Below are 56,775 nucleotides of genomic sequence, written 5' to 3' on the forward strand. Positions count from 1 at the left end.
TAGAGCATGTTGTCGACGCCGTTGATTTCCTGCTCGATCGGGGTGGCGACAGTGGCCGCCACGGTTTCGGCCGAAGCCCCCGGATATTGCGCCGAGACCGTGACCGTGGGCGGCACGATGTCAGGATATTGCGAAATGGGCAGGCCGACGAAAGCCAGCGCACCCACGACCGTGATGATCACGGCGATGACCGCCGCGAAGATCGGCCGGTCGATAAAGAAGCGGGAAAGTCGCATGGGCTGAAAAATCCCGAAAGAAGAAAGGGTTCAGCGTGCCAGAGTCGCCTGTGCGGCGGCGGGGGCGCTGATGCCGGTATCGGCGGCCTGGGCCTGCGGCGTGATCCGGGTCGCACGGACCTTCACATGCGCACCCGGGCTCGCGGCCTGAATATTGGTGACGACGACATTGTCCCCCGGCGCCAATCCCGCCCGCACGATACGCAAGCCGCGTACGACCGGGCCAAGTTCGACGGGTTTTGCCGCGACGGTTCCGTCGGGCGCGACGACCATGACGGTCTTGCGCGCCTGATCCGACTGGATCACTTCATCCGGCACCATCAATGCGGTGACCATGCCCCCGTTGGACAGGCGCATGTTGCCGAACATGCCCGGCGCCAGGAACAGCGAGGGATTGGGAATGACCGCCCGCCCGCGGATCGTGCCCGAATGCGGGTCGAGACCGTTGTCGGTGAAATCAAGCTTGCCCTTCCATGTGTAGGCGGGTTCATCCTGCAGGCGGATCTCGATCTCGGGCGAGGCTCCTTTTCCTTCCCGTGCGCGCTGGGACTTGAGGAACAGGGCTTCGGACGAATCGAACGTGAAATAGATGGGATCGAGCGCGTTGATGGTGGTGAGGAGAGTCGCATTCCCACCCTCGCCCGCCGCGACCAGATTGCCGACATCGACGCGGCGATCCGACACCCGGCCCGAAATCGGCGCCCGTACTTCGGTGAATTCGAGATCAAGCGCACGTTCGCGCAGACGCGCTTCAGCAGCGGCCAGAGCGGCCTGCGCCGATTGCAGGCGCGCGCGCAGGCTGTCGACTTCACCGGCCGAAACCGCTTCGTCACCCGAAAGGCGCGACGCGCGGGCATAATCCGACCGTGCGAGCGCCAGTGCGCTGCGGGCCGAGGCGACATTGGCGCTCGCTTCGGCCAGAGCCGCGCGATAGGGGCGCTGGTCAATAGTAAACAGCAACTGCCCCTTGCGGACGATGTCGCCGTCATGGAAATGCAGGGCCGTGATCTGCCCCGCAACACGCGGGCGCAGCTCGACCGTCTGGCTGGGCGCGAAACGGCCGACGTAATCGTCCCATTCAACCACCGGCGCGGCATAGGGATGCGCGACCCCCAGCGTCACGTCGAGCGGCATGGCTTGCGCAGGTTCATGGCTCATCATCTTCCACCCCGCAAAGCCGACGGCCCCGGCAAGGAGGATCAGCCCGAACGCCTTGCGCCAGGACGGGAAACCCGATCCGTGGTGGTGGGCCGGTTCGTGGACGCGACCATCGTGGGATCGGGATGTGTGCGTGGCGGCCGGTGCCCCGCCAGCATCATCGGCAGCGTCATCCGCCGTGTCGTCGGCATCGTTGTACGAAAGGGCGGTGTCGACCGCAGTGTCGACCAGTGTGTGCATGTCCATCGGGCAGCTCCTGCTCATGGGCGGCGAAAGAAATAGCGGGCGGCAGGATGGCGGGCACATGCGCTCACCCGGTCCGTGCGGCACGTCCGCCCGTCCCGCACGCAACGCGCACGAAATCAGGCTCCGCGCCGGCCCGTACCGGTCGTGAGCATCAGCAATGACCCGCATCCTGTAGGGACCGGTTCCGCCCGGCCACCTGTGGGATCGGGATGGCGGGGCCGAACGGAACCGGAAGCGGCACGCGCCAGAGCGCACCACGGTCGAATGTCCCGGGGATCGGCAGGAAGGGTGGGGCTTGGTCCTGCCGTCTCGACAAAGCGGGGGGAAGTCGATCGCCCCGGGACATTCAATACCAAGCGGTATAAAAAGCTGTCGCCGCGACGTCAACCGGAATTATGTACCGACCGGTAAAAAACACACCTCACCCCGCAAGGCAGGGCCGAGAACGTCCACGATCAGGAAAGTTTCGATCCCGGCGACGGCATCACCCGTCGCCTGCGGATCAACGCCCCGGCCAGAGTGCCAGCGTCGTTTCGACGAGTTGCGTCAGTTGCTCGGAACTTGCACCCGAGGCCGCCTGAACGCCCATGCCCTGCATCACTGCCATCAAATACGCAGCAAGAGCCTCGGGCGTTACACCGGCGGGAAGATCGCCTTCCGCTTCGGCACGGCGAAACCGTTCGAGAATGACGTGATCGGCCGAAGCCCGCCGCGCCATGACTTCGTCGCGGATCGAATCGTCGAACGTCGTGCAGGCGACCGCACTCATGACACCCAGGCACGCGCGCGGATCGTTGGTTCCGATCTGGAGACTGATCGCGCCGCGCAGCATCTGTTCGGCAACACCCTTGGCCGTCGGCGCATTCATCGCGTTGCGCGCATAGGCAAGCTTGTCGCGTTCATAGAGATCGAGCGCCTTGCGGAACAACGACTCCTTGTTTCCGAAACAGGCATAGAGGCTGGGCTTGGTAATCCCCATCGCCTCGGTCAGCTCGGCAATAGAGGCGCCTTCGTATCCGCGCTGCCAGAAAACCTGCAGCGCAGCGGTCAGGGCCTTTTCCGGATCGAACTGACGCGGCCGTCCCCGTGCGACCGCAACGGCACAGGACTGTGCCTCGGTCCCGTCGTCGGCCTCATGGACCGTCTGGGGCGACTCCTCGTATTTCATACCGATCGGTATGTAGGTAGCGGCGCCCTTGCCGTCCAGCCCCGTCGCCATTCGCCTTGCCGCAAAATGAGAAAGTTTTTCGAACCTTGCGCGAAAGCCAGCGCGATTCGATGATGAGCCCGGAAACGAAAAAAGCCACCTTGCGGTGGCTTCTTTGTGCTCCCCATCGTGATGGGCAACTGGAGCGGGCGAAGGGATTCGAACCCTCGACCCCAACCTTGGCAAGGTTGTGCTCTACCCCTGAGCTACGCCCGCTCGTGCGTTGCGCCGGCTTGGTTGGCGTCCGTTTCAGGAGCCGTCCGGCTGGGGTGAGCGGGCCAATAACCGTGATGCGGGGGGGGCGCAACCCCCCAAATGCATTTTCTTTTCCACAGGGGGTCAAATTTGTTACAAGATCCACCCCCCGGACACCCCCTTCTCCGGCCCCTCCCGGGCAATGTCTCTTGCCGAATGGCACCGCATTCCCACATGGGGTAAAAGCTCAATCCCGATCACCCCCTTGCGGAGACTATGTGTGGCAAGCCTTGGCCTGAATCTCGATGAACAGAAAGCGGTCGACCGGTTCCGCAAGGCGGTCGCCGAACCGTCGATGACCAAGCTGGTGATTCTCGATTTCTGGGCCGAATGGTGCGGACCGTGCAAGGCGCTGACCCCGGTGCTGGAAAAGGTCGCGGCCGAGTATGCCGACAAGGGCGTCCTTCTCGCCAAGGTCAATGTCGACGAAGACCAGTTCATCGCCGCCCAGTTCCAGGTGCGCTCGATCCCGACCGTCTATGCGATGTTCCAGGGACGCCCGGTCGCCGACCTCACCAATGCGCGCACCGAATCGCAGCTGAAGCAATATCTCGACCAGCTGCTCGCCCAGCTCCCGGTCGAAGCAGGCGACGCTCCGGCACAGGACGTCACCCCCCTGCTTGCCATGGGCGAGGAAGTTCTTGCCGCCGGTGACGCCGAGCGCGCGATCTCGGTCTTTGCCCAGATCATCGACATCGCGCCCGACAATGCGCCTGCCCATGCCGGGCTTATCCGCGCCCTGCTCGCCGCCGGGCACAAGGACGAGGCCGCAGCCGCCCTCGCCGAACTCGACCCGAAGATCGCCGAGGACCATGCCGTCGCGCAGGCACGCGCCGCGCTCGCGCTGGCCGAGGACGCGCCCGAGGAAGGCGAACTGGCAGGCCTGCGCGCTGCCGCCGAAGCCGATGCGGACGACATGGACGCCGCCCTTGCCTATGCCAACGGGCTCTATGCAGCGGGCGACCGCGATGCCGCTGCCGCGTTGCTGCTCAAGATGGTGGCAAAGGACCGGACGTGGAACGAAGGCGCGGCCCGCACGCGTCTCTTGCAGATCTTCGAGGCGATCGGCCTTGAAGATCCCTGGGTAGCGGCGACGCGGCGCAAGCTGTCGACCGTTCTCTTCGGCTAGTGTGATGGGTGGGGCAGTGACGGCCGAACGGTTATCGATCTTTCCGCTTCCCGGGGCCTTGCTGTTCCCCGGCCTGCAGCTGCCCCTCCACATTTTCGAGCCCCGATACCGGGCAATGGTGTCCGACGCCCTCGCCCGCGACCGTCGCATTGCCATGATCCAGCCGCAGACCGCCGAGGAAGGCGCGCCACTGTTCCGCATGGGCTGCGTCGGCAAGATCGTCGATGTCGAGGCGATGGAGGACGGGCGCTACAACATCGTGCTCGAAGGCCTGTCCCGGTTCCGCATCCTGCGCGAACTGGAGGTCAAGACGCCGTTCCGGCAAGTCGAGGCCGAACTGATCGACGAACCCGACGATCTCCTGAGCGCGATCGAACGCGCAGGGTTCGAACTCGAGGCGCGCACGTTCGCGACCGCGCAGGGGTATTCGGTCGACTGGGATTCGGTCGGGCGCCTCGACGACGCGGCTCTCATCAACGGCGTCTCGCAGATCGCCCCCTTCGACATCGCCGCCAAGCAGGCCCTGCTCGAAGCGCCCGACTTGCGCAGCCGTTGCGAGTTGCTGATCCAACTGATGCAATTCTTCGGCCGCCGCGACCGCGACGACGGCAAGGTCACGCTGCAGTAAGCCTGCCGCTGAGATCCTAGAACAGCTGCCCCTTGATTCCGTCGATCACGAACTGGGCCGCCAGTGCCGCGAGCAGCACGCCCAGAAGACGGGTGACGACCGCCTCGATCTGTTCGCCCAGCAGGCGGATGATCGGGCGCGCGGCAACCATTGCGGCAAAAGCCAGCACCATGACCAGCGCCAACGCGGCAAGAATGATGCCCATTTCGCTCGCCCCGTGCGCACGCGCCGACAGCAGCATGATCGAGGCGATCGAGCCCGGCCCCGCCAGCATCGGCATGGCCATCGGGAACACCGCCACGTCCTTGACCACCGGCCGCGACGCCTTGACCTTTTCGGCGCGCTCGGTCCGCTTTTCAGTATTGCGATCGAGCACCATGTCGAGCGCGATCAGGAACAGCATGACTCCACCCGCAATGCGGAAGCTGTCGAGTTCGATGTGCATGGCCGCCAGAAGCCGCGCCCCGAACAGGGCAAAGCCGATGAGGATCAGCGCCGCGATGACGCTGGCGCGGAATGCCATCGTCATCGCCTGCCGCTGCGTCGCCTCGGCTGTCAGCCCGGCATAGATCGGCGCGCAACCGGGCGGGTCGATCACCACGAACAGCGTGATGAAGGCCGAAAAGAACAGTTGCCCCAACATCGATCAGCCCCCCTTGCCCGGCGCGAGCGCAGGCGCGGGAATGTCACGGGCAAGGACACGGTTCATCGCCCCGTCCTGATAGAGCCAGACCGCAAGGCTGCGCGAACCGTCGGGCATGACCGTCGTGCGCCAGACCAGCGAACCGTCGTCAGAGCGACCGTCCTTGCTGTCCGAACCCGCTGCGGCCGCAGCCAGGGGAACCGGCGCAGGCAAAGGCGGAGGTCCGACCGGGCGCTGCGGCTCGGGGCGCTTGCCCCCCCGCTTGCCCGGCGGCCCATCCTCGAGATCCTCGTCCCGACGATGGCGGGCAGGGCAATCGGCAACTTTGCCGGTGATCCAGTCGGGCGTCGGGGGCATCACCGCCAAGGGCTCGGCCATGGCCATGGTCCAGCGGTAATCGCCTTTCTTCCCGCGCTTCCACACGGTGGTGAACCAGCCGCCCGGCCCCTGCGCATCGGGCAGGACACTGGGCGCAGGCGCATCACCAGCGCCATTCCAGATCCCCGACGTCACGCCCACAGTCCCGTCGCAGGCCATCCAGACCATGCGCGTCTGATGCGCGCCCATGCCGACCGGCGCGCCATGCTGCCGGAACCAGCCGCGCGCAAGCGTCCGGGTCGGAGTAAAGAGTTCGGCGCTTTCCTCGGCCATGGCTTCAAGAGCAGCCGCTTCACCCTTGGCGCGAGACAGGCGTCCGAGCGCACTTTCGGCAGCGACCAGCGCGCTGGGATTGCCCGCAGGCGTCAGCGCCCCTTGCGGACGCCCGCTACCCGGAGGCGGTCCTTCCCCGCGATCATGCTGCGCAAAGGCACAAGGTACGAGGACAGGAACAAGCGACGACGCACCGGCAAGAACCAGTGCGATCGCCAAGGATCGGTAAGGGCGGGATAAAGTCACCGCCCGGGCATAGCCGATGCCGGGCCGGGGGTGAACCCCGCCCGGCTCCTCGGCCTCGCCCTCTTTTCGAAAGAATTCGGTTCAGATGGTTCCAGCCGGGAGATCGATCCCCGCATTGGCATAGGCCGCCACCAGCGCATTGCGCAGCAAGACCGCAATGGTCATCGGCCCGACGCCACCCGGAACCGGCGTGATCGCCCCGGCAACCGCCTTGGCCCCGGCGAAATCGACGTCGCCGACCAGACGGGTCTTGCCCGGCTCGGCCGCATCGACGCGATTGATACCGACGTCGATCACCGTCGCGCCCGGCTTGATCCAGTCGCCCTTCACCAGTTCGGGCCGCCCCACGGCCGCCACGACGATGTCGGCGCGACGCACCACTTCGGGCAGATTGCGGGTGCGGCTGTGCGCCACGGTCACCGTGCAGCTTTCCGCGAGCAGCAGCTGTGCCATCGGCTTGCCGACGATGTTCGAGCGGCCGATCACCACGGCATCGAGCCCCGACAGATTGCCCAGACGATCCTTGAGCAACATGAGGCAGCCGAGCGGCGTGCAGGGAACAAAGCCCGGCTGACCGACCGAGAGCCGACCCGCGTTGATGACGTGGAACCCGTCGACGTCCTTGTCCGGGCTGATCGTCGCGATGACTTTCTGTTCGTCGAGATGCGCGGGAAGCGGCAGCTGAACCAGAATGCCGTCGACCGCCGGATCGGCGTTGAGCGTCTCGATCAAGGCAAGCAGGTCGGCTTCGGACGTGTCGGCCTCAAGCTTGTGCTCGAAGCTTGCCATGCCGGCCTCGACCGTCGCCTTGCCTTTCGAGCGGACATAGACCTGGCTCGCCGGGTCCATGCCCACGAGCACGACCGCGAGCCCGGCCTTGCGTCCGGCACGCGCCTCGAATTCACCGGCAAGGGTCGCGATGCGCCCGCGCAGGCCGGCGGCGAAAGCCTTGCCGTCGATCAGATCCGCAACAGCAGGTTCGGCAGTCAAAGTCATCACTCAATATCCCATGGCGGCAAAGCCGCGGAGCAGGATCGAGAGCAGCTGCAACCCGACAATCAGCACCAGCGGCGAGAAATCGACAGATCCGGTTTGCGGCATGGCCCGCCGGATCGGCCCCAGCAGAGGTTCGAGCAAGGCATTGAGCGCACGCCAGATCGCGACAACCGCGTCATTGCGGGTGTTGATCACGTTGAACGCGATCAGAAGGCCCATGACAAACTGCACGATCACGATCGTGCTGACCACGCTGATCAGGTAATCGATCATCTGGATGACGGTGTAGAGCAGCACGTCGGACTTCCTTCGCGAAACCGGGCCGCCGCTTTAGCCCAGAGGGTGTGTCAACGGCAACCGGAGGGAACAAAGAAGGGCTCCGACCGCAGGGTCGAAGGTCCTTTTCAGGCCCGGATCAGGGTGCCTGCCCCGCGCGCGGTAAAGATTTCGAGCAGCATGGCATGGGGAACCCGTCCGTCGAGCACGACCGCTGCCTCGCAACCGGCTTCCACCGCATGGACACAGGTTTCCAGCTTGGGGATCATGCCGCCGCTGATCGTGCCGTCTTCGGACAGCACCGCGATGTCCGCAGGCGTCAGATCGGTAAGCAGGCTCTTGTTCTTGTCGAGCACGCCCGGAACGTCGGTCAGCAGGAACAGGCGCGCCGCCCCCAGGGCCGCCGCGATCGCGCCCGCCATGGTGTCGGCATTGATGTTGTAGGTATGCCCGTCCTCACCCACGCCGATCGGCGCGATCACCGGGATCATCCCGGCGGCCGACGCGGTGTGGAGAATGGTGGTGTCGATCGCTGCAGGTTCGCCGACAAAGCCCAGATCGACGATCAGTTCGTCGCCGCTGTCGGGATCGACGATGACCTTTTCGACCTTGGTGGCCGTGACGAGCCCCGCGTCCTTGCCCGAAATGCCCAGCGCCTTGCCGCCCGCCGCAGCGATCCAGCTGACCAGTTCCTTGTTGATCCGGCCCGACAGGACCATTTCGGCAATCTCGGCCGTCGTCGCATCGGTCACGCGCAGGCCGTCGACGAAGCGCGATTCGACGCCCAGTTTCTTGAGCATGGCGCCGATCTGCGGCCCGCCGCCGTGAACGACGACCGGGTTGATGCCGATCGCCTTCATCAGCACGACATCCTGCGCAAAGTCTTGTTGTGCCGCAGGATCACCCATGGCGTGGCCGCCGTACTTGACCACGAAAGTCTTGCCGGCATAGCGCTGGAGATAGGGCAGCGCCTCGATCAGCGTTTCCGCCTTTTCGAGCATTGCCTGACGATAGGCGTCGTTCGCGTCGAGATTGGTAGCCATGATGGCTGGCGCCATTACGCGACTACACGTGAAATTGAAATGAATTCACGCCTCGCGATCGAGCGCGTACCCCAGTTTGACCGCCAGCCAGACCAGAACCGGAACCAGCAGGGTTGAAAGCGTGACCTTGGCCACGATCTGGCTGCCCATCATCGTGCCCAGCGGCAGCGGATGGCCGTCCGCCCCGGCAACGCCCCAGAACGAGATGGTGATGAAAATGACGGTATCGACGATCTGGCTGACAAGGCTGGCGAGCCACGCACGGATCACCAGCACGCGCCCCATCCCCCGCCGCGCCAGCCGGTCGAGCACCAAGACGTTGAGCGTCTGGGACAGGCCATAGGAAATGAGCCCGGCGAACTGCATCCGCGATCCCTGCCCCAGAATGAGGGCGAATTCGGCCTGATGCGGCCAGACCGGCGCGGGCGGCACCACATCGATGACCAGCCGGATCAAGGCCATCGACAGGATCAACGGGACGAAGCCGAAGCGCACCATGCGTTGTGCAGTGGCGATCCCGTGCAATTCGCTGACCGCGCTCGACAGCACGACCAGCAGCAGAAACGCGAAAATCCCGCTTTCGACCGTCATGCGCCCGATCAGCGGCCAGGTGCCGCAATCAGCGAGTTTGGTGCCCAGCACCCCGGCCAGAACGACAAGCCCCCCGTAGACAAGCGGAAAGGCGAAGAGCGAAGCAGGAACGGCGGGAGAAGCGGGTCGGGAAAGAGTCATAAAAAGGCGATAGCCGATTTTGACCCTTTGCCAAATCGGCCCTACCAATCATGCGGACCCGCGATCCCGATGCCGGTCCCTCCCCTTCATGTCGACGGAGCGCCTGGCCGCCACATGCATATCCTGTCCAGTCTTGCCGGAATGGCACTGATCGTCGTGCTGGCCCTGATGCTGTCCCACAACCGTCGCGCGATTTCGCTGCGGGTGGTCGTGCCCGCGTTCGCGCTCCAGGCCGGATTTGCCGCGCTCGTGCTGCATTTCCCGCCGGGCAAGTTCGCCCTGGAAGCCGCCGCCCACGGGGTCGAGAACCTGCTCGGCTATGCGCGCGCGGGCGTCACGTTCCTGTTCGGCCCGCTCGCCTCGCCCGAAATCGGCGGACACAGCTTTGCCATCGCGGCCCTGCCCACGATCGTGTTCTTCGCCGCGCTGATCTCGACGCTCTATTATCTGGGCGTCATGCAGCAGGTGATCCGCTGGATCGGCGGCGCCCTTGAAAAGATCACCGGGATCAGCCGGGTCGAAGCCCTGTGCGCGGCGGCCAACATCTTTGTCGGGCAAAGCGAATCGCCGCTGGTCATTCGCCCCTATCTCGCCGCGCTGACCCCGGCCCAGATGTTCACGGTCATGTCCGTCGGCATGGCAGGCGTCGCGGGGACCATTCTGGCCGCTTATGCCGCGATGGGCATTCGCATCGACTATCTCGTCGCTGCTGCATTCATGTCTGCCCCGGGCGGAGTCTTCATGGCCAAGCTCATCTATCCCGACGAGCCGCCCGTTCCCCCTGAACTCGACGCTGAAGAACCGCTGCCCAATCCCCATGGCGAGAACCCGCCCCAGGCCGTGACCGAACCGGAAGAGGAACGCCCCGCCAACCTCATCATGGCCGCCGCGCAAGGCGCCCAGACCGGCGTCCGGCTGGCCGTCGCTGTGGGCGCCATGGTGCTGGCCTTCGTCGCGCTGGTCGCGCTGGCCAACGGCCTGTTCGGCTGGTTCGGGGGGCTGATCGGCTTTCCCGGCCTGTCGTTTCAGCAAGTGCTGGGGACGATCTTTGCCCCCGTGTTCCGCCTGCTCGGCGCGCCCGACTGGACCGAGGCGAAAATCGCCGGGGGCATGTTCGGGACCAAGCTGGTGCTCAACGAATTCGTCGCGTTCATCGATCTGGGAGCGGCGAAAAACCTGTCGCAAAGCACCGTGGCGATCGTCACCTTTGCGCTGTGCGGCTTTGCCAATTCCAGCTCGATCGCGATCCAGATGGCCGTTGCAGGCGGGCTTGCCCCCAATCAGCGTCCGGTCATTGCCCGCCTCGGGCTCAAGGCCCTGCTCGCGGGCGCGCTCAGCAACCTGATGAGCGCGGCTCTCGCGGGGCTTTTCCTCTCACTCTGAAAGGGCGGCCGGCAACAAGTCGACGGCGGCGGCGAGCCGCTCGTCGAGGAGCATGAGCAGGCTGGTCCAGTCCGACAGGCCCGCCAGTTCACCCGGTCCGTCCGAAATCCCACGCAGGCCCATCAGCGGCACCCCGAAATGGTCGCAGACCCGCGCGAGCGCGAACGTCTCCATGTCGACCATCTCGGCCTCGAGCGCATCATACGCGTCGCCCGAGACGATGTCCGCTCCGGTCGAAAGCCGGACCGAGGGCAAGGCAAGCGGCGTTGCCAGCGGCAGGTCGACCGGATGGTCCAGAAACGGTGTCACGCCTTTGGTGAAACCGAGCGGGGACGCGTCCATGTCGCGCCACGAAACGCTGCGCGCCTGAAACACTTCGCCCAGCGGACAGGTGCGCGATCCGGCCGAACCGATCGACACGACGAGATCGGGCAAGTCCCCGGCGTGAGCGAGTGCGCCCAGTGCCAGCGCGCCGTGAAGGGCCGCCTCGACCGGGCCGACCCCGGTCATGACCGGACGAAACCGGGCCCTGAGATGCGGCCCGTATTCGGCCTCATGCGCCATGATGAAAAGGACGCGGCGACCGCCGAGCGAAACCGGTTCGGGAAGAGTCTGGTGAGCCATGGAGATCAGCTGTTCGCCTCGCGTTTGAGGTCATAGAGCAAATCGAGCGCCGCACGCGGGCTGAGCGCGTCGATGTCGAGCGAATTGAGCTTCTCGCGCAAGGCGTCGACCTTTTCCTCGGCCGCCTCGATCGCGGCGGCGAACAGCGGCAAGTCGTCGAGCCCGGCCGCAAGCCCGCCGGTCGTCGCGCGCCCCTTTTCGAGCCGTTCGAGCACCGAGCGTGCCCGCTTGATCACCGGCTGCGGCACCCCGGCAAGGCGCGCAACGGCAAGGCCATAGCTCTTGTCCGCGGGGCCTTCGGCCACTTCGTGAAGAAGGACGAGATCCCCTTTCCATTCGCGCGCGCGCACGTGGTGGAGCGAAAGCGATCCGCAGCTTTCGGCAAGGCGCACGAGTTCGTGGTAATGCGTCGCAAAGAGGCAGCGGCACCGATTGACCTCGTGCACCGCCTCGACCACGGCCCATGCCAGAGCGAGGCCGTCATAGGTCGAGGTCCCGCGCCCGACTTCGTCGAGAATGACGAAACTGCGCTCGCCCGCCTGCGCCAGGATGGCGGCGGTCTCGACCATTTCGACCATGAACGTCGAACGCCCGCGCGCCAGATTGTCGCTGGCGCCAACGCGACTGAACAGCCGGTCGACAATGCCGATGGTCGCAGCTTCGGCCGGAACGAAACTGCCCGCCTGCGCAAGCAGGACGATCAGCGCGTTCTGGCGCAGGAAAGTCGATTTACCGCCCATGTTCGGCCCGCCGACCAGCCAGAGCCGGTCATCGGGAACAAGGCGGCAGTCGTTGGCGACAAACCGCTCGTTGCGGGCGGACAGGGCGGCCTCGACCACCGGGTGACGCCCGCCCGCGATTTCCAGCACGGGTTCATCGACAATCCGCGGCAGGCTCCAGCCCCCTTCGGCCGCGCGTTCGGCAAGCCCGGCAGCCACGTCGAACCGGGCGAGCGCATCGGCAGTCCGGGCGATCGCCTCGCGTGCGGCAACCGCACGGGCGCACAAGTCCTCGAAATGGGATTCCTCGGCAGCAAGGGCATGGCCACCCGCTTCGGCAATCCGGCTCGCTTCTTCGTGGAGGGCCAGAGCGTTGAAACGCACGGCCCCGGCCATGGTCTGGCGATGGGTAAAGCCCGAATCGGGCGCCATCAGGCGATCGGCATGACGCGCGGGCACTTCGATGAAATAGCCGAGCACGCCGTTGTGACGGATCTTGAGCGCCGAAACCCCGGTCTCGTCACGGTACTTCGCTTCGAGCGCGGCAATCGCGCGCCGCGAATTGCCCGCAGCCAGCCGCAATTCGTCGAGCGCGGCATCATAGCCCTCGGCAATGAAACCGCCCTGCCCGCGTTCGGTCGGCGGCGCGGGAACAAGCGCCCGCGCAAAGAGATCGATCAGTGCCCCGTGCCCGCGCAGATGGGGCACCAAAAGGGCCGCAAGGTCGGGCAAATCCGAACGCATCGCGATCAGCTCGGCAAGGCGCATCGCCTCGCCCAGCCCGTCGCGCAATTGCCCGAGATCGCGCGGCGAACCGCGCCCGGCAACGACACGCCCGATCGCGCGCCCGATGTCGGGCGCCGCCCGCAACAGCGCGCGCACGTCCCCGCGCAAGAGCGGATCATCGTGCAGCCAGCTTACCAGTTCGAGCCGCCGCCGGATCGTGCCGATCTCCGTCAGCGGCGCGGCAAGGTCCTCGGAGAGAAGACGCGCACCGGCCCCGGTGACGCAACGGTCGACCGCTTCGACCAGGCTGCCACGACGACCGCCGCCTTGCGCGACCAGCACTTCGAGGCTGGCACGAGTGGCTTCGTCCATCGCCATGGCCTGTCCCGCCGTGCGCATGGTCGGGGGCAGCAGGAAGGGCAGCTTGCCGCGCCCGACATGGTCGAGATAATCGACAAGGCCCGCAGCTGCCGACAACATGGCACGGGTGAACTGTCCGAACCCGTCGAGCGTCGCAACGCCGTGGATTTCGCGCAGCAGGGTTTCGCCCCGCTCCGAATCGAATGCCCGCGACGGACGCGAGACCGCATCGGCCGGGATCGCATGGCCGAGATCCCCGCCGTCCTCGCTCACCACCATTTCGCTGGCGCCGAGCCGGGCCAGCGCCGCGCCGATGTCGCCGGGCGCGCATTCTTCCAGCTCCATCCGCCCGGTCGAAATGTCGCAGGCGGCAATCCCCACCCGGTCGCGCACCAGACAAAGCGCTGCCAGCACATTGGCGCGGCGCGGTTCGAGCAAGGCCTCTTCGGTCAGCGTCCCGGCCGTCACGAAGCGAACGATGTCGCGCGCGACCAGTGCTTTCGACCCGCCGCGTTTCTTGGCTTCCTCGGGCGTTTCGACCTGTTCGGCGATCGCCACGCGGCACCCGGCGCGGATCAGGCGCGCCAGATAGCTTTCGGCGGAATGGACAGGAACGCCGCACATCGGCACGGGCTCGCCCGCGTGCTCGCCGCGACTGGTGAGAGAGATGTCGAGAATCTGGCTCGCATGACGCGCGTCTTCGAAAAACAGCTCGAAGAAGTCGCCCATACGGTAAAACAGCAGGCAACCGTCGGCCTGCTGCTTGAGCGCCAGATATTGCGCCATCATCGGAGTTGGGGCATGAGAAGTCACGTCGCTGGGGCTAAACCAGAAACGAACGTTTCTCAAACCGCCCGCCACGGATATCGACAATTCCGGGCGGGCAAGCGTGTGATAATCCGTTTTTCCGGCCTCGCCGCACCGACGGGGCCGGAAAAACGGCGCCGAAACCTCGCCAAAAATTCACCATTTGGTGAAATCAGGCACAGGCACTAAGGGCGAAGGCATCTCACAGGTTAGCGGCATTCCAGGGCAAAGGGGCTGATGCAGGTCCGTCATAAAGTCTGGCCATTCAAATGGACGATCACCGGATTGCCGTGGCTTTCCGGCCCCGGCATTGCGCTTGCCGTTCTGCTGGTCTGCTTTCCGTTCATGCTGGTCGACGTCCCCCCGCTGATCGACATTCCCGGTCACATGGGCGCCGCCGCGATCGAGGCAGCCGGTCCCAACAGCCCGCTGGGCAAGTATTTCGCCTGGCGCTGGGTCTTCACGCTCAACATCGGCGACGGCGTGCTGATGAAGCTGATCGGCGCGCGTTTCGGCATCCTGGCCGCCGGGTGGTGGTCGACCGTGCTTGCGACCGCGCTTTATGCCGGGGGCTGCCTCGCCACGATCCGCATGCTCAACGCGCGCGGCGGGCATGGGGCAGGCTGGGCGCTGATCTATGTCTTCTCGTTCCCGCTGCTGACCGGCTTTCTCAACTACATTCTCGCGACCGGCATTTCGCTGACGTCCTTTGCCATCGCCGTCTGGCTGGAAAAGCAACCGCGCAAACGTGCCGCGCTGCTCATCGCGGTCCAGCCGATCGCGATGCTGTGCCATGCCATCGGCGGATTGCTGCTGCCGCTGCTGATCGGGGCCAATGCGGTGGGCCGCGAGATCGACCTCCTGCCGCAAGGCTGGTGGCGCCCGTCACGGTTCCGCGCGAGCCTCGCCGCCCACGACTGGCGCGCGGCGGCAAAGCGGCTTGCCGTCCTGCTGTGGCCGCTGGCGACGACCGTGCTCGTCATCGTGCTGTGGAAACTGTTCTCTCCCCCGCCCGCGCGCAGCTTCAACCACTGGCGCTGGGACGAGAAGGAATGGTACCTGATCCTGACGCTGCGCGATCAGTCGATGATCCTCGACGCTGCCACCACGATCGCGTGCTATGCCCTGATCCTCTTCGGCTGGGTGATCGGCGGCCGCTGGAAATGGCAGCAGTTCCTGCCGGGCTTCCTCGTCCTTGCCGAATTCGTCGCGATCCCGAGCGACATCAACGGCAGCAATTTCGTCGACGTGCGCCTGCTGCCGGTCGCCTGCATGCTTTTGCTCGGACTTCAGGACTGGAGCCGGGCGGGCCCGCGAACGGCAAAAGTCGTCGCCTATACCGGCATGATCCTGCTCGGCCTGCGCCTCGTCATCACGGGCGCGAGCTTTGCCGACTATGCGCAGGATTACCGCAAACAGCTTGTTGCACTGCAACATGTCGAGCCCGGCAGCCGCGTTCTCGCTTTCGTCGAACACTCGTGTCTCGAAGAATCCTGGCGCAATACCCGCCGCGATCACCTTGCCAGTCTCGCGAGCATCTATCGCCAGGCATGGGTCAACGACAACTGGGCCGTACCGGGGCTTCACCTGCTCGTCCCGCGCTTTCGTCCGGGCCGCAATTTCACGGCCGATCCGTCGGAATTCGTGTGGTCGGAACGCTGTGCCGGCGGCCGCCTGCGCAGCGTCGACGTCGCACTCAAGTACGCTCCGATCGAGCGTGTGGACTATGTCTGGCTGATCGACACGGGCCTTCCCAAGCGGCCCGATCCGCGTCTGCAACTGGTCTGGCAGGATGGGCGCAGCATGCTTTTTGCAGTGCGGCCGCTACGGATTCCGAACTGGCAACCGCGCGACTTCTGAGGTGCGCGAAAAACGCCGTCTAGTTGTACAAAAGTAAATTACCGAAGCGCAAATGTGAATTGCTGCACGCTTGACGCAGCACCCAAGGTCGGACAGGGCCATCCTGACGACGGGCGGGAAAGGTATGATCCCTCATGCCTTTCGCGTCGGTCTCTTTGGGAGGGCCGCATCGCGGCGACATCGCCACGGCCTGCAAGGCATCACCGAGTTGGGGATAGACAATGTCAGAGGAAAGCAACGTCCGTTTCACCGAACGCGAGGCCCTCTTTTACCATAAGACAATCCGCCCCGGTAAGATCGAGATCATCGCCAGCAAGCCGGTCGCCACGCAGCGCGACCTGTCGCTGGCCTATTCCCCGGGCGTCGCGGTCCCGGTTCAGGCAATCGCCGACAACCCCGCCGCCGCTTACGACTACACCGCCAAGGGCAATCTGGTCGCGGTGATTTCCAACGGCACCGCCATTCTGGGGATGGGCAATCTGGGCGCACTGGCATCCAAGCCCGTGATGGAAGGCAAGGCGGTTCTGTTCAAGCGCTTCGCCGACGTCGACTCGATCGACATCGAAGTCGCGACCGAAGATCCCGAACGCTTCATCGAGGCCGTCGCCCTGCTCGAACCGAGCTTTGGCGGCATCAATCTCGAAGACATCCGCGCGCCTGAATGCTTCATCATCGAACAGGCCCTGCGTGACCGGCTCAAGATCCCGGTCATGCACGACGACCAGCACGGCACAGCGATCATTTCGGCAGCCGGCCTGCTCAACGCCTGCCACCTGACCGGGCGCAAGCTCGAAGACGTCAAGGTGGTGGTCAACGGCGCCGGGGCCGCGGCCATTGCCTGTACCGCGCTGATGAAGGCGATGGGCGTCCGTCACGAAAACGTGATCATGTGCGACCGTTCGGGCACGATCTATCAGGGTCGCACCGACAGCATGGACCAGTGGAAGAGCGCGCATGCCGTCGACACCCCGGCGCGCACGCTCGAGGAAGCACTGAAGGGCGCCGACATCTTCCTCGGTCTTTCGGCCGCCAATGCGCTCAAGCCCGAATGGGTCAAGGACATGGCGCCCCAGCCGATCATCTTCGCGATGGCCAATCCGGACCCGGAAATCTCGCCGCCCGACGCCAAGGCCGCGCGCCCGGACTGCATCATCGCGACCGGCCGTTCGGACTATCCCAACCAGGTCAACAACGTCCTCGGCTTCCCCTTCATCTTCCGCGGCGCGCTCGACGTGCAGGCGACGATGATCAACGAGGACATGAAGATCGCGGCGGCCAAGGCCATCGCCGAACTCGCCCGCGAACCGGTGCCCGAGGAAGTCGCGGCAGCCTATGGCAAGAACCACCAGTTCGGCCTCGACTATATCATCCCCGCCCCGTTCGATCCGCGCCTGATGGAAGTCGTGTCGTCGGCGGTCGCCAAGGCGGCGATGGATTCGGGCGTTGCCCAGCGTCCGATCGAGGATTTCGAAGCCTATCGCAACGAGCTCAAGGCGCGGCTCAACCCGACGACCTCGGTGCTGACCAACGTCTATGCCCAGGTGAAGCAGAACCCCAAGCGGGTCATCTTTGCCGAAGCGGAAAACGAAGTCATGCTGCGCGCAGCCATCCAGTTCCGCGATTTCGGCTATGGCACGCCGGTTCTGGTCGGTCGCACCCATGCGGTTCTGGCCAAGCTCGGCGAACTCGGCGTTTCCAATCCGGAAAGCTACGAGATCCACAACTCGGCGGTTTCCCCGCTGGTGCCCGACATGATCAACTACCTCTATCCGCGTCTGCAGCGCCGGGGCTTCCTCGAACGCGACGTGACCCGGATGGTCAACAACGAGCGCAACGTGTTCGCTTCGCTGTTGCTCGCGCTCGGCCACGCCGATGCGATGATCTCGGGCATGACCCGCACGTTCGCCCAGACTCTGAATGAAGTGCGCCGCGTGCTCGATCCCAAGCCCGGGCACATCCCCTTCGGCATCCATCTGATGGTCGCCAAGCACACCACCGTGTTCCTTGCCGACACGACCGTGCATGAACGCCCCTCGGCCGAAGAACTGGCGCACATCGCGATCGAAACGGCGGCGGTTGCCCGTCGCATGGGTCACGAACCGCGCGTCGCGTTTCTCTCGTTCTCAACCTTCGGCAATCCTTACGGCAAGTGGGTGGACAATATCCGCGACGCGGTGGCCATTCTCGACGCCAAGCAGCCGGGCTTCGAATACGAAGGCGAAATGGCGCCCGACGCCGCGCTCAATCCCGCGATCATGGCCAACTATCCGTTCAGCCGTCTTTCGGGTCCGGCCAACGTGCTGGTCATGCCCGGGCTGCAGTCGGCCAATATCTCGGCCAAGCTGCTGCGCGAACTGGGCGGCAACGCGGTGATCGGCCCGATGCTGATCGGCATGGAAAAGCCGGTCCAGATCACCCCGATGACCTCGATCGCACCCGACATCCTGACGCTCGCCGCGCTCGCGGCAGGCGGCATCGCGGGCTGATCCCCCGAAAGGGCGAGCCTTTCGGTTCGCCCTTCGGGTTCCACACCAAAAAGGCCCGGCGGGACATCCCGCCGGGCCTTTTTCCGTTTCCCCGAACCGATCGGAGTGTGACCCGAAATTCAGATCAAACCGGCAAGCGGGCTCGACGGATCGGCATATTTGCGTGTGCCCATCCGGCCTGCGAGATAGGCTTCGCGACCGCCTTCGACCGCAAGCTTCATCGCGCGGGCCATGCGGATCGGGTCCTTGGCTTCGGCAATCGCGGTGTTCATGAGCACCCCGTCGCAGCCCAGTTCGAGCGCCACGGCGGCATCGCTGGCGGTACCGACACCGGCATCGACCAGGACGGGGACTTTCGCCCCTTCGACGATCAGGCGGATCGTCACGCGGTTCTGGATCCCCAGTCCCGACCCGATCGGCGCGCCCAGCGGCATCACCGCGACGGCTCCTGCGTCCTCGAGCTGCTTGGTCGCGATCGGATCGTCGGTGCAATAGACCATGGGCAGGAACCCTTCCTTGGCCAGCACTTCAGTGGCGCGAAGCGTTTCGACCATGTTGGGATAGAGCGTGCGCGCTTCCCCCAGCACCTCGAGCTTGACCAGATCCCAGCCGCCCGCCTCGCGCGCAAGGCGCAAGGTGCGGATGGCGTCCTCGGCAGTGAAGCAACCGGCGGTATTGGGCAGGTACGTGATCTTCTTGGGGTCGATGAAGTCGGTCAGCATCGGCGCCTTGGGGTCAGAGACATTGACCCGCCGCACCGCGACCGTGACGATTTCCGCGCCCGAGGCTTCGACGGCGGCGGCGTTCTGCTCGAAATCCTTGTACTTGCCCGTCCCGACGATCAGGCGCGACGTGAACGTCCGCCCGGCCACCGTCCAGGTATCGGCGGCGCCGGCATCAGAGGCCGGCACATGATCGCCACCCCCGACGAAATGGACGATTTCGAGGGCATCGCCGTCTGCAAGCATGACCTCGCCCAGCGTCGAACGCGGGACGATCTCGCCGTTGCGCTCGACCGCCACCTTGGCGGGATCGAGTTCGAGACTGCGGACCAGATCGGCGACCGAACCGGGCATGGCCCGGCGCGGCTCGCCATTGACGACAAGCTGAAGTTCATCGGACATGCGCCTGCCTTAACGTGCCCGCCTCACGGTGCAAGCCGTGTCTTCAGGCGAAATCAGCAGCAGGACGCCCGACGAAGGTTGAGGATATGCGCGGTCGCAACCAGTGCCACCCCGGCAATCGTCAGCAGCGCCTCGCCCCGGCCGTGTTCGACCACCAGCGCGCTCGCCATCAGCGAAAGGCCCGCAGCCCCGAGCGCGAGCGGCAGGCGACGGCCATGACGCACCGCGCCGATCCCGATCGTCGAAAGCCCGACCAAGACGGCAAGGCCGAGCCCAATCCGGTGAATCGCCGGATCGAGCAGAATGCCGCCACCAATGCCGAGCACGCCGATCAGGAACAGCCCGGCAAGGCAATGAACCATGCACAGGCCCGAAAGGATCACGCCGAAGCGGTCGAGCCTGCCACGCGCGGAGGGACGCGTCGTCAGGGAGGGGCAGGAGTCGCTCATGGGGCTTATATATGTAACAGTGTAACATCTCGCAAGGGGTGAGCCCCTTCGCCAAGGTCGATCCTGCCCTCATTCCCGCTTGCACCCGGAACGATCCCGGCCCAGATCGCTCGCCATGACAAAGGTCGCATATCCCCGTCCGCTTTGCCTTGCCCGCTGGCTTGCGGCGGTTGCCGCGCTGATCATCGCCATCGTCGTCGTCGGCGGCATCACGCGCCTGACCGAATCGGGCGTGTCGATCACCGAATGGAATGTCGTCTCGGGCACCCTGCCCCCGTTGAGCGAAGCGGCATGGCAGGCCGAGTTCGCGAAGTACCAGCAGACCCCGCAATATATCCGCATCAACGGACCGGCGGGGATGACGCTGGCGACCTACAAGTTCATCTTCTTCTGGGAATGGGTCCATCGCCTGCTCGCGCGCGGGATCGGCCTCGCCTTTGCCGCGCCGCTCGCATGGTTCTGGCTGCGCGGTGAAATCCCGGCGGGGTACAAGCCGCGTCTTCTTGCTCTCCTTGCGCTGGGCGGACTGCAAGGCGCCGTCGGTTGGTGGATGGTGAAATCGGGCATCGTCCATGATGTGAAAGTCAGCCATTTCCGGCTGGCGACGCATTTGCTGGTGGCGCTCACCACGCTGGCCGGGGTCGTCTGGACCGCGCTCGACCTTGTCGGGAATGCGCGCGGCGCCCGCCCGGCCCGCCTGCGCCCCTTTGCCGCGCTCACTCTCGGCGCTCTTGCGTTCCAGCTGATGTTCGGCGCCTGGCTTGCCGGGCTTCGCGCCGGTGTCGTCGCGGGATCGGGCTGGTTCAGCCTCGACGCATGGCCGCTGATGCAGGGCAGCTTCTGGCCCGAGGGGATCGACTGGGCCAAAGGCGCGCTTTACGCAGCCAGCCACGATCCTTTCCTCGTCCATTTCATCCATCGCTGGTGGGCCTGGATCGTCGTTGCCCTGATGGTCGTGCTTGCCCGGCAAGTCCGTGCAAGCGGCCATCGCCCGGCCTCGATCGCCCTGCACAGCGTCTTTGGCCCCCAGGTCCTGCTCGGCATCGCGACGGTCTGGAGCGGAGGCTGGCTGCCGATCGCGGTCCTGCACCAGTTGACCGGCGCCTTGCTGGTCGTGGCAACGACGTGGGCGGCCCACGCGGTCGGGCGACGCGGCTGAAATTGAGCCACGAGGGGGCTCTTCGAGCTGAACGGTATTATTTTACCTCCTCGCAAACCGGCCTGAAACCTTGACTCCTGGCGCCAATTGCAACAAAGGCGCCCATCACTCGTCGACATGCGGCCGGTTTCCCCAGTGGTTCCTGTTTCATGCGGCGCTCATATTCAGGGAACCCGAAGGCCATGAAGGCTCTCAGCAAGGTCACCCGGTCGATCAAGCCGGCCGAGGTGGAAAAGAAGTGGCACGTTATCGATGCCGACGGCCTGGTGGTCGGCCGCCTGGCCGTCATCGTTGCCAACTATCTGCGCGGCAAGCACAAGCCGAGCTTCACTCCGCACGTCGACTGCGGCGATCACGTGATCGTGATCAACGCCGACAAGGTCAAGTTCACCGGCAACAAGCTGAAGAACAAGACCTATTACAAGCACACCGGCTATGCCGGCGGGATCAAGGCGGTTACCGCTGAAAAGGTCCTGGGCGGTCGCTTCCCCGAGCGCGTGGTCGAAAAGGCAGTTGAACGCATGATCCCGCGTGGCCCGCTCGGCCGTGCGCAGATGCGCGCTCTGCACCTCTATGCCGGTGCCGAACACCCGCACGCCGGGAACCAGCCCGAAGCGCTCGACGTCGCGTCGCTCAATCGCAAGAACAAGGTGGGTGCATAATGGCTGACACCGATACCGTTTCCAGCCTGGCCGATCTCAAGGATCTCGCTGCCTCGGCTCCTGCTGCTGAAACCGACGCTGCTGCGCCGGTCGTTCCTGCTGCTCCGACCGCTCCGCTGCGCGACCGCGAAGTCGACGCACAGGGCCGCTCGTACGCCACCGGCCGCCGCAAGGACGCCGTGGCCCGCGTGTGGATCAAGCCCGGCTCGGGCAAGATCACCGTCAACGGCCGCGATCAGGACGTCTATTTCGCTCGTCCGACCCTGCGTCTGGTGATCAACCAGCCGTTCCAGGTTGCCGGTCGCGACGGTCAGTACGACGTCGTCTGCACCGTCAAGGGCGGCGGTCTTTCGGGTCAGGCCGGTGCGGTCAAGCACGGCATTGCCCAGGCTCTTGCCAAGTTCGAACCCGCTCTGCGCAGCGCGGTCAAGGCTGCCGGGTTCCTGACCCGCGACAGCCGCGTCGTTGAACGTAAGAAGTACGGCCGCGCCAAGGCTCGCCGCAGCTTCCAGTTCTCGAAGCGCTGATCCGTTTCGGCCGGGTGGCCCTGCCGCCCGCCGCGATCGATCGACAAGAAGCCCGGGCCATCGGCCCGGGCTTTTTTGTTGCATATTCGCCACAGCCCGTTCGTTTCATTCGTTACGAGATCAAAAAGACCGTCCCTCGGTTGCCAAGCAGTCGACGCACATTAAGCACCTCCTATCGCGCGGATTTCTCCGCCTTGCCGTGGATCGTCTTTCCACGCACCAAACGATCTGGAGACAGCAATGACGCTTCGGCTCTTGCCACTTGCCCTTGCCGGTACCGCCCTGGTGCTGGCACCCGTCGCCCCCGCCCTCGCCGCAGATAAGACCGAGAGCAGCAAACCCGAGGACAAGAGCGCGTCGGGGCCCGATGCCATTTTCAAGCCGCAGCAGGTCGCCTCGTCCGGATCGGTCACGGTCAAGGGCCAGACCATTGCCTATGACACGGTCGCCGGAACGCTGGTCGTCCACCCCGCCGGGTGGGACGACACCGCCTGGCGTGTGAAGACCAAGCCCAAGGACGACGACAAGGCGCTCCCCGGCGCCGAAGCCTCGATGTTCTACGTCGCCTATTTCAAGAAGGGCGCCCCATCGGCCAGCCGCCCGATCACGTTCCTGTTCAACGGCGGCCCCGGTTCATCGAGCGTGTGGCTGCACATGGGCGCATTCGGTCCGCGCCGGATCGTGACCAGCAACGACAGCCACACTCCTGCGGCCCCCTATGACCTCATCAACAACGGTTCGTCGCTGCTCGATGTCAGCGACCTCGTCTTCGTCGATGCGCCCGGCACCGGCTTTTCGCGTGTCGCGGGCAAGGACAAGGAAAAGGCCTTTTTCGGCATGGACGCCGACGCCGATGCCTTTGCCGGCTTCATCCGGGCATTCCTCACTCGTCACGGCCGCTGGAATTCGCCGAAGTACCTTTTCGGGGAAAGCTACGGCACTCCGCGCGCGGCCATGCTCGCCAACAAGCTGACGACCGACCACATGGTCGATCTCAACGGCGTTATCCTGCTCTCGCAGATCCTGAATTTCGATCTGTCGGTCGATACCGCCACGCTCAATCCCGGTACCGACGAGCCCTATATCGTCGCCCTGCCCACGTATGCGGCGACGGCATGGTACCACAACCGCCTGCCCGGCACGCGCCCGGCCGCGCTCGAACCGTTCCTCAAGGAAGTCGAAGCCTTCGCCACCGGCGACTACGCCGCCGCGCTGCAGCAGGGATCGCAGCTCGATCCGGCGAAAAAGCGGGCGATTGCCGAACGCATGGCGACTTACATCGGGCTTCCGGCCGATTACATTCTCAAGTCGAACCTGCGCGTCGAAGGCGGGCAGTTCACCCAGCAGTTGCAGGTCGGCAGCGAGCTCACCACCGGACGGCTCGATTCGCGCTTTTCAGGCCCGGCCATCGACGTGCTGAACAAGGAAGCCGATTACGATCCGCAGGCAGCCGCGATCGGGTCGGCCTATGTCTCGGCGTTCAACGCCTATGCCCGAGACACACTCCACTACGGGCAGGATGAAGCCTACAAGCCGATCATCGACGTGTTCCGCGACTGGAGCTTCGAGCATCGCCAGCCGGGTATGCCTTTCCCCATCCGGGGCGCGGCCAATGTCATGCCCGACCTTGCCATCGCGATGAAATACAATCCCGATCTCAAGGTTCTGGTGACCGGCGGCTATTTCGATCTTGCCACGCCCTATTTCGAAGGCTGGTACGAGATGCACCACCTGCCGATCCCCGACAGCCTTCAGGCCAACATCAGCTATCGCTATTTCGCCTCGGGCCACATGGTCTATGCCAACGAAGAGTCGCTGAAGAAGCTGCACGACACCGTCGCCGACTTCATCACCGCGACCGACAACCTCAAGAAGTAAGACCGGGGGGCCCTGCCGCCCCGCCCTTCGTCACCCCAGGGTCCGCCCTGGGGTGACGAAACCGGCAAGCGCGCACCCGCGTCCTCAGATGTCCTTGGAAATGCCGAAGAACACGCCCCGGCGCGGGCCCCATTGCGGGGCGCCGACACCAACGCCGGTGCCGTCGCGGATCTGGTATTTCGCATCGAACAGGTTGATGAGGTCGAACCGGAATTCGACGCCCGGCCGGTCCAGCTTGTAGCTCGCCGACAGATTGAACTGGGCATAGCCGGGCAGGCTCGCTCCGTTGGGCACCGTGCTGCCGTCCGCCAGTTCGAGATCGGAGCGCAGGCCCGAGCCGTAGATCATGCTGCTGCCCAGTTTCAGCCCGCGCAAGGCGCCGTCGCGAAAGGCGTAATTGACCCCGGCCGAGGCGGTATAGGTCTGGTCGTGATCGACGTGGATGTAATGGCTGGCGATATAGGCCAGATCCGATGCCGAGAACGAGAATTCGCTCGATTCGATCTGGCGCCCCTGCGCCTTGGCCACGGCGAAATTGGCGTAGACCAGCCAAGGCCCGCGTTGATAGTCGGCATAGGCATTGATGCCGCGAATGCGCCCGTAGGCATAGTTGAACGGGGTCAGGATGATCGGCGCGCCGAATTGCCCTTCGTCGATCAGGTGGCGCGAGATGCGGTAATAGGCATCCATCCCGATGGTCAGGCCCGCCAGCAGTTTCTGCTGCACACCGACGTCGAAATAGTGCTGCCGCTCGGCCATCGGCGTAGTCGCGGTCAGCGAATTGGCGGCTCCGCTCGTTCCGACGAACTTGGCAATGCTGGAATTGGCGACCAGCTCGAACGGCGGCGGCGAGAAATAGCGCGAATAGCCGAAGTGGAATGTCGTGCGGGCCCAAGGTTGCCAGACGAGATTGACGCGCGGGCTGAACTGGTTCTCCTGCCGATAGGCGTCGTAATAATCGAAGCGCCCACCGTAGTTGAGCGTGACTTTCGAGGAAAGCTGCCACTCGTCCTGCAGATAGAGGCTGAGCATGACGGCGTTCTTGCTCGAATTGTCGACGATCGACAGCGGCGTGCCGTTCGCCGTCCCGGTGTCGTCCACCGGAAAAACCGAAGTGCTGGTATTGCTGATCGTGTGGTCGTGCTGGACAAAGGCGCCAAACCGCAAGGTGTGGCCCGCCCCCATCCGCAACGAGGCGTCCGCCTGAAGCCCGAGCGCCAGATCGCTTTTGAACGCATCCTGCGCAAGCCCGTTGAAAATGAGCTCGCCGACGGTGTCGGGCCGATAGGACAATGCCGAATAGCGGGCGAACGCCGACAGCTGCAGCGTCAGTGGACCATTGTCGTGCAGGAACGAGAGCTGGCCGAAACCGGTGCGTTCCAGCTGCCGCTCGTTGAGGTCGTCAGAGAGATAGCTGCTCTGCCCGGCTACCGGCACAGCCGATGTCGCCACCAGTCCGCGCGGGTTGGGAATCTGGAACCACTGGTTCGAATAACCGCCGACGAAGCTGACCCGGTCGTTATCGCTCAGAATGCGATCGACATAGGCAAAGCCCTGGAACTGATCGGTGGAATCATGGAGCGGCGTTCCCGACCCGTCCACGCTTTCGATACCCAGCGAATTGTGGCGATAGTCGGCCGAGACGAAGTAGTTGGTCTGCCCGGTCGATCCGCCATATTCGATGCTCGGCTCGATGGTGTTGCGGCTGCCGCCATAGAGCGAGACCTGCCCGCCATTGGTAAAGCCGCTCTTGGTGTGGATGTCGATGATGCCTGCCGTGCGCAACCCGTATTGCGCGGGCAAGGCGCCGGTCAAAAGGTCGAAATGGTCGATCAGGCGCGGGCTGAGCGTCTGGCCGAACACCGCAAGACCTTCGGGCAGGATCGTGCCGTTGATGCGATATTGCAGGTTGGCGTGATCGTCGCGGACGTGGAACTGGCCAAAGCCGTCCTGTACCACGCCGGGCAATTGCAGCATGATCTGGTTGAACTGCTGGTTGTCGCCACCCGGCAGAGCCTGGATCTGCGCGTTGGTCACGCCATAGGAATCAGCACCCAGGCTTTTCTGGATCGCCGCGCGCGCCTCGTCGAGGCGATGGGCTGTAACCACGATGCCCTGCGACCCCCCGTTCGGGGTTCCCCCGCCTTGCTGCGCGTCCGAGGCATCGGCGGCCGGATCGGCAAAAGCGGGCGCAGCAAAGGCAAGCGCGCCCATAAGCGCGGTACCGGCAAGAAAGTGTCGGTGAAACATAGTCATCTGGTATCCGGGATCGGTATGAAAGCGGGAGCATGTCCCCTGCCGCAAGATCTATGTGATGTTATAGTGTAACACAATACCCAAAAGCATGACAGTTTGGTCAGGTTGGCCGATTTGTCGAAGATATATCTTTTCCGCTCTTGCGGATCGCGGCCTGAGATATATCTTAGATAATCATCGAACGAACCATTCCCTCAATCCCCTCCCCCCAAGGACTTCCATGCCCCTTCACCAGATCACCCGCATCCGCCATGACGTGCGCCGCCATCGAACCGCTCGGCCATCACATGCGCCGCCTGACCTTCACCGGGGATGAACTGCACGATTTCGTGAGCGCCTCGCCCGACGATCATATCAAGCTGTTCTTCACCGATGCGTCGGGCGAAACCGTCATGCGCGATTTCACCCCGCGCCGCTTCGACACCGTGGCCCGCACGCTGACCATCGATTTCGCCATCCACCCGGCGGGCCCGGCTACCCAATGGGCCGCCGCCGCCAAAGTCGGCGACCGGCTCGACATCGGCGGGCCGCGCGGTTCGGCCGTCGTTCCCGACGATTTCGACTGGTACCTCCTGATCGGCGACGAAAGCGCGCTGCCCGCCATCGGCCGCCGGGTCGAGGAACTGCGCGCGGGGGTTCCGGTGACAACCCTTGCCCTCGTCGGCGGCGTCGAGGATGAACAGGTCTTCACCTCGAAGGCGAAATGGACCGGTCACTGGGTCCATCGCGAAGCCCCCGAAAACGAAGGAAAGGACGACGCCGAACTCCTGCTCGAAGCTCTCGAAGGGCTGACGCTGCCGCAGGGCGAAGGCTTCGTCTGGATCGCGGCGGAAACCGGCATCGCCCGGTCGCTGCGCGGCTATCTCCTCAACGAGACCACTCAACCGCGCGAATGGATCAAGGCTGCCGGATACTGGACCCGCGGCCTTGCCGATGCTTCGGACAAGACGCTGGAAGGGTAATCCCGCCCCCTTTGCCCTCCTCCGATCCGCTGCTAAGTCCGGCGCGTTGCACGAGTTCGGAGGCAGGGGCATGAAATTGAAGCGCATCGTCAACCGTTGGCTGATGAGGCTGGCGACAGGAACCGCGCTCGGCGCGCTGGCCCTCGCTCCCGTTCCGCAAGCCGCGATGGCCGCTTCACCGGTGCCGGTCGCAGCCGATCACGGCATGGTCGTTTCCGCCCACCGGCTGGCGACCGAAGCCGGGCTCGACGTCCTGCGCCGGGGCGGCAATGCCGTCGATGCTGCCGTCGCGGTCGCCTATGCGCTGGCCGTGACTTTTCCCGAAGCCGGAAACCTTGGCGGGGGCGGGTTCATGACCCTGCGCCTTGCCGACGGAACCGTGCATTTCCTCGATTTCCGCGAAACCGCGCCGGGTGCGGCACGCGCGACGATGTATCTCGACAAGGCGGGCAAAGTCATTCCCGGCCTGTCGACGCGCGGCTGGCTGGCGTCGGGCATTCCCGGCACCGTCGCGGGCATGGAATACGCCCGCCAGCACTGGGGCAGCCGCCCGCGCGGCGAACTGATGGCCCCCGCCATCCGCCTCGCCTCCGAAGGCTTCGTGCTCGACCGGGGCGATGCTGAAATGCTGGCCGAAGCTGCCGAAGGCTTTCGCAAGGATGCGACGACCGCCGCCATCTTCCTCGACCACGGACAGCCCTGGCGTCCGGGCGACCGTCTGGTTCAGGCCGATCTTGGCCATTCGCTGCGCCTGATTGCCGAAAACGGCGAGGATGCCTTCTACAAGGGGCCGATCTCGGCCGCGATGATCGCCGCCAGCCGCAAGAACGGGGGCATTTTCAGCGCCGCCGACTTCACCGCCTACAAAGTCCGCGACATGAAGCCGCTCGAATGCGACTATCGCGGATACCACGTGATTTCCGCCCCTCCACCGAGCTCGGGCGGAGTCGTGATCTGCGAAACGCTCAACATTCTCTCGGCTTATCCGATGACGAAGATGGGCTATCATTCCGCCGATGCGACGCATGTGACGATCGAGGCGCTGCGCCGCGCCTATCACGACCGCAATCTCCTGCTCGGTGATCCCGATTACGTGAAGATGGACCTCGGCAAGCTGACGTCGTCTGCCTACGCCGACACGCTGCGCGCCGGGATCGCCATGAACAAGGCGACCCCCTCGCTCTCGCTCGGCGGCGTGACGGCAAGCCCCGAAGGACAGAACACAACGCATTTCTCGATCGTCGATCCGGCAGGCAATGCGGTCTCGGTCACCTACACGCTCAACGACTGGTTCGGGGCCTATGTCACGGCGCCTGGCACCGGCATCCTGATGAACGATGAAATGGACGATTTCTCGGCCAAGCCCGGCGCGTCCAACATCTATGGCCTTGTCGAAGGGCCCAACAACGCAATCGCGCCGGGCAAGCGCCCGCTGTCCTCGATGACTCCGACGATCGTGACCAAAGACGGCAAGCTTGCTCTCGTCATCGGCACTCCGGGGGGAAGTCGCATTCCGACCGGCGTGCTGCAAGTCATGACCAACATGATCGACTATGGCATGACGCTGACCGAAGCGATCGAGGCGCCGCGCATCCATCAGCAGTGGCTGCCCGATGTCACCTATTACGAGCGGTTCGGCCTCTCGCCCGACACGCTCGCCATCCTGGCCGCGCGCGGGCACAAGATGGTCGAACATCGCCACGGCAACCATATCGCCGCCATCGTGGTCGGCGGTCCGCGCATCGCCGGGGCAACCCCGCCGCCCGCCGACGACGAAGGCGTGGACATCCCGCCCGCCCACCTCTTCGGCGCGATCGACCCGCGCCTGCCGATGGGATCGGCCGAAGGCTATTGATTTTTTGCGCAATCGTGCGGGGACAACCGATATCGGGGCATCCCCCATGGCGCCGACACGCGTGACAGGGTAAGATACCGCGATGGCAATGCTGCCGCTCCGTCCGACGCCGTTCTTCGGCAACAAGAACCGTGCGTTCTGGCGCCTGCAATTCCTCGGGTGGGGCGGCGCGATGGTGTTGCGCGCCATGTCCAGCCTTGCCAATGCGGTGCCGTGGTCGTTCCTCGTCATCGTCATCATCGCGACGATCACGGGTTTCTCGATCTCGCTGATCCTGTCGGTGATCTATCGCGCGCTCATCAACCGCAACGCGCTGGTCACCTGGGGCGTCACCGCGATCGCCCTTGCGGTTGCAGTCGGGCTTTACGCCTTCATCGATTCCTGGGTCGTCAGCCTTTACCGGACCAATGTGGAATCGAGCTTTGCGCAGCTCTTCCTCGGGGTCTTCTACCTCGACCTGACGCTGCTCGGGGCGTGGTCGGCGCTCTATTACGCGATCAATTTCTATATCCAGGTCGAAGAGCAGAACGACCAGCTTCTCCACCTCGAGAACCAGGCGACGAGCGCGCAGCTTGCCATGCTGCGCTATCAGCTCAACCCGCATTTCCTGTTCAACACGCTCAATTCGATCTCGACGCTGGTCCTCCTCAAACAGACCGAGCCGGCCAATGCCATGCTCTCGCGCCTGTCCTCGTTCCTGCGCTACACGCTGATCAACGAGCCGACCGCGCGAGTGACCGTCGCCCAGGAAGTCGAGACGCTCAAACTCTACCTCGGCATCGAACGCATGCGTTTCGAGGAACGGCTGCAGACCGAATTCCATATCGAGGACGCCGCCCGCAACGCCCAGATGCCTTCGCTGCTGCTCCAGCCGCTGGTCGAAAACGCGATCAAGTATGCGGTGAGCCCGCTGGAGGAAGGGGCAGAGATCACGATCGACGCTCAGGTCGTCGGACAAACGCTGCGTATCATCGTGTCCGATACCGGGCCGGGCATGCCCCCCGGCACCGATACCGCGACCCTGTTCGGCGCCAGCCACGACGCGCACAACTCTCCCACGGGCTCCACCGGCGTTGGTCTGGCCAATATTCGCGACCGACTGGCGCAGGCTTACGGCGAAAACCAGCGGTTCGACATTTCCAACGGGCCCGACGGCGGCTTCATGGTCACGGTCGAATTGCCGTTCGAGCCGCGCGAAGAGCCTGCCAAGCCCACCCGATCCGTTCAGCCAGCGCTAAACACGGCGATGGCAAGTTGATGTCATGATAGTTCCCGTCACCATCACGACGTGCCGACGTCCGATACCCCGGTCCAAGGAGAGAGCATGACCATCCGCACCATCCTTGTCGACGATGAGAAACTGGCCATTCAGGGCCTGCAACTGCGTCTCGCCGCCTTTCCCGATGTCGAAATCATCGACACCTGCTCCAACGGTCGTGAAGCAATCCGCAAGATCAAGACCGAAAAGCCCGACCTCGTCTTCCTCGACATCCAGATGCCCGGTTTCGACGGGTTCAGCGTGGTCAAGGGCGTGATGGAGATCGATCCCCCGCTGTTCGTCTTCGTCACGGCCTATTCCGAACATGCGCTCAAGGCGTTCGAGGCCAATGCGGTCGACTACCTGCTCAAGCCGGTCGAGGAAGATCGCCTTGCCGACGCGCTCGACCGCGCCCGCACGCGCCTTGCCGAAAAGCGCGGGCTGGAAGAAGTCGAAAAGCTCAAGAACGTGCTCGCCGAAGTGGCTCCCGACGCGCTCCCCGAAATGGAAGAAGAAGGCGAACCGGCGACCGGCCGCTTCGAAAAGCTCATCAATATCAAGGATCGCGGCCAGATCTTCCGCGTCGACGTCGATTCGATCGAACGGATCGAGGCGGCGGGCGACTATATGTGCATCTATACCGGCGACAATTCGCTGATCCTGCGCGAAACGATGAAGGATCTCGAGCGGCGCCTCGACCCGCGCGTGTTCCAGCGCGTCCACCGCTCCAAGATCGTCAATCTCGATCAGGTGCGGCAGGTCCGCCCGCATACCAACGGCGAATGCTTCCTCGTCCTGCAATCGGGCGCGGAAGTGAAAGTCAGCCGGTCCTATCGCGACGTGGTGGCTCGCTTCGTCCACTGATACAAAGGACGGGATCGATCAGGGGCGGCGGTCACATCGACGCGCCCCTTTGACGGACGGGCCCCTGTGACGTTGGTCTTGCCCCCATCTGATCTCGTAGCCTCACCCGCGATCTGGCGCTATGGCAGGGCACATGAGCGGACTTACCCTGATCGGCTTCGACATTGAGGCCTACGTTGCGCGCACGCTGGCCGAGGATCTTGGCGAAGGCCTTCCCGGCGGCGGGCATGATGTTACCAGCGAAAGCGTGATCCCCGAACAGGCGCGCTTTTCCGGCGTGATGGACAGCCGCGATGCGGTCACCGTTTGCGGCCTTCCCATTGCCGAAGCGTTCTTCCGCGCGCTCGATCCTGCTGTGAAGATCGAACACCTCGTCACCGACGGCACCCGCGTCGAGCCCGGAACCGCCCTGATGCGGATCGAAGGATCGGCCCGCGCGCTTCTTACCGCCGAACGCAGCGCGCTCAACACCGTGCAGCACCTGACCGGCATTGCCACGATGACGCGCGAATACGTCGATGCCATGGGCGAAACGAAGGCCCGTCTGCTCGACACGCGCAAGACCATTCCCGGCCTGCGCGTGCTGGAAAAGTATGCAGTGCGCACCGGCGGCGGCCACAATCACCGCATGGGCCTGTGGGACGCAGCCATGATCAAGGACAACCACGTCGCGGTGGCCGGAGGCGTCGGCGAAGCCGTACGCCGGGCGCTCGCCGCCGGGATTGCCGAAGTGATCTGCGAAGTGGACAGCCTCGACCAGATCGAACCGGCACTCGCCGCCGGTGCCACGCGCCTGCTGCTCGACAACATGGCCCCGCCGATGCTGCGCGAGGCGCTGGCCATCGTGGCGGGCCGGGTTCCCTGCGAAGCCTCGGGCGGTGTCCGCCTCGACACGATCGGCGCGATCGCTGCAACCGGCGTCGACTATATCTCAGTCGGTCGCCTGACCCAGAGCGCCCCGGCCGCCGACATCGGTCTCGACTTCACCCCGCTATGAGGCAAGCCATGGACCGTTTCGCTGCTCTTGTGCTCGCTATCGTCCTGCCCGCCCTGCCGACGGCGGTGGCGGCACAGGCGCTGAGTTGCCGCGTTCCCCAGTCGGTTGCCCCTGCGGCTCCGGCAGAGCCGGACGGTCCGCCCCGGTCGCTTCCCATCACCAGCTATACGCTGGCCGTGACATGGGCTCCCGATTTCTGCCGCACCCATTTCAGCGATCCATCCGCCGCGTTCGAATGCGGCGGACAGACGGCCCGGTTCGGCTTCGTTCTCCACGGTCTCTGGCCCGACAGCGACAACGGGTCATGGCCGCAATGGTGTCCGGCCAAGCCCCCGGCGACGCGCGAAGTGCCCGCCGCCGTCGTCCGCCAGATGCTCTGCACCACCCCCTCGCCGACGCTGCTCGCGCATGAATGGGGCAAGCACGGCACCTGCATGGCGCCTACGCCTGCCATCTATTTCAACCGGGCGGCGGCCATGTACCGCGCCTTGCGCTTTCCCGACATGAATGCCCTTGCCCTGCGCTCCAATCTCACTGCCGGGGCGTTCCGCAAGGCCTTTGCGGCGATCAACCCGCGTTACCCGCGCGAATCGATCGGGCTTCAGATCAACCAGGGCGGCGCGCTGGAAGAAATTCACTTGTGCCACGACACCGCCTTTCGCCCCAGGGCCTGCGACGTGCGCGGCGCGCCTGATACCGCCTCCGTGCGAATCGCTCCCCTTCGCCGCTGATTCGAATCAGCGGCGGGCGGCGAAGAACTCCCGGAGCAGTCGCGCGCTTTCGAGTTCGCCCAGCCCTGAATAAATTTCCGGGCGATGCAGCACCGTCGATTGCTCGAACAGGCGCGGTCCGTGCTCGACAGCTCCGCCCTTGGGATCGGGGGCCGCGTAATAGACCCGGGCGATCCGGGCATGGGCAATCGCGCCCGCACACATGGCGCAAGGTTCGAGCGTGACCCACAAGTCGCAATCGTCGAGACGGTCGGCGCCAAGCGCCTTTGCAGCCGCGCGAATCGCCAGAATCTCGGCATGAGCGGTCGGATCGTGGCAATCGCGCGGACCGTTGTGCGCAGTCGCGATCACCTCTCCCCCGCGCATCACGACGGCCCCGATCGGCACGGCGCCGACCTGCGCCGCGTTGCGCGCCTCGACCATGGCGAGACGCATGGGTTCGGGCAAAGGCCATCGAGGTGTGGACATTCGCGTCGGGCTAGCGCAAGGAGACGCCGTCGGCAATCGGCGGAGGCTTGTGGCCACGAATCCTTGACTTCTTCGGTCAGTTGGATAATGGCCGCGCCTTCCAGATTGCATCTTTGAACCTGCCAAGCGAGTTTTCAGCCATGTCGCGCATTTGCGAACTGACCGGTAAGGGCCGCCAGATCGGTCACAACGTAAGCCACGCCAACAACAAGACCAAGCGCGTGTTCCTGCCCAACCTGCAGAACGTGACGCTGCTGTCGGAAAAGCTGGACCGCAGCTTCCGCTTCCGCGTTTCGACGCATGGTCTGCGTTCGGTCGAACACAACGGCGGCCTGGACAACTGGCTGCTCAAGGCTCGTGACACCGAGCTCAGCACCCGCGCTCTCAAGGTGAAGCGCGAGCTGAAGAAGGCTGTCGCTGCTGCCTGACCCGATCGGGGCCGGCATCTTCGGATGTCCGCCCCTTGATCGACGCAAAGCCCCGCTTCGGCGGGGCTTTTTGCATGCCTGTCGTTTCCTCGTCAGGCGCCGGGATCGACCAGCAGGCGCAGCTTGATCAATAACGTGCGTTGAAGCCGGGTCATCCCGTTGCTGTCGGACACGATCCAGACGGCAAGCCCACCGTCAGCTTCGCGCGTGACGGTCATGCCTTCAAAATTGTCGCGGATACGCTTGTCCTCGATTCGGGCAAGTTGCCGCGGAACGACCGTGGCTCCGGGGCGAATCGCTGCCGGATCGATGAGGGCAAGCGCACTGCGGAACCCGCGCAGCGTGAATTTCCGTTCAAGCAGGAGCAGGCGCCCATCCGGCATCGGGGCAAGTTCGGTCGGACGCCAGCCGTTTTCCAGCCGCAGGACGAAACGCAAGGGCGCCTCGCCCGGGTGCGGCACTCCGGGGAACAGGAACCCCGCGTGGCGGGTGTGGTCCCACCATCTCAGATAGCCTTCCTCGAGCATGACGAAACGCCCGTCAGCAAGGTGGGCGATCGCTTCGGGTCCGAGGTTGTCGGGCCACTCGGCAAGGGCGGGGATGCGAATCATCTGCGGCTGCGAGAAATCCCGGTGGAACCGCACCAGGTCGGGAACGCCTTCATAGGCGAAAAGAAGATCGTCGTCGGGAGGCAGGACAACCATGGCCTCGCCGTCGGTGTGCCTGCGGGCAAGCCTGTGGCCATCGGGCAAGGGATAAGCCGAATGCGCGAACCACGACCCCGCACGGTCGGGCCGGGAAAAGGTCAGCACCGTTCCCCGGTCGCTGAGCGCGATCAGGTTTCCGTCCGACAGGACGCCGAGCGCGGAATAGTTGGCAATCGCCTCGTCATCGCCGCCGATCTGCCACACTCCGTCGATGCGAAAGGGGCCCAGACGCCGGGGCAGGCCCGACGCCACAAGCCCGGGCAGGAGATCGCGCTGCCAGATCCGCTTGCCTCGCGACGGATGCACCCCGTCACGCAGGAAAACCACCGGAACGACCGCGATCAGCAGCAGAAGGACGGCAAGACGGCGCACGCAAGGCTGGGTGCCACGAAATGCGCGGGCTGAACAGGTTTTTGAGGATTTTCGGAGTGTTGTCCCGTCGCGGATCGGGGTCGGGGGGGCATTGATCCTCCGACGGGACAAGAAGCGTCCTAGCCCCGCACAGATGAACGCCCGATGAGCGTTCCCCTGCGCAGTTTCCTCAGCGGATCAGAAACGATCCACCACCACGTCGAGACGGCGGAAGCCGTGGACGAAATTGGCCCGGACCCGTTCCACCGTCCCGTCGACCCGCACGCGCATCCGCCGCTCGTGCATTTCCTCAAGCAGGACGCGCAGTTGCAGTTCGGCAAGGCGGGCCCCGACGCAGCGGTGGATGCCGTGCCCGAACGAAAGATGCCGCCGTGCATTCTCGCGCGTGACGATGAGCTTGTCGGGATTGTCGAAGACGGTCTCGTCGCGATTGGCCGACAGGTACCACATGATAACCTTGTCCCCCGCGCGGATGTCCTGCCCGAACAGCTCGGTATCGGCGGTCGCCGTCCGCCGCATGTGCGAGAGCGGCGTGACGAAGCGGATGCATTCCTGCACCGCGTTGGGAATGAACGAAGGATCGTTTTCGAGAATGGTCCGCTGATCGGGAAAACGGTCGAGCGCATGGACGATGCCCGACATGGTGTTGCGGGTGGTGTCGTTGCCGCCCACGATCAGCAGGATGAGATTGCCCATGAATTCCTGCGGACTCATGTGGTTCATCGCCGGGGAATGGATCATCATCGAAATGAGATCGGGGCTCGGCTCGGCCCCCATGCGCTCCATCCACAGCCGCGAGAAATAGTGGGCCATTTCCTGAAGAATGACGAAACGCTGCTCGGCCAGTTCGTCGGCCAGGATCAGTTCGACGTCCCCGGCCCAGTCCGACCAGAATGTCAGCAGGCGGCGGTCCTGCCAGGGAAATCCGAACAGGATCGCCAGCATCCCGGTCGTCAGCTCGATCGAGACCTTGTCCACCCAGTCGAAGCGTTCCCCACGCGGCACGGCATCGAGCACCTGCCTGGTGCGCATGCGAATCTCGGCTTCCATCCGCACCATTTCGGCAGGCGTGAACGCCGGGGCGACGGTGCGGCGCTGTCCGGTATGTTCGGGCCGGTCCATGGCAATGAACATCGGCAATTGCCGTTCGGCGAGTTCCTCGGGCGAAATCGTCGCGGGCGGATCGCCGATGGTGATGCCGCCATATTTCCATGACGAGGAAAAGAGTTCGGGCAGCGATTCGACATGCAGCACGCTCTTGTGCGTGGTGACGTTCCAGTAATCGCCATAGGGCGTGCCGACGACCTTGTTGACTGGAGCCTGCGCGCGCATCTGCGCAAAGATCGGGCCCCAGGTGTCGTTGACGTAGATATCCGAACGGCTGACATCCCAAGGGTGGGTGTGAACCGGCCGTCGGTCAGGATTGGCGCGCAGCCATTCCTCGAAGGCAAGATAGGCGGTGGGTGACGTGCGATAGGAAAACCCGGTTTCGGGTGCGAGCATCGTGGCCATCAGGTATCCTCCGGTGGGGGCCGTTTTCGACCCTCTCACCGATACTATCCCTGCAACCTACATTAATGTCAATTAGCCTGATCAGACGGCCGACGCCCGGCGCCGCCGCGGGGCCGGGCCCGATTTCATCACTGTCCGGCGGAACAGCAACGCGCCGCCGCGCACGATCACGGCCACCCACAACGCCTGCCAGCACAAGGCGCCGAGATGGGGCAGCAGTGCCGCGTGCTGCGCCGCGCGGGCGAGCATGGCGTAAGGCGAACTGACCGGAAAGATTTCTGCCGCGCGTTCGAGCCATGTGCCCGGACGGGCAAGCGCGAAGCTGGCGAAAAAGAACACGATCAGTTGCAGCATCGTCGCAGGCATCGACAACGTCTGCACTTCGCGCACGGTATTGGCCATGCCGCCGATCGCCAGGAACATCGCCCCGAGCAGCAGATAGGCCATCGCAAAATAGAGAAAGCCCAGAACGAGGAACAGCGGCCAACCGACGGCCGGAGCCGCGAGCAGCGGGATCGAGCGCAGCCCGGCCAAAACCATCACGCCATAGCCCGCGCCCCAGACCGCAATGCCGACGATACTGACCGCCAGCATGGCAAAGAGCTTACCCAGGAACAATGCGTCCATCGGGATCGAGGCGGCCAGCACCTCGATGATCTTGTTCGCCTTTTCCTCAACCAGATTGGAAAGGACCATGCCGGCAAGCAGCATGGTGAGGAGGAACAGCAGCACTTGCCCCGCCTGCGCGGTCAGGACCTGCCCGCTGTGCTCGCGCGCGGCGCTGGTTGCAACGACATCACCCCGCACGGGCGGGAACACCGCCGGTTCGCCCGTCTTGGCCCGCGCCGCGAACAAGGCGACCATGCCGTTCCAGTCATCGATGCGTTCGCGCGTCGCGGTAAGCACCGGCGCGTCGAGCGTGCCGGTCACGACTGCGGCCAGCCGTTTGTCCTTCAAAATCCGGCGTGCGTCGAACCGGTCGCCGGGGTGCAGGCGATCGAGCACGACAAAGTCGGGCGCCCCGCCTTCCATATGCCCGGCCAGCGCATCGCGCGCCTTGACGAGCAAGTCGCCCTGTCCATCGGGCATGGCAACGCCGACGACCACGCGGTCGAGATTCTGCTGCACGCTGGCGCCGATGGCCCCGGCAAAGAAACCGACCACGATCGGGAACAGCGGCCCGAGCAGGAAGAAGATGAAAGCCTTGGAAAAGACCACGGCCACGAAATCGCGGCGCGCCACCACCCAGGCGGCCTGAAGACGATGCGAGAGCATCAGTGGCGTTCCTTTCCTGCGTCCGTCTCGGGCTGTTCGAGCGCGCGCGCCGCTGCCTCTCCGGCAATGGCGACAAAAGCATCGTGCAGGCCCGCCCGCTCGATCGACAGACTCAAGATTCCCGCCTCCCCTTCGATCAGGGCGCGCAGCAAGGGCTCCACCCCCGTTTCGGGCAATGTGAAATACCAGAATGCGCCGCCGCCAGACTTGAGGTCGCAACGCGCATCGACCGGAAGCGCCGCGCGCCACTGACCATCCCGTGCACGGGTTTCGAGCCGCACTTGCGGGCGCAGGCGATCGCGGGCGACATCGACCGGTCCGGCAAAGGGAACCTTGCCCCCCGCGATGATCGCCACCTGATCACACATGCGTTCGGCATGGGCGATGACATGCGTCGAAAACAGAACCGTCGCACCGCGTGCGGCCAGCGAACGAATGAGTTGTTCGAGCCGCCCCTGATTGAGCGCGTCGAGCCCGGAAAAGGGTTCGTCGAGCACGACCAGATCGGGATCATGGACCAGCGTGCCGAGCAATTGCACTTGCTGCGCCATGCCTTTCGACAACTGGCGGATCTGGCGGTCGGCGGCATAGCTCAGCCCCGCTTCCTCCAGCAGTTCGCGCGCCCGGAGACGCCCCTGCGCCAGCGGCACCCCACGCAGTGCCGCGAGAAAGGCGATCGCCTCGACCGATTTCATTGACGGGTAAAGGCCGCGCTCTTCGGGCAGATAGCCGATCCGCCGCGCCACTTCGGTCGGGCGTTCGTGCTCGAGCACGCGACGATAGCCCGCGTCGGGATCGATAATGCCGAGCAACATGCGCAAGGTCGTCGTCTTGCCCGCTCCATTGGGGCCGAGCACGCCATAGATCGCCCCGCGCGGCACCGAAATATCGACACCATCCACCGCAGCCGTTCCGTCGAACCGCTTGACGAGGCCCCGCGCTTCGATGGCAAGATCGATATTCTCCGCCAGGGGTTCGGCATCCTTGCCCATTGCGGCGAATTCTCCCACTGGCTTGTCAGTCGCATCGTACAGCATCGAAGCTTGGCGTTAACCCTAAGGCATGAACGGACGAGGCAGCAAGTTTGGTTAACAACGCAGCGGAACTTGTCCGCAAGATCCGGACAGAGGCCGAAAATTGCGGCTTTGTCGCCTGCGGGATCGCTCCCGCGCGCGAGGATCCCCTGCGCGCGTCCCGGCTCGAACAATGGCTGGGCGAAGGCTGCCACGGCTCGATGGAATGGATGGAGACCCGCCTCGAACATCGGCGCAGTCCGCAAGGCCTGTGGCCGCAGGCGCAAAGCGTGATCGCGCTGGGAATGAGTTATGCCCCCGCCGCCGATCCCCGCACGCTGGGCGCCCATGCCGACCACGGCCGCATTTCGACGTATGCTCTGGGCGCGGACTATCACGATGTGGTGAAACGCGCGCTCAAGGCGCTGGCCCGCTGGCTCGTCGCCGAAGTTCCGGGGGCGGAAGTCAAAGTCTTCGTCGATACGGCCCCGGTCATGGAAAAACCGCTGGGCGCTGCCGCCGGGATCGGGTGGCAGGGCAAGCACACCAATCTTGTCAGCCGCCGCCACGGATCGTGGCTCTTTCTCGGCGCGATCTATACCTCTTTGCCCCTGCCCGCCGACACGCCCCATGCCGACCGCTGCGGCTCATGCTCGGCGTGTCAGGACGCGTGCCCGACCAAGGCCTTTCCCGCGCCCTATCGGCTCGATGCGCGGCGCTGCGTTTCCTATCTCACCATCGAGCACAAGGGGCCGGTGCCCGAAGACCTGCGCGCGGGTCTGGGCAACCGGATCTATGGCTGCGACGACTGTCTCGCCGCGTGTCCATGGAACTCGTTCGCGCAAGCCGGTGCTGCCAACCGCGCGTTCCTGCCGCGCGCGGAGCTGACCGCGCCGCGCCTTGCCGACCTGCTCCGGCTCGACGACGCAGGCTTTCGCGCGCTCTTTTCCGGATCCCCGATCAAGCGGATCGGGCGCGACCGGTTCGTCCGCAATTGCCTCTATGCCGCCGGGAACAGCCGCGATCCGGCCCTGTTCGACGAAGTCCGGCGCCTGCTCGACGATCCCGACCCGGCCATTGCCGACGCGGCGGACTGGGCCCTCGACCGATTGACCGCAGCCCTTCCCGTTCCCTGAAATTCAGGACACGCCCGGGCAGCTCAGCATTCGGCCCAGCGACGAACGAGATTGTGATAGACCTTGGTCAGACGCAGCACTTCGCCGTCATCGCCGCCGCGCTCAAGCGTCAGGGTCTGGATCGACTGGTCGAGATCGAACAGGCTTTCGCGTGCAGCGCCGTCACGGATCATCGACTGAAGCCAGAAGAAACAGGCAATGCGCTCGCCCGAGATGACCGGCGTCACCCGATGCAGGCTGGTCGAGGGGTAAAGCACCATGTGACCGGCCGGCAGGCTATAGGCGACTTGCCCGAATTCGCTTTCGATCGTCAGCTCCCCGCCTTCGTATCCTTCGGACAGGAACAGCGTTGCGGAAAGATCTGTGCGGATCAAGGCACCGGTCGCAGGATCGCGGCGGATGGCATTGTCGACATGATCGCCAAAGCCCTCGCCCGGACCATAGCGATTGAAAAGCGGCGGATAGATCGCGCGGGGCAAGGCCGCTGACAGGAACACCGGATTGCGGGCCAGCGCCTGCTGCACGCGGGCCTGCGCGGCGGCGGCAACCGCTCCATCCTCGGGCAACTGGCGATTGCGCTTGGCCAGCGCCGCGCCCGGTCCGCTGGTGGCATTGCCGTCGACCCACGTGGCCTGGGCAATTTCGCGACCGAGCGCCAGCGCCTCGTCGCGGGGAAGGACATCGGGAATGACAATCAACATGCAAGGAATTCCGGCGAAAGGGACAGGACTGCGCTGGGCCGCGTGCCTCCTCTAACAAATCCATTCTTGCAAGTCATTATCAATTGCAGGTTATCAATCGACACCGGCCTCGACCTTGCCAGGCCTTTGCGCGAAACCGTGCATCCCGAGCCACCATTGCAAGGCGATGACCCCGCCCTTGGCCGGTTGCAACAGGCCGAGCAGCATGACGACCGCGATGACCAGCGCAATCGCGGTCATGACCAGAGCGGAAAGATCGGTGTTGCGCCCGAGCAGGATCATCACCGGCGCCATGACATGCCCGGTGATGAGGATGGCGATATAGGGCGGGAAATCGTCGGCCGCATGGAGCGTCCAGTCCTGCCCGCACAAGCCGCAGCGCGGGACCGGTTTCAGGAAGCGGGCGAACAGGTGCGTCGCACCGCACCGGGGGCAGTGTCCCGCGATCCCCCGACCCAGTGCCGCGCCAAGCGAGCGGGGCAGATCGGGGGAAAACGCGGTCATGTCACGCGAAGGGGTTCTTGGGACTGCGCAGTGTCAGCCGGATCGGAACCGCATCGAAACCCAGTTCGCGGCGGATGCCGTTAACCAGATAGCGGCGGTAGCTTTCCGGCAGCATGTCGAGTCGCGTGCCGAACAGGACGAAGCCGGGCGGGCGAGTCTTGGCCTGGGTAATATAGCGCAGCTTGATCCGCCTGCCTCCGGGTGCGGGCGGCGGATTGGCCGTGAGCGCATCGTCGAACCAGCGATTGAGCGCGGCCGTCGGAACGCGGCGGCTCCATGCGTCGCGCAGCGAAAAGGCCGCGCCGAGCATCTGGTCGAGCCCCTTGCCGGTACGGGCCGAGACCGCCACCAGCGGCAACCCGCGCACTTGCGCCAGCCCGTCGTCGAGCGCAGCCCGCACGCCGTTGAACAGCCCGCTGGCGTCCTCGGCCACGTCCCACTTGTTGATCGCGATCATCAGCGCGCGACCTTCCTCGAGCACCATCGAGGCGATCTTGAGATCCTGATGCTCCAGCCCGCGCGTCGCATCGAGCAGCAGCACGACCACTTCGGCAAAGTCGATTGCGCGGCGCGCGTCAGCCACCGACAGCCGTTCCAGCTTGTCGACCACTTGCGCCTTCTTGCGCATCCCGGCCGTATCGATCAGGCGGATGGGACGGCTTTCCCCGGTGGCCGGATCGCGCCATTCCCAATCGACGGCAATGGAATCGCGCGTGATCCCCGCTTCCGGCCCGGTCAGCAGGCGATCCTCGCCCAGCAGACGATTGATCAGCGTCGATTTTCCGGCATTCGGACGACCGACAACCGCCAGTTTCAGAACCGACTTGGGATCGTATTCGGGTTCGTCCTCGCTCCGCTCTTCTTCCTCTTCGGGTTCGCCGATCAGGGGAAGCAAGGCCTGGAACAAGTCCGCAAGCCCTTCGCCATGCTCAGCCGAAAAAGCGATCGGATCGCCGAAACCAAGCGCGTAGGATTCGAACAGGCCGCTGTCGCCCGCACGCCCTTCGGCCTTGTTCGCAAGCAACACGACCGGAACCGAAGATTCGTGGAGATGGCGACCGATCTCTTCATCGAGCGGCGTCAGACCCGCGCGGGCGTCGATGACGAACAGGGCCACCGTTGCCCCTTCAAGCGCGGCTTCGGTCTGGGCGCGCATGCGCCCCGGAAGGGACGAGGGATCATCGTCTTCCCATCCGGCGGTATCGACGATGGTGAAAGCCAGCCCCAGCAATTCCGCATCGCCAAAGCGACGATCGCGCGTCACCCCCGGCTGGTCGTCGACCAGCGCGAGTTTCTTGCCCACCAGCCGGTTGAACAGGGTGGACTTGCCGACATTGGGTCGGCCGATGATGACAACGTGGGGCAACGTGGTTGAAGACATGCGCCTGCCGTGCCGGTTTGTCGGCAGAAAGGCAAGCGCAAGGGTGAGAACCCTGCGTCCCCGTACCGTTTCACACCGTTTCCGCACCAACTCCTACCGTAGAATTAACCTTAACCGCTGAACACGCCTTAACCAGCCTTCCCGCAATCAAGGCGCCATGAAGGGATCGTCTACAGGGTCGGGCTCGACAGGATGGGCCGGGTTGGGATTGCTGCTCGCGCTGGCGCTCTTGCCGCAGCAGAGCCGGGCAAGACCGGCAGGAATCGCGCCTTCCTCGGACATTTCGGACGATGCACCCGAGCGGGAAGCCCTGCCTTACCTGCAATGCGTGCCCTATGCCCGGCGAGTCTCGGGAATCGAACTTTACGGCGATGCGCTGACCTGGTGGGATCAGGCCAAGGGCCACTACGCACGCGGCCACGTCCCCAGGATCGGCGCGGTCATGAGCTTCCGCCCCTATGGCGCAATGCAGCTGGGCCATGTCGCCGCCGTCAGCCGGGTGATCGATTCGCGCACGGTTCTCTTGCGCCATGCCAACTGGTCCCCGATCGACGGGCATCGCGGACAGATCGAGGATGGCGTTCGCGCAGTCGACGTGTCGCCCGACAACGACTGGAGCGAAGTGCGGGTGTGGTATGCGCCGATCGGCGATCTTGGCACCACCCGCTGGCCGGTCAACGGCTTCATCTACAACCGCAAGCCCGGCGCGGGTGACGAGCGTCCCGCGACGATCCTTGCCCGCCGCGACGACAGGCCGCATGTGACCATGCTCATGGCCCGCGACAGCGGCACGATCGACCGTCGCCCCGCCGGCCAGTCTGCCAGCCGCATCGACGCCTCGTTCCTCGACGGCATCGAGCCCGAGCACGGCACTGCGGGCCCGACGACCCGGCGCACCCACACACAGGCTACCCGCACCATGCTCGTCGCGAGAGCCGGTGGCCCGCAAGACCTGCTGCCCGACGCGCCCGGCACCCGATCCGGGGCATCACGGACGCGGCTGTCCGCACCCGCACACGGTTCGTCGCTGCGTGACGATCCGATCGGGCGGATCATCGCCAGCCGCATGGGGCATAATACCAACCTTCGGTGAGCGTCTCTCATCGCAGGTTGGTATAAGGCCGCGCACCGCCTGAGCGACGCGACCCCAACCGACGCTTTTGACATGAAACAGTGACAAGCAGGATCGGGCGACGTATCACGCCACCTGAATGCACAGTCTTCGCGTCTTTTTCCGGCATCATCGCCGACTTGCGATCCTCCTGATCGCACTGACGCTGTGTATTCGCGCGCTTGTTCCCGCCGGTTACATGATCGGGACTGAGGCAAGGATGCTGTCCATCGGCGTCTGTGCCGAAAGCACCGGACAGCAGATCATGCGCCAGATCGCGGTGCCCATGCGCGATCATGCGGGCAAGCATGCAACGCTCGATCACACCTGTCCCTACGGATCGCTGGCCCATGCCGCGCTGGGCGGTGCCGATCCGATCCAGCTTGCCGCTGCGATCGCCTTTGTCCTTGCGCTGGGCCTTGCCCCCATGGCCGCGCCCGCCCTCGGGCGCAGGCTCTATCTGCAACCGCCCCTGCGCGGACCTCCCGCTCTCGCCTGAACGCCATTGATTGCGCGGTTGTCGCTGACACCGCCGTCCATGCCTGTGCGCCCCAGCCCCTGTTTTTCGGACCTGTGCCGGATCTCGGGCCGCGCGCATGGGCCGTGTTTCCCGCTCATGCGGAGCCAAATGTCTTGCAGATGAAGAAATCCCATGTCGTCGCCGTGCTCCTTGCCTCGGCCGCGCACCCCGCCTTTGCCCGGGAGGCGACTGCCCTTCCCCCCATCGACGTCGAAACCGTCGCCTCGCCCGCCACGATCACCACCGCGCCCTCGACGATCACCGCCGTCACGCGCGAGGACTTGCGCGCGCGCCAGGCGAACAGCAGCGACATCGCCGGATTGCTGAGCGACATTCCCGGCGTCGCGATCAACACCGGCGGCGGCTTTTCGGGAATGCCCACGATCCACGGGCTGAGCGAACAGCGCCTCGCGATCACCGTCGACGGGCACCCGGTCGATTCGGCCTGCCCCAACGACATGAACACGCCGATGTCCTATACCGACCCGCAGACGGTCGGAGAGGTCCGGGTCATCACCGGGGTCTCCCCTGTCAGCCTGAGCGGCGACAGCATCGGCGCGGTCATCGACGTGCGCACGCCTGCCCCCCGCTTTTCGCGATCCGACAGCCTGCTGCTGACCGGCGAAGTCTCGGCCTTTTACCGCAGCAACGACGACGGCGCAGGCGGCGCGGTCACGCTGACCGCCGCGACCCGCTCGCTCAGTGCGACTTATACCGGCTCGTTCACCTCCGCCGGACGCTATTCGGGCGGCGGCGATCTGGGGCTCGTCCATTCGAGCGAATATCGCAAGACCGACCACCAACTGGCCCTGGCCTGGCAGGGGGCCATCGGCCTGGTCGAAGTGAAAGGCGGCTATCACTATTCGCCCTACGAAGGCTTTGTGAACCAGTACATGGACATGACCAGCAACAAGAGCTGGTTCCTCAATGCCCACTGGCACAACGAATTCGCCTGGGGCGCGCTCGATCTCAAGGCCGACTATCGCTCGACCGATCATGAAATGAATTTCCTGGACGACAAGGGCGGCTCGGCGGACGGCGGGATGCCGATGAACACCCACGTCCGTTCCGGCGGCTACACGCTCAAGGCCGACATTCCGCTGGGCCCGGTCCACACCCTGCATTTCGGGCAGGAATACCATCGCGAAACGATGAACGACTGGTGGCCCCCGGTCGCGGGCAGCATGATGATGAGCCCCGACACCTTCCTCAACATCAACAACGGCGAACGCACCCGCATCGGCGGCTTCGGCGAATGGGAAGCGCGCTGGTCGGACAAGCTCTCGACGCTGGCAGGCGTCCGCTATGACCATGTCGCGATGAACACCGGGGCGGTGCAGCCCTATGGCACCGGCATGATGAACATGGCCGACGCCACGGCAGCGGCCGCCTTCAACGCGATCGACCGGCGCCGTGCCGACAACAACTGGAGCGGCAGTTTCCTTGCAAGCTATGCCGCCGCAAAAGGCCTGCTCGTCGAACTGGGCTATGCGCACAAGACGCGTTCGCCCAATCTCTACGAACGCTACACATGGGGCACCGGGAGCATGTCGTCGCGCATGATCGGCTGGTACGGCGACGGCAACGGCTATGTCGGCAATCCGGACCTCAAGCCCGAACGCGCCGATACCTTCAGCCTGACCGTCACGGCGGGCGATCCTAAACAGGGCTGGAGCGTGAAAGCGACGCCCTATTACACCCACGTCAACGACTACATCGACGCGACTTTCGTAAAAGCCTTCACCACGATGATGGGCGTGGCGACCGGCTTCAACCAGTTGCGCTTCGCCAATGTCGAAGCCGAATTCTACGGCGTCGATGCCGCCGTCACCACTCCTTGGTGGGACAACGGCGCGCTCGGCAAGACGCGGGTCACGTCCTCGCTGTCGTGGGTCGAGGGGCAGAATGTCACCACCCAGACCCCGCTCTATCACCAGATGCCGCTCGATATCAAAGTCGCGATCCGGCACGCGCTCGGCGCGTTCGAAGCGGGCGCTGATGTCGAATGGGTCGATGCCAAGACCCGCGTCGATCCGGCCCGCAACGAACCGCAGACCCCGGCCTATGCCCTGCTCGCACTGCGCACGGCCTATACCTGGAAAACCCTACGGCTGAGCGTCGATGTCGAGAACCTCCTCGACAAGGCTTATTACTTGCCGCTCGGCGGCATCTCGCTGGGCGACTATTCGGCGAGCGGCGGCACGATCCGGCGCGCGGTTCCGGGACGCGGCCGCTCGGTCAATCTCGGCCTTTCGGCACGGTTCTGATCGTGTCCGGGACCGCGCATGCGATGGCGAGCCTTCCCCGGCATGATGTCCGGCGCCGTTTCGTCGCGGTCCTCGGCACGACCGCGGTGCATGCGGCGGGCCTTGGCCTGCTGCTGCATCTCGGAGGCGCGATGGCCGGGCCGTCCCCCCAAGGCCCGGCCGTCGCCCTGATCACGCTGCCCTCTCCGACCCCGCCCACACAGGCGCCTCGGCCCATGCCCGCCCCCGCACGCCGGATCGCCGCATCGGGCCCGAGCCCTGCCCTACCGAGCCACGCCTTGCCCCCGGCGCTGCCTGCCCCGCAACCGACAGAGCAAGCCGAGCCCGAACCCCAGTCCGTCACTCCCGCTCCATCCGCTGCACCGGCCCAACCAGTCGCTCGCGTGGAAGCTCCCGCATCTCTTCCCGAGACGCGGCCACCCCGTTCTCCAGAACCCGGCACAACGGCCCGCGCGGCCTATACCGCCCGGTTGTGGAGCCATATCGCCGCCCACCGCCCCACCGGATTGCCGCTGACGGGCAGCGCAACCGTTTCCTTCACGCTCGACCGCAGCGGCCGCGTTACCGAGACCAGCGTCTCCACATCGAGCGGCATCGCCATGCTTGACCGCGCTGCCCTGCGTGCCCTGCGCGCCGCGTCCCCATGCCCGCCGCCTCCAGCCGACTGGGCAGACGCCGACCTCCATTTCTCGATCGCCGTTAATTTCGGGCAATAAAGACAAAAAACGGCGCCGGAGTGGAATTCCCGGCGCCGCAGTTTGGGGAAATGGGGAAATCAGAACGTCTTGCGCACCCGCACGCCGAACTCGCTGCGGTCGTTGCTGCGGATCACTTCGATAAAGCCCGCATCGTACTGGTCGATGCGCGCGGTGTCGTAGACTTCGTTGAAGATGTTCTTGCCGTAGACCGACACCGTCAGGCCCCGCTTGGGAATTTCAAGCGAGAGGTCGAAATTGGTGAGATAGCGAGGCTTGATGTAGTTCCAGCCGTTGTTCGACGACTGACCATACATGCTCGAGCGGAACGAGGTATCGACCCGCGCGGTCAGGATCGATCCCGAAGCCAGCGGGACCCGGGCCTGCGGGCCGACCGCCACGGTCCAGCGCGGGGTATGCTGCGGAATGTCGCCCGCAACGATGCCGATCACGCCCTGATCGACCTGGGTGATCTTGGCGTTGTTATAGCTCATCGAGGTCGAGATGCTGAAAACCTTGGTCAGGTCGAGATTGCCTTCGAACTCGACGCCCCAGGTGCGCGACCGCCCGGCATTGGCGGTGATGGTCAGATAGCCGTCGGCCGTGGTCTGGCTGTATTGCAGGGCCAGGTCCTTGTACTGGGTATAGAACAGCGCCGACGAAAAGCGCAGGACATGGCCCAGCCGTCCCTTGAGCCCGATTTCGTAGTTGGTGGCATAAGTCGGGTTATAGGCGATGAACGTCGCCGCGCCGCCATAGGGCCGCGCCGGATAGCCGCCGCTTTCATACCCGCGCTGGATCGTCGCATAGGCGGCAAGATCGCGGCGGATCTTGTAGTCGAGCGCCACGTCCCATGTCACCGCGTTCCAGTTGTTGGTCCGCGTCGCCCCGGGCGCAAGGCAGCAGGCGATATAGGCATAGGCGTTCTTGTGGTCGTCGGTATAGCGCAGGCCGCCCGACAGTTTCAGGTCGCGCGTGATCTGGAACCCGCCATGGGCGTAATAGGCCCAGCTGCGCGTGTTCTGATAGACATAGAAGTCACCCGGCGAGCCGAGATAGACATAGTTCGGCTGGTTCGCGTCGCCCCGCTCGCTGAAGAAATAGATGCCGGTCACGAAATCGAACCGGCCATATTCCCCGTTCAACGCGCCTTCGGCGGTATATTGGCGGGCATATCCGGTTTCGGGATATTCGGAGAAGGCGATCGCGGAATCATCGTCGTCGAGACCCCCGCTATAGGCGCTGTAGCGTTCGCTGCCGATGATCTTGAGCGAAAGGTGATCGTCGAACTTGATCGTCGAGGTCAGCGACACGCCCAGATCGCGCGAGCTGGTCTTGGCCAGCTGGTAATTCTCGGTGCCGTTGTCGTTCTCGTTGACCGGAAGGTCCGAAGCCTGCAACCCCGAGAACCCGTTGGGATTGATGACCACGTTCTTCATCGGGCTAAGCCCGTAATGCCCATCGCTGCCATCGACCGCGAGCAGGAACGAGACTTTCGAGCTCGGCTGCCATTTCAATGCAAGACGCCCGCCGAACTTGTCGATCTGCCCGACACCGGTGCTTTCACCCGGCAGGTTGACGAACTTGCCGATTCCGTTGCGGTGGTCGAACGACCCGGTCAGCGACATCGACAGCGTGTCGGTAATCGGCACGTTGCCGTAAAAGCCCGCCGTCGCGCGCAGGCGCGTGCCGAGCGAGCCGAAGAACTCGTAATGTTCGCTGTCGTTGGGTTCGCGCGTGACCACGTTGACCGCGCCGCCCAGCGTGTTGCGCCCTGACAGGGTCCCCTGCGGCCCGCGCAGCACTTCGACGTGATCGATATTGGTGAGGTCGAGATTGGCCCCCATCGAACGCCCCAGATAGACGCCGTCGACATAGACCCCGACGCCCGGATCGGTCAGGATCAGGTGGTCGGCCGTCCCGATGCCGCGAATGAACAGCGTCGCATCGCTGACATTCCCCGCCCCGAAATTGGTGACGGTCAGGCTGGGCACGATCGTGTCGAGCTGGTGGATGTCGGGCACCCCGCGTGCCGTCAGCGTGTCCCCGCTATAGGCGGAAATGGCGAGCGGCGTATCGACCAGGTTTTCCTTGCGTTTGCGCGCACTGACCACGATGTCGCCCCCACCGGTATCGCCTGCGGCAGCTTCGCCGGCCGGTGGTGCCGGGCTTTCCGCATCGGCGGCCATGGCCATGGTGGAAAATGCCGTCAGGCTTAACGCACAGACGGATGTCGTCCAGAAAAGTCTTGAAGCCACAGTTGGTCTCCCCGAATAAACGGCCCAGTTCCAAAAATGTTTTTGATAAATACCATCATTCGGCGAAGTCGATTTTCGACGCCGTTAAGTGATGACAGTTTCCTCGCTGGAATTTATTTTTTAAGTCACTTCAGAAATAATTCGCAACACAATTTTAATTAAAACGGATGGTATTAATCCGTTAGTTTACCCCAAGCTCCTCTTTCGGATTTTTCTTCAACCCGATTTCATACAATCTCTGTTCCAGAAACGCGCGTTCGGTAATCGGTTCCGGATAACGGTCGGGTTCCCCCACCCCGATGCATTGCGGCAACGTCCGGATCAGGAAGTCCGGGCGCGGATGCAGGAAAAAGGGCATGGAATAGCGCGCAATCCCACGGCGGGTTTCAGGCGGATTGACCACCCGGTGCGTGGTCGACGGCAGGACATGATTGGTCAGGCGCTGGAGCATGTCCCCGACATTGATGACCAGCGCGCCTTCGGGCGGACGGACGGCAAGCCAGCGTCCTTCGCGATCGCGCAGTTCGAGCCCGGCTTCCTCCGCCCCCAGAAGCAGCGTGACGAGATCGATGTCCTCGTGCGCCCCCGCCCGGACGCCCGCCCCCTCGATTTCGACAGGAGGATAATGGAGCAGTCGCAACGTGCTGTTCCCGCCGGTCACCGCATCGACGAACCAGTCGTCGGCAAGACCCAGATGCCGCGCCACGCCCGACAGGACCGCCGCCCCGACCCGTTCGAATTCTCCGAACAGCGCCGCAAAGGCCGGACGAAAACCAGGCAGCTGTGCGGGCCAGAGATTGGCCATTGCACCCGGGCTCTCTTCGTCCCGGCCCATCTGCCAGAACTCCTTGAGATCGCGGTGGGCGGCTCCCTTGGCGCCTTCAATGCCGAACGGGGTATAGCCGCGCGCACCGGCAAGGTCGGGCCTGTACCAGGCGCGCTTGACCTCGACCGGCAAAGCGAACAGCGCCCGCATCTGCGCGTCGGCCTCGGCCAGAAGGGGCACGGGGATCGCGTGATCGGCGACAACCGCAAAGCCGAAACGGCGGAATGTGTCCCCCAGCGCCGCTCCGAACCGGTCGGCGTCGTGCGCGTGAAGATCCAGCGAAACGACCGGTATGTCTGCGGTTGCGCTCATCAATACCCCCCGATGCGATGTCAGCCGGTCACGGCACACGAAACGACGCTGAAACGCGCCAACCGTTCGAACAGAAGATCGAAAAAGCCCTCAGCATCGACTTCATGGGCCCATTGCACATGGCGCGGACCGGCCTCGACATTCCAGAAATCGACGACGCTGTGCCCCAGCGTAAGCGGCGATCCGGTTTCGATGGCGACATGGCAGGCGCGCGTGCGGAAAAGGTCCGGGCGCAAGAGCCAGGCCATGGTGCAGGGATCGTGCAGCGGCGCGCCGTCCTTGCCGTATTTGGCAAGATCGTAGCGCTCGGAAAAGGCAAGCATGTCGTGTGCGGCCCGCGCGACCGGATTGCCGATCGCCTTCATCCGTGCAAGCCGCGTCCGCGTCACCAGCAATTCATGCGTGACGTCGAGCCCGAGCATGACGATCGGCACGCCCGAGCGCAGCACCATGTCGGCCGCATGGGGATCGGCGCGCATGTTGAATTCAGCGCAAGGGGTGATGTTGCCAGCTTCGCGCATGGCCCCGCCCATCAGCACGATCCGCTCGATCCCCCGCGCGATCCCGGGATCGCGCGCCAGCGCCAGCGCCAGATTGGTCAGCGGCCCCGTCGCCACCAGTGTGATCGGCTCGTCCGTCGCGAGCAGCGTTTCGACAAGGAAATCGACCGCATGAAGCGGCTGCAACGGCATGGCCGGTTCATGGACGGGAAGCCCGTCGATGCCGGTATCGCCGTGGACATGTTCGGCGGTCAGCGGACTGACCATCAAGGGCCGCGCGCAACCGGCATGGACCGGCACATCCTCCCGCTCGGCCAGTTCGCAGACGAGCCGCGCATTGCGCTGCGTCAGTTCGACCGGGACGTTCCCGGCGACCGTCGTCACCGCAAGAACGCGGACGGCTTCGGGCGAGGCAAAGGCAAGCAGGAGATTGATCGCGTCATCCTGACCGGGATCGCAATCGATGATGATCGGCAAGGGGGGCATGTCCGGGTCCTGGGATCTGAGACCGGCTGTGCGGTTTGAGGGGAAAAGGGATCACTCCGCCTGAAGCGGGGCGACATGGCGGCGGCTTTGCATCAGCGGCTGGATCCGCGTGCCGAAGGCCGTGATGCCCTCGACGAAGTCGTCAAAAGTCAAGAGGACCCCGCCGGTTCCGGGCACTTGCGCGATCTCGTCGAGCATCCGAGCGACAGTTGCGTAAGAGCCGACAAGCGTGCCCATGTTGATGTTCACGGCGGACGCCGCGTCGCTCAACTGGTTGACATTGGTCGTGGGCGAAACCGCATTGGGGCGGCTCTGTTCGACCAGCCAGGCGACCGCTTCGTGGTCGATGCCATCGCAATAAAGCCGCCATTTCGCCTCGGCCTCGGCATCGGTCTCGGCGGCAATGACCATCATCAGGACGAACGTCTCGACATGCCGCCCCGTCTTTGCCGTCGCGGCGGCCAACCGGGCGTTGACCCCGGCAAAAGCGGTCGGCGTGTTGACGCCCTTGCCCAGACAGAACGCGTAATCGGCATGGGCCGCGGCAAAGGCCAGACCTTCATCCGAGCTGCCCGCGCAAATGATCTTCATCTCTGCTTGCGGCTTCGGACTGACCCGGCAATCGGTCATCCGGAAATAGTCGCCCTTGAAATCGCTGCGCCCGGTTTCCCACAAATCGCGCAGGATCTGCGCATATTCGCCCAGCATGTCATAGCGTTTGAGGTAGTGATCATCGCCCGGCCACAGGCCCATCTGGTCGTACTCGGCCTTTTGCCATCCGGTGACGAGATTGACGCCGAAACGCCCGTGGCTGATCGAATCGATCGTCACCGCCATGCGCGCCACGATCGCGGGCGGCAGCGTGAGCGTGGCCGCCGTCGCGAAGATCCGGATCCGGCTGGTGACCGCGGCAAGCCCGGCCATCAGCGTGAAACTTTCCAGATTATGCTCCCAGAACTGCGTCTTGCCGCCAAAGCCGCGCAGCTTGATCATCGTCAGCACGAAATCGAGCCCGAACCCTTCGGCTTTTTGCGCGATTTCGCGATTGAGATCGAAACTGGGCAGGTATTGCGGCGCGGTTTCGGAAATCAGCCAGCCATTGTTCCCGATCGGAAGAAAGACGCCAACCTGCATGTTCACGCACTCCTCGGGAAGACAGGTTATCTGGAAAGAGCGGGCCGCAATTGCCCCAGGGCTGCCCGAAAGGAAAACGGCACGACAACGTGGGGGGACCGCACGGAAGGCTCCCTGGAATCTGGGTGGGGAAAGGCTTTTCGATCGTGGAATCACGAATCATTTGCCTGATCGAACTTTGATTAAACGATCGAAATTTGACAAGAGTCATTGACGAGGTTTTTGCCGCATCTGCGTAATAGGGTGGAATGCCCGCAAACCCACCGCAAAGGCGTGCTGGACGGCGCGCCCTGCTCCGCCTAGCGAAGAGAGGATCTCGGGCTGCGTCGGACCGGCGCAGGGGATGACGGATGCCCCGGCACGGGCGCAAAAGGTGGGACCGATGAGCAAGGACAACACGCTGGCAGCCCCCAGGCGAACGCGCATCCAGATCCGCAATGAAAAGACGATCCTGCAATGCGCCATCGCGGTCTTCGCCGACCACGGGTTCAGCGGGGCGACCATGGAAAAGATCGCCGACCTGGCCGACATGTCGCAGTCGAACCTGCACCACTATTTCAAGACCAAGGCCGACCTGTACGAAAGCGTTCTGGAAAAGACGCTCGAAGTCTGGCTCGAACCGCTGGAGAACATCGACCCCGCCGGGGACCCGGCACAGGAACTGACCACCTATATCGAGCACAAGCTGGAAATTTCGCGGAAAGAACCGGAAGCCTCACGCGTTTTCGCTCATGAAATGCTCGACGGCGCGCCGTTCATCAAGGCGCGGCTGCAGACTACCTTGCGCGACAGGGCACGCGCCTTTGCCGCCATTGTCGAGGGGTGGATCAACGCGGGAAAAATGCGCCCGGTCGATCCCTACCACCTCGTCTTCATGATCTGGGCCATGACCCAGCACTATTCCGATTTCGCCCCGCAAGTAAAAGCGGTGCTGGGCGTGTCACGCCTGACCCGTGCCGAATTCGACACCGCCAAGCAGGTCATTCTCTCGCTTCTCCTGGGCGGGGTGCTTATTCCCGCAGAGTCCCGATGATCGCCGAGAAATCGAGCGCGGCATTCCCCGCCTCGGCAAAAGCGGCATAGAGTTCCTCGGCCCGCTTGCCCATCGGCACGTTCGCGCCGGTGTCGGCAGCAGCGGCCATGGCCAGACGCAAATCCTTGAGCATCAGCGCGGTCGCGAAACCGCCTTGGTACGCGTTGTCGGCAGGCGTCACCGGCCCGACGCCGGGCACCGGGCAATAACTCGTCATCGACCAGCACTGCCCCGAGGCTTTCGAGGAAATGTCGTAGAAGGTCTGCAAGTCGAGGCCGAGCTTTTCCGCCATGGCAAAGGCTTCGGCCGTGGCCACCATCGACGCGCCGAGCAGCATGTTGTTGCAGATCTTGGCCGCCTGTCCGGCGCCTGCGCCCCCGGCATGGATCACCGCCTTGCCCATCGCCGCAAGGATCGGCTCGGCAGCGGCAAAGGCCGCATCATCGCCCCCGACCATGAATGTCAGCGTGCCCGCATTGGCCGCCGCGATCCCGCCCGACACCGGCGCATCGACCATCGGGTGCGCCTTGGCCGCGGCCAGATCGGCAACGGCACGGGCAGACGCCACGTCGATCGTCGAACAATCGATCAGCAAGGCCCCGGCAGGAACCCATTCGAGCACGTCACGCTCATAAACCGCGCGGACGATCTTTCCATCAGGCAGCATGGTGACGACGACTTCGGCTTCGGCAACGGCCGTCGCAATGCTGGTGTGAGGCACGCACCCGGCCACCCGAGCCCGCTCGCGCGCGGCATCGGCAAGGTCGAAAGCATCGACGCGATGCCCAGCCTTTGCCAGATTGGCCGCCATTCCACCGCCCATGTTGCCCAGGCCAATGAACGCAATGCGCATGACATCCTCTCCTTTTATTTTGATGTTGTCGAAATCCGCCCGTGGCGAATTTCCGGCGCGGCGCTGGCCCGGTCATTCCGGTTCCACCGGAATGACCGAACAAGACAGGGAGCAAAGCCCCCTGTCCCGCATCACTTACCCTTGAATACGCCCGCGCGCTTTTCGATGAAAGCGCCCATGCCTTCGGCCTTGTCCTCGGTCGCGGTCAGGACCTGGAACACGCGGCGCTCGAACAGGAGCCCCTGGTCCAGCGTCGTTTCGAACGCGGCGTTGACGAGTTCCTTGCAGCCGATCGCGGCCAGCGGCGGCATCGCCGCGATCGCCTCGGCCGTCTTCAACGTCTCGTCGAGCAGGTCGGCCAGCGGCACGACACGGGCGACAAGGCCCGAACGCTCGGCTTCATGGGCGTCCATCATGCGCCCGGTCAGGCACATTTCCATCGCCTTGGCCTTGCCGATGGCGCGCGTCAGACGCTGTGAACCGCCCATGCCCGGGGCAATGCCCAGCTTGACTTCGGGCTGTCCGAACTTCGCGTTTTCCGAGGCAATGATGAAATCGGCCATCATCGCCAGCTCGCACCCGCCGCCAAGGGCAAAGCCGTTGACCGCCGCGATCCACGGCTTGCGCGTCGCCTTGACCACATGGCTGGTCCAGCGCGAGAAGAAGTCCTCCGAAAAGAACGCGGCGGCAGGCTTGTCGGCCATTTCCTTGATGTCGGCACCGGCGGCGAAAGCCTTTTCCCCCGAGCCGGTCACGATCGCGCAACGCTGGTCGGGGTCGGCCTCGAAAGCCGCGAACGCCTTGATCAGGTCTTCGCACACGCTCGAATTGAGTGCGTTGAGCGACTTGGGCCGGTTGAGCGTGATCAGCGTGACCGGGCCCCGGGTTTCGACCAGGATCGTTTCATAGCTCATAGCGGTGTCCATTCCTCGTTGGCGGGAAGCGGGGCAAAGATCGCGTCGATCGCATCCTCGCTCACTTCCTCGGGTGTCGACGGCGTCCACTGGGGCGCATTGTCCTTGTCGATGATGACGGCCCGCACGCCTTCGGCGAAATCGGGCAAAGTCAGCACGCGGCTGGCGATGCGATATTCCATCGCCATGTTGGCGGCGAAATCCTCGCAATCAAGACTGTCGCGCAACTGGCGCAGCGCGACCTTGCAGGTCTGCGGGCTCTTGGTGTGCAGCGTCGCCAGCGTCGCGCCGGCCCATTCGCTGCCCCGCCCAGCTTCCTCGCGCAACTCGCCCAGAATGGTCTCGTAGCTGTCCGAGGCGAACGTGCGGTCGATTTCCCCGACCTGCGCGGCAATCTTCACGTCGCCCGGCACGACCGAATGACGATGGAGGATCGCGGTGATCTCGTCGGGGCGAGCTGCCAGCTCCGCCTTGACCTCGGCAAGAGCGGAAGACGGCAGGTAATGCGTGGCGAGCCCCGCCCACAGGCATTCGGCCCCATCGAGCCGCGCACCGGTCAGTGCAAGATATTGCCCGAGCCGCCCGGAAAGGCGCGACAGGTACCAGCCGCCGCCGACATCGGGGAACAGGCCGATGCCCGATTCCGGCATGGCCAGCCGCGTCGCTTCGGTCGCGATGCGATACGTCGCAGGTCCCGAAATACCGACCCCGCCGCCCATGGTAATGCCGTCCATGAACGTCACGACCGGCTTTGGATACGTGAGGATCAAGTGATTGAGGCGATATTCCTCGAAAAAGAACCGCCGCCCTTCGGCCCCACCATCGCTCAGCGCGGAATGGCGCATCATGGCGATGTCGCCACCGGCACAAAACCCGCGTCCTTCGGCATGGTCGATCACCACCAGCGCCACTGCCGGATCGTCGCGCCATGCCAGCAAGGCCTGCGTCATCGCGCGGACCATGCCGAGATTGAGCGCGTGGATCGCCCGCGGGCGGTTGAGCGACAGGACCCCGGTGGCGCCTTCGCGCCGCACCAGCACTTCCTCGGTCGCGACAGCTTCTGCAGTCATTTCGGGTGCGCTCACTTCAAGAGCTCCCGTCCCACGATCATGCGCATGACTTCGTTGGTTCCTTCCAGAATACGGTGGACGCGAAGATCGCGCCAGAACCGTTCGATCGGATAGTCCTTGAGATAGCCATAGCCGCCAAAGAGTTGCAGTGCACGATCGACGATCG

Annotated in this window: 52 protein-coding genes and 1 tRNA gene (2 of these 53 running past the window's edge); 22 read left to right on the forward strand and 31 right to left on the reverse strand. The window is 64.5% G+C overall.

Annotated elements, in window-relative coordinates; genetic code table 11:
* From Y88_RS08510 to Y88_RS08525, 4 genes are all read right to left on the reverse strand, one after another.
* Nucleotides 1–236 carry the 5' portion of an efflux RND transporter permease subunit gene (locus Y88_RS08510; protein ID WP_008068372.1) on the reverse strand. The gene continues 2,953 nt to the left of window position 1, outside the view, so only the first 236 of its 3,189 coding nucleotides appear in the window; it begins with the start codon at nt 234–236; the stop codon falls past the left edge of the window.
* Between the two features lie 30 nt (nt 237–266).
* Nucleotides 267–1,634, reverse strand: a complete 1,368-nt coding sequence (locus Y88_RS08515; RefSeq protein ID WP_408637193.1) for an efflux RND transporter periplasmic adaptor subunit — start codon at nt 1,632–1,634, stop codon at nt 267–269.
* 508 nt (nt 1,635–2,142) lie between these two features.
* The gene (locus tag Y88_RS08520) at nt 2,143–2,859 is read right to left on the reverse strand and encodes a TetR/AcrR family transcriptional regulator (RefSeq protein ID WP_008068375.1); all 717 of its coding nucleotides are present in this window, start codon (nt 2,857–2,859) and stop codon (nt 2,143–2,145) included.
* Nucleotides 2,860–2,988: 129 nt separating this feature from the next.
* Nucleotides 2,989–3,063, reverse strand: a tRNA-Gly gene (locus Y88_RS08525).
* Nucleotides 3,064–3,322: 259 nt separating this feature from the next.
* Between Y88_RS08525 and Y88_RS08530 the strand changes: the two genes are divergently transcribed.
* The gene (locus Y88_RS08530) at nt 3,323–4,231 is read left to right on the forward strand and encodes a tetratricopeptide repeat protein (protein WP_018075887.1); all 909 of its coding nucleotides are present in this window, start codon (nt 3,323–3,325) and stop codon (nt 4,229–4,231) included.
* Between the two features lie 4 nt (nt 4,232–4,235).
* Nucleotides 4,236–4,859, forward strand: a complete 624-nt coding sequence (locus Y88_RS08535; protein WP_018075888.1) for an LON peptidase substrate-binding domain-containing protein — start codon at nt 4,236–4,238, stop codon at nt 4,857–4,859.
* Nucleotides 4,860–4,875: 16 nt separating this feature from the next.
* Here the strand turns inward: Y88_RS08535 and Y88_RS08540 are convergent, their stop codons facing one another.
* The 6 genes from Y88_RS08540 to Y88_RS08565 form a co-directional block, all read right to left on the reverse strand.
* Nucleotides 4,876–5,499, reverse strand: a complete 624-nt coding sequence (locus Y88_RS08540; protein ID WP_018075889.1) for a MarC family protein — start codon at nt 5,497–5,499, stop codon at nt 4,876–4,878.
* Nucleotides 5,500–5,505: 6 nt separating this feature from the next.
* On the reverse strand, nt 5,506–6,372 hold the full coding sequence (locus Y88_RS08545) for a hypothetical protein (RefSeq protein ID WP_008068385.1): 867 nt from the start codon (nt 6,370–6,372) through the stop codon (nt 5,506–5,508).
* A gap of 108 nt (nt 6,373–6,480) precedes the next feature.
* A complete protein-coding gene (folD, locus tag Y88_RS08550) occupies nt 6,481–7,395 on the reverse strand; it encodes a bifunctional methylenetetrahydrofolate dehydrogenase/methenyltetrahydrofolate cyclohydrolase FolD (RefSeq protein WP_018075890.1) in 915 nt (304 codons plus the stop codon).
* 3 nt (nt 7,396–7,398) lie between these two features.
* Nucleotides 7,399–7,692: a YggT family protein gene (locus Y88_RS08555; RefSeq protein ID WP_008068387.1), complete on the reverse strand. Its 294-nt coding sequence runs from the start codon at nt 7,690–7,692 to the stop codon at nt 7,399–7,401.
* Between the two features lie 107 nt (nt 7,693–7,799).
* Entirely contained in the window at nt 7,800–8,714 is a 915-nt protein-coding gene (gene argB, locus Y88_RS08560) for an acetylglutamate kinase (RefSeq protein WP_198133340.1), read from the reverse strand.
* Between the two features lie 45 nt (nt 8,715–8,759).
* Nucleotides 8,760–9,446, reverse strand: coding sequence for a queuosine precursor transporter (locus Y88_RS08565; RefSeq protein ID WP_008068389.1), 687 nt, complete (start codon nt 9,444–9,446; stop codon nt 8,760–8,762).
* 114 nt (nt 9,447–9,560) lie between these two features.
* Between Y88_RS08565 and Y88_RS08570 the strand changes: the two genes are divergently transcribed.
* Nucleotides 9,561–10,829 carry a NupC/NupG family nucleoside CNT transporter gene (locus Y88_RS08570; protein ID WP_008068390.1) on the forward strand — a complete coding sequence of 423 codons (1,269 nt, stop codon included), beginning with the start codon at nt 9,561–9,563 and terminating at the stop codon, nt 10,827–10,829.
* Here Y88_RS08570 and Y88_RS08575 read toward each other — a convergent pair.
* Nucleotides 10,821–11,453, reverse strand: coding sequence for a 5'-methylthioadenosine/S-adenosylhomocysteine nucleosidase (locus tag Y88_RS08575; protein WP_008068391.1), 633 nt, complete (start codon nt 11,451–11,453; stop codon nt 10,821–10,823). The two genes, Y88_RS08570 and Y88_RS08575, sit on opposite strands and share 9 nt — an antisense overlap.
* Nucleotides 11,454–11,458: 5 nt before the next feature.
* Nucleotides 11,459–14,047, reverse strand: coding sequence for a DNA mismatch repair protein MutS (gene mutS / locus Y88_RS08580; protein ID WP_008068392.1), 2,589 nt, complete (start codon nt 14,045–14,047; stop codon nt 11,459–11,461).
* A 255-nt stretch (nt 14,048–14,302) separates the two neighbouring features.
* On the opposite strand from mutS, the gene Y88_RS08585 reads away from it, so the two are divergent.
* Both Y88_RS08585 and Y88_RS08590 read left to right on the forward strand, forming a co-directional pair.
* The gene (locus Y88_RS08585) at nt 14,303–15,925 is read left to right on the forward strand and encodes a hypothetical protein (RefSeq protein ID WP_008068394.1); all 1,623 of its coding nucleotides are present in this window, start codon (nt 14,303–14,305) and stop codon (nt 15,923–15,925) included.
* Nucleotides 15,926–16,146: 221 nt separating this feature from the next.
* Entirely contained in the window at nt 16,147–18,411 is a 2,265-nt protein-coding gene (locus Y88_RS08590) for an NADP-dependent malic enzyme (protein ID WP_008068395.1), read from the forward strand.
* Between the two features lie 119 nt (nt 18,412–18,530).
* Here Y88_RS08590 and thiS read toward each other — a convergent pair whose 3' ends face one another.
* Together thiS and Y88_RS08600 are read right to left on the reverse strand one after the other, a co-directional pair.
* On the reverse strand, nt 18,531–19,535 hold the full coding sequence (thiS, locus tag Y88_RS08595) for a sulfur carrier protein ThiS (RefSeq protein WP_008068399.1): 1,005 nt from the start codon (nt 19,533–19,535) through the stop codon (nt 18,531–18,533).
* A 53-nt stretch (nt 19,536–19,588) separates the two neighbouring features.
* A complete protein-coding gene (locus Y88_RS08600; RefSeq protein WP_018075891.1) occupies nt 19,589–19,984 on the reverse strand; it encodes a MerC domain-containing protein in 396 nt (131 codons plus the stop codon).
* A gap of 115 nt (nt 19,985–20,099) precedes the next feature.
* Here Y88_RS08600 and Y88_RS08605 point away from each other — a divergent pair, with 115 nt between their 5' ends.
* The 4 genes from Y88_RS08605 (at nt 20,100) to Y88_RS08620 (ending at nt 24,210) form a co-directional block, all read left to right on the forward strand.
* Nucleotides 20,100–21,143 (forward strand): COX15/CtaA family protein, encoded by a 1,044-nt coding sequence (locus Y88_RS08605; RefSeq protein ID WP_008068403.1) that lies wholly within the window; start codon nt 20,100–20,102, stop codon nt 21,141–21,143.
* A gap of 182 nt (nt 21,144–21,325) precedes the next feature.
* Complete coding sequence (gene rplM / locus Y88_RS08610) at nt 21,326–21,805, forward strand: 50S ribosomal protein L13 (protein ID WP_008068406.1); 480 nt, start codon at nt 21,326–21,328, stop codon at nt 21,803–21,805.
* Nucleotides 21,805–22,332, forward strand: coding sequence for a 30S ribosomal protein S9 (gene rpsI / locus Y88_RS08615; protein ID WP_008068408.1), 528 nt, complete (start codon nt 21,805–21,807; stop codon nt 22,330–22,332). The genes rplM and rpsI overlap by 1 nt, the downstream gene beginning before the upstream one ends.
* A gap of 240 nt (nt 22,333–22,572) precedes the next feature.
* Nucleotides 22,573–24,210, forward strand: coding sequence for a S10 family peptidase (locus tag Y88_RS08620; RefSeq protein WP_008068409.1), 1,638 nt, complete (start codon nt 22,573–22,575; stop codon nt 24,208–24,210).
* An 84-nt stretch (nt 24,211–24,294) separates the two neighbouring features.
* Here the strand turns inward: Y88_RS08620 and Y88_RS08625 are convergent, their stop codons facing one another.
* The gene (locus Y88_RS08625) at nt 24,295–26,460 is read right to left on the reverse strand and encodes a TonB-dependent receptor (protein WP_408637194.1); all 2,166 of its coding nucleotides are present in this window, start codon (nt 26,458–26,460) and stop codon (nt 24,295–24,297) included.
* A gap of 257 nt (nt 26,461–26,717) precedes the next feature.
* On the opposite strand from Y88_RS08625, the gene Y88_RS08630 reads away from it, so the two are divergent.
* The 6 genes from Y88_RS08630 to Y88_RS08655 all read left to right on the forward strand — a co-directional run bounded on the left by Y88_RS08630 (nt 26,718) and on the right by Y88_RS08655 (nt 33,133).
* Nucleotides 26,718–27,428 (forward strand): siderophore-interacting protein, encoded by a 711-nt coding sequence (locus Y88_RS08630; protein ID WP_008068417.1) that lies wholly within the window; start codon nt 26,718–26,720, stop codon nt 27,426–27,428.
* Nucleotides 27,429–27,498: 70 nt separating this feature from the next.
* Complete coding sequence (ggt, locus tag Y88_RS08635; RefSeq protein ID WP_008068418.1) at nt 27,499–29,283, forward strand: gamma-glutamyltransferase; 1,785 nt, start codon at nt 27,499–27,501, stop codon at nt 29,281–29,283.
* Between the two features lie 82 nt (nt 29,284–29,365).
* Nucleotides 29,366–30,541, forward strand: coding sequence for a sensor histidine kinase (locus Y88_RS08640; protein WP_008068419.1), 1,176 nt, complete (start codon nt 29,366–29,368; stop codon nt 30,539–30,541).
* Between the two features lie 66 nt (nt 30,542–30,607).
* Nucleotides 30,608–31,405: a LytR/AlgR family response regulator transcription factor gene (locus Y88_RS08645; RefSeq protein ID WP_008068420.1), complete on the forward strand. Its 798-nt coding sequence runs from the start codon at nt 30,608–30,610 to the stop codon at nt 31,403–31,405.
* A 133-nt stretch (nt 31,406–31,538) separates the two neighbouring features.
* Nucleotides 31,539–32,402, forward strand: a complete 864-nt coding sequence (gene nadC / locus Y88_RS08650) for a carboxylating nicotinate-nucleotide diphosphorylase (protein WP_026166998.1) — start codon at nt 31,539–31,541, stop codon at nt 32,400–32,402.
* 8 nt (nt 32,403–32,410) lie between these two features.
* Complete coding sequence (locus Y88_RS08655; protein ID WP_008068422.1) at nt 32,411–33,133, forward strand: ribonuclease T2 family protein; 723 nt, start codon at nt 32,411–32,413, stop codon at nt 33,131–33,133.
* 6 nt (nt 33,134–33,139) lie between these two features.
* Here the strand turns inward: Y88_RS08655 and Y88_RS08660 are convergent, their stop codons facing one another.
* On the reverse strand, nt 33,140–33,601 hold the full coding sequence (locus Y88_RS08660; RefSeq protein ID WP_232280985.1) for a nucleoside deaminase: 462 nt from the start codon (nt 33,599–33,601) through the stop codon (nt 33,140–33,142).
* A 140-nt stretch (nt 33,602–33,741) separates the two neighbouring features.
* Between Y88_RS08660 and rpmB the strand changes: the two genes are divergently transcribed.
* Nucleotides 33,742–34,029 carry a 50S ribosomal protein L28 gene (gene rpmB / locus Y88_RS08665; RefSeq protein WP_008068424.1) on the forward strand — a complete coding sequence of 96 codons (288 nt, stop codon included), beginning with the start codon at nt 33,742–33,744 and terminating at the stop codon, nt 34,027–34,029.
* A 92-nt stretch (nt 34,030–34,121) separates the two neighbouring features.
* Here the strand turns inward: rpmB and Y88_RS08670 are convergent, their stop codons facing one another.
* The 4 genes from Y88_RS08670 to Y88_RS08685 form a co-directional block, all read right to left on the reverse strand.
* Nucleotides 34,122–35,108: an esterase-like activity of phytase family protein gene (locus Y88_RS08670; RefSeq protein WP_008068425.1), complete on the reverse strand. Its 987-nt coding sequence runs from the start codon at nt 35,106–35,108 to the stop codon at nt 34,122–34,124.
* Nucleotides 35,109–35,285: 177 nt separating this feature from the next.
* Nucleotides 35,286–36,620: a cytochrome P450 gene (locus Y88_RS08675; protein ID WP_008068427.1), complete on the reverse strand. Its 1,335-nt coding sequence runs from the start codon at nt 36,618–36,620 to the stop codon at nt 35,286–35,288.
* Nucleotides 36,621–36,701: 81 nt separating this feature from the next.
* Nucleotides 36,702–37,895, reverse strand: a complete 1,194-nt coding sequence (locus Y88_RS08680) for an ABC transporter permease (RefSeq protein ID WP_008068429.1) — start codon at nt 37,893–37,895, stop codon at nt 36,702–36,704.
* Entirely contained in the window at nt 37,895–38,887 is a 993-nt protein-coding gene (locus Y88_RS08685; protein ID WP_008068436.1) for an ABC transporter ATP-binding protein, read from the reverse strand. The genes Y88_RS08680 and Y88_RS08685 overlap by 1 nt, the downstream gene beginning before the upstream one ends.
* A 92-nt stretch (nt 38,888–38,979) precedes the next feature.
* Between Y88_RS08685 and queG the strand changes: the two genes are divergently transcribed.
* Nucleotides 38,980–40,044 carry a tRNA epoxyqueuosine(34) reductase QueG gene (queG, locus tag Y88_RS08690; RefSeq protein ID WP_008068437.1) on the forward strand — a complete coding sequence of 355 codons (1,065 nt, stop codon included), beginning with the start codon at nt 38,980–38,982 and terminating at the stop codon, nt 40,042–40,044.
* 23 nt (nt 40,045–40,067) lie between these two features.
* On the opposite strand, the gene Y88_RS08695 is transcribed toward queG, so the two are convergent.
* From Y88_RS08695 to der, 3 genes are all read right to left on the reverse strand, one after another.
* A complete protein-coding gene (locus Y88_RS08695) occupies nt 40,068–40,745 on the reverse strand; it encodes a Fe2+-dependent dioxygenase (RefSeq protein ID WP_008068438.1) in 678 nt (225 codons plus the stop codon).
* A 93-nt stretch (nt 40,746–40,838) separates the two neighbouring features.
* Entirely contained in the window at nt 40,839–41,249 is a 411-nt protein-coding gene (locus Y88_RS08700) for a DUF983 domain-containing protein (RefSeq protein WP_008068439.1), read from the reverse strand.
* A 1-nt stretch (nt 41,250) separates the two neighbouring features.
* Nucleotides 41,251–42,630 carry a ribosome biogenesis GTPase Der gene (gene der / locus Y88_RS08705; RefSeq protein WP_018075893.1) on the reverse strand — a complete coding sequence of 460 codons (1,380 nt, stop codon included), beginning with the start codon at nt 42,628–42,630 and terminating at the stop codon, nt 41,251–41,253.
* A 202-nt stretch (nt 42,631–42,832) separates the two neighbouring features.
* Between der and Y88_RS08710 the strand changes: the two genes are divergently transcribed.
* From Y88_RS08710 to Y88_RS18905, 4 genes are all read left to right on the forward strand, one after another.
* Nucleotides 42,833–43,723 carry a CHAP domain-containing protein gene (locus tag Y88_RS08710; protein ID WP_008068441.1) on the forward strand — a complete coding sequence of 297 codons (891 nt, stop codon included), beginning with the start codon at nt 42,833–42,835 and terminating at the stop codon, nt 43,721–43,723.
* 118 nt (nt 43,724–43,841) lie between these two features.
* Nucleotides 43,842–44,240: a DUF2946 family protein gene (locus tag Y88_RS08715; protein WP_008068442.1), complete on the forward strand. Its 399-nt coding sequence runs from the start codon at nt 43,842–43,844 to the stop codon at nt 44,238–44,240.
* A gap of 140 nt (nt 44,241–44,380) precedes the next feature.
* Nucleotides 44,381–46,528 (forward strand): TonB-dependent receptor plug domain-containing protein, encoded by a 2,148-nt coding sequence (locus tag Y88_RS08720; protein WP_018075894.1) that lies wholly within the window; start codon nt 44,381–44,383, stop codon nt 46,526–46,528.
* 2 nt (nt 46,529–46,530) lie between these two features.
* Nucleotides 46,531–47,244: a TonB family protein gene (locus Y88_RS18905; RefSeq protein ID WP_157403869.1), complete on the forward strand. Its 714-nt coding sequence runs from the start codon at nt 46,531–46,533 to the stop codon at nt 47,242–47,244.
* 59 nt (nt 47,245–47,303) lie between these two features.
* Here the strand turns inward: Y88_RS18905 and Y88_RS08730 are convergent, their stop codons facing one another.
* The 4 genes from Y88_RS08730 to rutA all read right to left on the reverse strand — a co-directional run bounded on the left by Y88_RS08730 (nt 47,304) and on the right by rutA (nt 52,739).
* On the reverse strand, nt 47,304–49,418 hold the full coding sequence (locus Y88_RS08730; protein WP_008068450.1) for a TonB-dependent receptor: 2,115 nt from the start codon (nt 49,416–49,418) through the stop codon (nt 47,304–47,306).
* Between the two features lie 244 nt (nt 49,419–49,662).
* Complete coding sequence (locus tag Y88_RS08735) at nt 49,663–50,619, reverse strand: isopenicillin N synthase family dioxygenase (protein ID WP_008068451.1); 957 nt, start codon at nt 50,617–50,619, stop codon at nt 49,663–49,665.
* Nucleotides 50,620–50,639: 20 nt separating this feature from the next.
* Nucleotides 50,640–51,605 (reverse strand): nucleoside hydrolase, encoded by a 966-nt coding sequence (locus Y88_RS08740; RefSeq protein WP_008068452.1) that lies wholly within the window; start codon nt 51,603–51,605, stop codon nt 50,640–50,642.
* Between the two features lie 51 nt (nt 51,606–51,656).
* Entirely contained in the window at nt 51,657–52,739 is a 1,083-nt protein-coding gene (gene rutA / locus Y88_RS08745) for a pyrimidine utilization protein A (protein WP_018075896.1), read from the reverse strand.
* A 382-nt stretch (nt 52,740–53,121) separates the two neighbouring features.
* Between rutA and Y88_RS08750 the strand changes: the two genes are divergently transcribed.
* Nucleotides 53,122–53,772 carry a TetR family transcriptional regulator C-terminal domain-containing protein gene (locus Y88_RS08750; RefSeq protein ID WP_232280986.1) on the forward strand — a complete coding sequence of 217 codons (651 nt, stop codon included), beginning with the start codon at nt 53,122–53,124 and terminating at the stop codon, nt 53,770–53,772.
* Here the strand turns inward: Y88_RS08750 and mmsB are convergent.
* The 4 genes from mmsB to Y88_RS08770 form a co-directional block, all read right to left on the reverse strand.
* Nucleotides 53,750–54,625: a 3-hydroxyisobutyrate dehydrogenase gene (mmsB, locus tag Y88_RS08755; protein WP_008068455.1), complete on the reverse strand. Its 876-nt coding sequence runs from the start codon at nt 54,623–54,625 to the stop codon at nt 53,750–53,752. The genes Y88_RS08750 and mmsB overlap by 23 nt on opposite strands.
* A 131-nt stretch (nt 54,626–54,756) precedes the next feature.
* A complete protein-coding gene (locus Y88_RS08760; RefSeq protein ID WP_018075897.1) occupies nt 54,757–55,539 on the reverse strand; it encodes an enoyl-CoA hydratase-related protein in 783 nt (260 codons plus the stop codon).
* Complete coding sequence (locus Y88_RS08765; RefSeq protein WP_026166999.1) at nt 55,536–56,609, reverse strand: enoyl-CoA hydratase/isomerase family protein; 1,074 nt, start codon at nt 56,607–56,609, stop codon at nt 55,536–55,538. The genes Y88_RS08760 and Y88_RS08765 overlap by 4 nt, the downstream gene beginning before the upstream one ends.
* Before the next feature lie 11 nt (nt 56,610–56,620).
* Nucleotides 56,621–56,775 carry the 3' portion of an acyl-CoA dehydrogenase family protein gene (locus Y88_RS08770; protein WP_008068462.1) on the reverse strand. Its footprint extends 988 nt past the window's final position, so 155 of the gene's 1,143 nt are visible here — the last part of the coding sequence; the start codon falls outside the window, past its right edge; it ends in the stop codon at nt 56,621–56,623.

It is taken from the genome of Novosphingobium nitrogenifigens DSM 19370, assembly GCF_000192575.1.
GTDB classification, from domain to species: domain Bacteria; phylum Pseudomonadota; class Alphaproteobacteria; order Sphingomonadales; family Sphingomonadaceae; genus Novosphingobium; species Novosphingobium nitrogenifigens.

Excerpts from the sequence above, each read along its gene's own strand:
- Y88_RS08515 (WP_408637193.1), bottom strand. The coding sequence starts at position 1,634 with ATGCACACACTGGTCGACACTGCGGTCGACACCGCCCTTTCGTACAAC.
- Y88_RS08520 (WP_008068375.1), bottom strand. The coding sequence starts at position 2,859 with ATGGCGACGGGGCTGGACGGCAAGGGCGCCGCTACCTACATACCGATC.
- Y88_RS08535 (WP_018075888.1), top strand. The coding sequence starts at position 4,236 with ATGGGTGGGGCAGTGACGGCCGAACGGTTATCGATCTTTCCGCTTCCC.
- folD (WP_018075890.1), bottom strand. The coding sequence starts at position 7,395 with ATGACTTTGACTGCCGAACCTGCTGTTGCGGATCTGATCGACGGCAAG.
- argB (WP_198133340.1), bottom strand. The coding sequence starts at position 8,714 with ATGGCTACCAATCTCGACGCGAACGACGCCTATCGTCAGGCAATGCTC.
- Y88_RS08565 (WP_008068389.1), bottom strand. The coding sequence starts at position 9,446 with ATGACTCTTTCCCGACCCGCTTCTCCCGCCGTTCCTGCTTCGCTCTTC.
- Y88_RS08570 (WP_008068390.1), top strand. The coding sequence starts at position 9,561 with ATGCATATCCTGTCCAGTCTTGCCGGAATGGCACTGATCGTCGTGCTG.
- Y88_RS08575 (WP_008068391.1), bottom strand. The coding sequence starts at position 11,453 with ATGGCTCACCAGACTCTTCCCGAACCGGTTTCGCTCGGCGGTCGCCGC.
- mutS (WP_008068392.1), bottom strand. The coding sequence starts at position 14,047 with ATGATGGCGCAATATCTGGCGCTCAAGCAGCAGGCCGACGGTTGCCTG.
- Y88_RS08585 (WP_008068394.1), top strand. The coding sequence starts at position 14,303 with ATGCAGGTCCGTCATAAAGTCTGGCCATTCAAATGGACGATCACCGGA.
- Y88_RS08590 (WP_008068395.1), top strand. The coding sequence starts at position 16,147 with ATGTCAGAGGAAAGCAACGTCCGTTTCACCGAACGCGAGGCCCTCTTT.
- thiS (WP_008068399.1), bottom strand. The coding sequence starts at position 19,535 with ATGTCCGATGAACTTCAGCTTGTCGTCAATGGCGAGCCGCGCCGGGCC.
- Y88_RS08600 (WP_018075891.1), bottom strand. The coding sequence starts at position 19,984 with ATGAGCGACTCCTGCCCCTCCCTGACGACGCGTCCCTCCGCGCGTGGC.
- Y88_RS08605 (WP_008068403.1), top strand. The coding sequence starts at position 20,100 with ATGACAAAGGTCGCATATCCCCGTCCGCTTTGCCTTGCCCGCTGGCTT.
- rplM (WP_008068406.1), top strand. The coding sequence starts at position 21,326 with ATGAAGGCTCTCAGCAAGGTCACCCGGTCGATCAAGCCGGCCGAGGTG.
- rpsI (WP_008068408.1), top strand. The coding sequence starts at position 21,805 with ATGGCTGACACCGATACCGTTTCCAGCCTGGCCGATCTCAAGGATCTC.
- Y88_RS08620 (WP_008068409.1), top strand. The coding sequence starts at position 22,573 with ATGACGCTTCGGCTCTTGCCACTTGCCCTTGCCGGTACCGCCCTGGTG.
- Y88_RS08625 (WP_408637194.1), bottom strand. The coding sequence starts at position 26,460 with ATGTTTCACCGACACTTTCTTGCCGGTACCGCGCTTATGGGCGCGCTT.
- Y88_RS08630 (WP_008068417.1), top strand. The coding sequence starts at position 26,718 with ATGACGTGCGCCGCCATCGAACCGCTCGGCCATCACATGCGCCGCCTG.
- ggt (WP_008068418.1), top strand. The coding sequence starts at position 27,499 with ATGAAATTGAAGCGCATCGTCAACCGTTGGCTGATGAGGCTGGCGACA.
- Y88_RS08640 (WP_008068419.1), top strand. The coding sequence starts at position 29,366 with ATGGCAATGCTGCCGCTCCGTCCGACGCCGTTCTTCGGCAACAAGAAC.
- Y88_RS08645 (WP_008068420.1), top strand. The coding sequence starts at position 30,608 with ATGACCATCCGCACCATCCTTGTCGACGATGAGAAACTGGCCATTCAG.
- nadC (WP_026166998.1), top strand. The coding sequence starts at position 31,539 with ATGAGCGGACTTACCCTGATCGGCTTCGACATTGAGGCCTACGTTGCG.
- Y88_RS08655 (WP_008068422.1), top strand. The coding sequence starts at position 32,411 with ATGGACCGTTTCGCTGCTCTTGTGCTCGCTATCGTCCTGCCCGCCCTG.
- Y88_RS08660 (WP_232280985.1), bottom strand. The coding sequence starts at position 33,601 with ATGTCCACACCTCGATGGCCTTTGCCCGAACCCATGCGTCTCGCCATG.
- rpmB (WP_008068424.1), top strand. The coding sequence starts at position 33,742 with ATGTCGCGCATTTGCGAACTGACCGGTAAGGGCCGCCAGATCGGTCAC.
- Y88_RS08675 (WP_008068427.1), bottom strand. The coding sequence starts at position 36,620 with ATGGCCACGATGCTCGCACCCGAAACCGGGTTTTCCTATCGCACGTCA.
- Y88_RS08680 (WP_008068429.1), bottom strand. The coding sequence starts at position 37,895 with ATGCTCTCGCATCGTCTTCAGGCCGCCTGGGTGGTGGCGCGCCGCGAT.
- Y88_RS08685 (WP_008068436.1), bottom strand. The coding sequence starts at position 38,887 with ATGGGCAAGGATGCCGAACCCCTGGCGGAGAATATCGATCTTGCCATC.
- Y88_RS08695 (WP_008068438.1), bottom strand. The coding sequence starts at position 40,745 with ATGTTGATTGTCATTCCCGATGTCCTTCCCCGCGACGAGGCGCTGGCG.
- Y88_RS08700 (WP_008068439.1), bottom strand. The coding sequence starts at position 41,249 with ATGACCGCGTTTTCCCCCGATCTGCCCCGCTCGCTTGGCGCGGCACTG.
- der (WP_018075893.1), bottom strand. The coding sequence starts at position 42,630 with ATGTCTTCAACCACGTTGCCCCACGTTGTCATCATCGGCCGACCCAAT.
- Y88_RS08715 (WP_008068442.1), top strand. The coding sequence starts at position 43,842 with ATGCACAGTCTTCGCGTCTTTTTCCGGCATCATCGCCGACTTGCGATC.
- Y88_RS08720 (WP_018075894.1), top strand. The coding sequence starts at position 44,381 with ATGAAGAAATCCCATGTCGTCGCCGTGCTCCTTGCCTCGGCCGCGCAC.
- Y88_RS08730 (WP_008068450.1), bottom strand. The coding sequence starts at position 49,418 with ATGGCCATGGCCGCCGATGCGGAAAGCCCGGCACCACCGGCCGGCGAA.
- Y88_RS08735 (WP_008068451.1), bottom strand. The coding sequence starts at position 50,619 with ATGAGCGCAACCGCAGACATACCGGTCGTTTCGCTGGATCTTCACGCG.
- Y88_RS08740 (WP_008068452.1), bottom strand. The coding sequence starts at position 51,605 with ATGCCCCCCTTGCCGATCATCATCGATTGCGATCCCGGTCAGGATGAC.
- rutA (WP_018075896.1), bottom strand. The coding sequence starts at position 52,739 with ATGCAGGTTGGCGTCTTTCTTCCGATCGGGAACAATGGCTGGCTGATT.
- Y88_RS08750 (WP_232280986.1), top strand. The coding sequence starts at position 53,122 with ATGAGCAAGGACAACACGCTGGCAGCCCCCAGGCGAACGCGCATCCAG.
- mmsB (WP_008068455.1), bottom strand. The coding sequence starts at position 54,625 with ATGCGCATTGCGTTCATTGGCCTGGGCAACATGGGCGGTGGAATGGCG.
- Y88_RS08760 (WP_018075897.1), bottom strand. The coding sequence starts at position 55,539 with ATGAGCTATGAAACGATCCTGGTCGAAACCCGGGGCCCGGTCACGCTG.
- Y88_RS08765 (WP_026166999.1), bottom strand. The coding sequence starts at position 56,609 with ATGACTGCAGAAGCTGTCGCGACCGAGGAAGTGCTGGTGCGGCGCGAA.